The sequence below is a fragment of the Paenibacillus sp. FSL H7-689 genome (assembly GCF_000517905.1).
Lineage (GTDB): Bacteria > Bacillota > Bacilli > Paenibacillales > Paenibacillaceae > Paenibacillus > Paenibacillus amylolyticus.
Genome location: NZ_ASPU01000016.1, coordinates 57,672 through 115,342 on the forward strand (window position 1 = coordinate 57,672; position 57,671 = coordinate 115,342).

Annotated in this window: 53 protein-coding genes and 1 other annotated feature (2 of these 54 cut by a window edge); of the genes, 10 read left to right on the plus strand and 43 right to left on the minus strand. The window is 46.2% G+C overall.

Annotated elements, in window-relative coordinates:
- Nucleotides 1–1,039, minus strand: the 5' portion of a protein-coding gene (locus C170_RS15290; protein ID WP_036611244.1) for a metal-dependent hydrolase family protein. The gene continues 182 nt to the left of window position 1, outside the view; only the first 1,039 of its 1,221 coding nucleotides appear in the window; its start codon is at nucleotides 1,037–1,039; its stop codon lies off the left edge, out of view.
- A 496-nt stretch (nucleotides 1,040–1,535) separates the two neighbouring features.
- Here C170_RS15290 and C170_RS15295 point away from each other — a divergent pair, with 496 nt between their 5' ends.
- Nucleotides 1,536–3,590 (plus strand): helix-turn-helix domain-containing protein, encoded by a 2,055-nt coding sequence (locus C170_RS15295; protein WP_036611246.1) that lies wholly within the window; start codon nucleotides 1,536–1,538, stop codon nucleotides 3,588–3,590.
- 5 nt (nucleotides 3,591–3,595) lie between these two features.
- Here C170_RS15295 and C170_RS15300 read toward each other — a convergent pair whose 3' ends face one another.
- Entirely contained in the window at nucleotides 3,596–4,450 is an 855-nt protein-coding gene (locus tag C170_RS15300; RefSeq protein ID WP_235200774.1) for an AraC family transcriptional regulator, read from the minus strand.
- 105 nt (nucleotides 4,451–4,555) lie between these two features.
- Here C170_RS15300 and C170_RS15305 point away from each other — a divergent pair, with 105 nt between their 5' ends.
- Together C170_RS15305 and C170_RS31035 are read left to right on the plus strand one after the other, a co-directional pair.
- Nucleotides 4,556–7,675 carry a glycoside hydrolase family 2 TIM barrel-domain containing protein gene (locus C170_RS15305; RefSeq protein ID WP_036611250.1) on the plus strand — a complete coding sequence of 1,040 codons (3,120 nt, stop codon included), beginning with the start codon at nucleotides 4,556–4,558 and terminating at the stop codon, nucleotides 7,673–7,675.
- 151 nt (nucleotides 7,676–7,826) lie between these two features.
- Nucleotides 7,827–8,513, plus strand: a complete 687-nt coding sequence (locus C170_RS31035) for a hypothetical protein (protein ID WP_144029802.1) — start codon at nucleotides 7,827–7,829, stop codon at nucleotides 8,511–8,513.
- A gap of 282 nt (nucleotides 8,514–8,795) precedes the next feature.
- Here the strand turns inward: C170_RS31035 and C170_RS15315 are convergent, their stop codons facing one another.
- From C170_RS15315 to C170_RS15365, 11 genes are all read right to left on the minus strand, one after another.
- Nucleotides 8,796–9,143: a hypothetical protein gene (locus C170_RS15315; RefSeq protein WP_036611255.1), complete on the minus strand. Its 348-nt coding sequence runs from the start codon at nucleotides 9,141–9,143 to the stop codon at nucleotides 8,796–8,798.
- Nucleotides 9,144–9,419: 276 nt separating this feature from the next.
- Nucleotides 9,420–10,472, minus strand: coding sequence for a flavin-containing monooxygenase (locus C170_RS15320; RefSeq protein ID WP_036611257.1), 1,053 nt, complete (start codon nucleotides 10,470–10,472; stop codon nucleotides 9,420–9,422).
- A gap of 219 nt (nucleotides 10,473–10,691) precedes the next feature.
- Nucleotides 10,692–10,928: a hypothetical protein gene (locus C170_RS15325; protein ID WP_017690072.1), complete on the minus strand. Its 237-nt coding sequence runs from the start codon at nucleotides 10,926–10,928 to the stop codon at nucleotides 10,692–10,694.
- Nucleotides 10,929–11,050: 122 nt separating this feature from the next.
- Nucleotides 11,051–11,491 carry a hypothetical protein gene (locus C170_RS30085; RefSeq protein ID WP_051447210.1) on the minus strand — a complete coding sequence of 147 codons (441 nt, stop codon included), beginning with the start codon at nucleotides 11,489–11,491 and terminating at the stop codon, nucleotides 11,051–11,053.
- 198 nt (nucleotides 11,492–11,689) lie between these two features.
- Nucleotides 11,690–13,324, minus strand: coding sequence for a chaperonin GroEL (groL, locus tag C170_RS15335; protein WP_036611259.1), 1,635 nt, complete (start codon nucleotides 13,322–13,324; stop codon nucleotides 11,690–11,692).
- 73 nt (nucleotides 13,325–13,397) lie between these two features.
- Complete coding sequence (gene groES / locus C170_RS15340) at nucleotides 13,398–13,679, minus strand: co-chaperone GroES (RefSeq protein ID WP_017690077.1); 282 nt, start codon at nucleotides 13,677–13,679, stop codon at nucleotides 13,398–13,400.
- A 400-nt stretch (nucleotides 13,680–14,079) separates the two neighbouring features.
- Nucleotides 14,080–14,862 (minus strand): twin-arginine translocase subunit TatC, encoded by a 783-nt coding sequence (gene tatC / locus C170_RS15345; RefSeq protein WP_036611261.1) that lies wholly within the window; start codon nucleotides 14,860–14,862, stop codon nucleotides 14,080–14,082.
- A gap of 78 nt (nucleotides 14,863–14,940) precedes the next feature.
- Entirely contained in the window at nucleotides 14,941–15,189 is a 249-nt protein-coding gene (gene tatA / locus C170_RS15350; protein ID WP_036611264.1) for a twin-arginine translocase TatA/TatE family subunit, read from the minus strand.
- Nucleotides 15,190–15,403: 214 nt separating this feature from the next.
- The gene (locus C170_RS15355) at nucleotides 15,404–15,889 is read right to left on the minus strand and encodes a MogA/MoaB family molybdenum cofactor biosynthesis protein (RefSeq protein ID WP_017690080.1); all 486 of its coding nucleotides are present in this window, start codon (nucleotides 15,887–15,889) and stop codon (nucleotides 15,404–15,406) included.
- A 37-nt stretch (nucleotides 15,890–15,926) separates the two neighbouring features.
- Nucleotides 15,927–16,430: a cyclic pyranopterin monophosphate synthase MoaC gene (gene moaC, locus C170_RS15360; protein ID WP_223869015.1), complete on the minus strand. Its 504-nt coding sequence runs from the start codon at nucleotides 16,428–16,430 to the stop codon at nucleotides 15,927–15,929.
- A gap of 15 nt (nucleotides 16,431–16,445) precedes the next feature.
- Nucleotides 16,446–17,084, minus strand: coding sequence for a 5-formyltetrahydrofolate cyclo-ligase (locus C170_RS15365; RefSeq protein ID WP_036611266.1), 639 nt, complete (start codon nucleotides 17,082–17,084; stop codon nucleotides 16,446–16,448).
- A gap of 279 nt (nucleotides 17,085–17,363) precedes the next feature.
- On the opposite strand from C170_RS15365, the gene C170_RS15370 reads away from it, so the two are divergent.
- A complete protein-coding gene (locus tag C170_RS15370; protein WP_036611268.1) occupies nucleotides 17,364–19,322 on the plus strand; it encodes an ABC-F family ATP-binding cassette domain-containing protein in 1,959 nt (652 codons plus the stop codon).
- A 651-nt stretch (nucleotides 19,323–19,973) separates the two neighbouring features.
- Here the strand turns inward: C170_RS15370 and C170_RS15375 are convergent.
- The 7 genes from C170_RS15375 to C170_RS15405 all read right to left on the minus strand — a co-directional run bounded on the left by C170_RS15375 (nucleotide 19,974) and on the right by C170_RS15405 (nucleotide 26,583).
- Nucleotides 19,974–21,533: a 2-isopropylmalate synthase gene (locus C170_RS15375; protein ID WP_036611270.1), complete on the minus strand. Its 1,560-nt coding sequence runs from the start codon at nucleotides 21,531–21,533 to the stop codon at nucleotides 19,974–19,976.
- Nucleotides 21,534–21,868: 335 nt separating this feature from the next.
- Nucleotides 21,869–22,205: a binding site (T-box leader), on the minus strand.
- 709 nt (nucleotides 22,206–22,914) lie between these two features.
- Entirely contained in the window at nucleotides 22,915–23,970 is a 1,056-nt protein-coding gene (tsaD, locus tag C170_RS15380) for a tRNA (adenosine(37)-N6)-threonylcarbamoyltransferase complex transferase subunit TsaD (RefSeq protein ID WP_036611272.1), read from the minus strand.
- Entirely contained in the window at nucleotides 23,967–24,488 is a 522-nt protein-coding gene (gene rimI, locus C170_RS15385; protein WP_036611273.1) for a ribosomal protein S18-alanine N-acetyltransferase, read from the minus strand. The genes tsaD and rimI overlap by 4 nt, the downstream gene beginning before the upstream one ends.
- 17 nt (nucleotides 24,489–24,505) lie before the next feature.
- Nucleotides 24,506–25,354: a tRNA (adenosine(37)-N6)-threonylcarbamoyltransferase complex dimerization subunit type 1 TsaB gene (gene tsaB, locus C170_RS15390; protein ID WP_036611559.1), complete on the minus strand. Its 849-nt coding sequence runs from the start codon at nucleotides 25,352–25,354 to the stop codon at nucleotides 24,506–24,508.
- A gap of 2 nt (nucleotides 25,355–25,356) precedes the next feature.
- Nucleotides 25,357–25,839 carry a tRNA (adenosine(37)-N6)-threonylcarbamoyltransferase complex ATPase subunit type 1 TsaE gene (gene tsaE / locus C170_RS15395; protein ID WP_036611276.1) on the minus strand — a complete coding sequence of 161 codons (483 nt, stop codon included), beginning with the start codon at nucleotides 25,837–25,839 and terminating at the stop codon, nucleotides 25,357–25,359.
- A gap of 266 nt (nucleotides 25,840–26,105) precedes the next feature.
- The gene (locus C170_RS15400) at nucleotides 26,106–26,282 is read right to left on the minus strand and encodes an H-type small acid-soluble spore protein (protein WP_026081228.1); all 177 of its coding nucleotides are present in this window, start codon (nucleotides 26,280–26,282) and stop codon (nucleotides 26,106–26,108) included.
- A gap of 4 nt (nucleotides 26,283–26,286) precedes the next feature.
- On the minus strand, nucleotides 26,287–26,583 hold the full coding sequence (locus tag C170_RS15405; RefSeq protein WP_076209630.1) for a hypothetical protein: 297 nt from the start codon (nucleotides 26,581–26,583) through the stop codon (nucleotides 26,287–26,289).
- A 256-nt stretch (nucleotides 26,584–26,839) separates the two neighbouring features.
- Here C170_RS15405 and ku point away from each other — a divergent pair, with 256 nt between their 5' ends.
- The 5 genes from ku to ligD all read left to right on the plus strand — a co-directional run bounded on the left by ku (nucleotide 26,840) and on the right by ligD (nucleotide 32,178).
- The gene (gene ku / locus C170_RS15410) at nucleotides 26,840–27,754 is read left to right on the plus strand and encodes a non-homologous end joining protein Ku (protein ID WP_036611281.1); all 915 of its coding nucleotides are present in this window, start codon (nucleotides 26,840–26,842) and stop codon (nucleotides 27,752–27,754) included.
- A 316-nt stretch (nucleotides 27,755–28,070) separates the two neighbouring features.
- Nucleotides 28,071–28,940 (plus strand): VOC family protein, encoded by an 870-nt coding sequence (locus tag C170_RS15415; protein ID WP_036611283.1) that lies wholly within the window; start codon nucleotides 28,071–28,073, stop codon nucleotides 28,938–28,940.
- Between the two features lie 177 nt (nucleotides 28,941–29,117).
- Nucleotides 29,118–30,230: a GerAB/ArcD/ProY family transporter gene (locus tag C170_RS15420; RefSeq protein WP_036611285.1), complete on the plus strand. Its 1,113-nt coding sequence runs from the start codon at nucleotides 29,118–29,120 to the stop codon at nucleotides 30,228–30,230.
- 35 nt (nucleotides 30,231–30,265) lie between these two features.
- A complete protein-coding gene (locus tag C170_RS15425) occupies nucleotides 30,266–31,216 on the plus strand; it encodes an ATP-dependent DNA ligase (protein WP_036611286.1) in 951 nt (316 codons plus the stop codon).
- Nucleotides 31,217–31,287: 71 nt separating this feature from the next.
- Nucleotides 31,288–32,178 (plus strand): non-homologous end-joining DNA ligase, encoded by an 891-nt coding sequence (gene ligD, locus C170_RS15430; protein ID WP_036611288.1) that lies wholly within the window; start codon nucleotides 31,288–31,290, stop codon nucleotides 32,176–32,178.
- Between the two features lie 55 nt (nucleotides 32,179–32,233).
- Here ligD and C170_RS15435 read toward each other — a convergent pair whose 3' ends face one another.
- Entirely contained in the window at nucleotides 32,234–33,145 is a 912-nt protein-coding gene (locus C170_RS15435) for a YitT family protein (protein ID WP_036611290.1), read from the minus strand.
- A 347-nt stretch (nucleotides 33,146–33,492) separates the two neighbouring features.
- A complete protein-coding gene (cls, locus tag C170_RS15440) occupies nucleotides 33,493–34,932 on the minus strand; it encodes a cardiolipin synthase (protein WP_036611292.1) in 1,440 nt (479 codons plus the stop codon).
- A 376-nt stretch (nucleotides 34,933–35,308) separates the two neighbouring features.
- On the opposite strand from cls, the gene C170_RS15445 reads away from it, so the two are divergent.
- Nucleotides 35,309–36,667, plus strand: coding sequence for a hemolysin family protein (locus tag C170_RS15445; RefSeq protein WP_036611293.1), 1,359 nt, complete (start codon nucleotides 35,309–35,311; stop codon nucleotides 36,665–36,667).
- A gap of 125 nt (nucleotides 36,668–36,792) precedes the next feature.
- Here the strand turns inward: C170_RS15445 and C170_RS15450 are convergent, their stop codons facing one another.
- From C170_RS15450 to pssD, 21 genes are all read right to left on the minus strand, one after another.
- A complete protein-coding gene (locus C170_RS15450) occupies nucleotides 36,793–38,382 on the minus strand; it encodes an alpha/beta hydrolase family protein (RefSeq protein WP_036611295.1) in 1,590 nt (529 codons plus the stop codon).
- Between the two features lie 58 nt (nucleotides 38,383–38,440).
- Nucleotides 38,441–39,541 carry a DUF1648 domain-containing protein gene (locus C170_RS15455; protein WP_036611297.1) on the minus strand — a complete coding sequence of 367 codons (1,101 nt, stop codon included), beginning with the start codon at nucleotides 39,539–39,541 and terminating at the stop codon, nucleotides 38,441–38,443.
- A gap of 24 nt (nucleotides 39,542–39,565) precedes the next feature.
- Nucleotides 39,566–39,961, minus strand: a complete 396-nt coding sequence (locus C170_RS15460) for a GntR family transcriptional regulator (RefSeq protein ID WP_036611299.1) — start codon at nucleotides 39,959–39,961, stop codon at nucleotides 39,566–39,568.
- Nucleotides 39,962–40,183: 222 nt separating this feature from the next.
- A complete protein-coding gene (locus tag C170_RS15465; RefSeq protein WP_081745953.1) occupies nucleotides 40,184–41,257 on the minus strand; it encodes an AI-2E family transporter in 1,074 nt (357 codons plus the stop codon).
- A gap of 177 nt (nucleotides 41,258–41,434) precedes the next feature.
- Nucleotides 41,435–42,226: an ABC transporter permease gene (locus C170_RS15470; RefSeq protein ID WP_036611300.1), complete on the minus strand. Its 792-nt coding sequence runs from the start codon at nucleotides 42,224–42,226 to the stop codon at nucleotides 41,435–41,437.
- Nucleotides 42,219–43,127, minus strand: coding sequence for an ABC transporter ATP-binding protein (locus C170_RS15475; RefSeq protein ID WP_036611301.1), 909 nt, complete (start codon nucleotides 43,125–43,127; stop codon nucleotides 42,219–42,221). The genes C170_RS15470 and C170_RS15475 overlap by 8 nt, the downstream gene beginning before the upstream one ends.
- 32 nt (nucleotides 43,128–43,159) lie before the next feature.
- Nucleotides 43,160–43,411: a hypothetical protein gene (locus C170_RS15480; RefSeq protein WP_143760279.1), complete on the minus strand. Its 252-nt coding sequence runs from the start codon at nucleotides 43,409–43,411 to the stop codon at nucleotides 43,160–43,162.
- Between the two features lie 251 nt (nucleotides 43,412–43,662).
- Nucleotides 43,663–44,184 carry a hypothetical protein gene (locus C170_RS15485; protein WP_036611303.1) on the minus strand — a complete coding sequence of 174 codons (522 nt, stop codon included), beginning with the start codon at nucleotides 44,182–44,184 and terminating at the stop codon, nucleotides 43,663–43,665.
- An 82-nt stretch (nucleotides 44,185–44,266) separates the two neighbouring features.
- A complete protein-coding gene (locus C170_RS15490) occupies nucleotides 44,267–44,851 on the minus strand; it encodes a VanZ family protein (RefSeq protein WP_051447211.1) in 585 nt (194 codons plus the stop codon).
- Between the two features lie 10 nt (nucleotides 44,852–44,861).
- The gene (locus C170_RS15495) at nucleotides 44,862–47,021 is read right to left on the minus strand and encodes a WD40/YVTN/BNR-like repeat-containing protein (protein ID WP_036611305.1); all 2,160 of its coding nucleotides are present in this window, start codon (nucleotides 47,019–47,021) and stop codon (nucleotides 44,862–44,864) included.
- A 21-nt stretch (nucleotides 47,022–47,042) separates the two neighbouring features.
- Entirely contained in the window at nucleotides 47,043–47,963 is a 921-nt protein-coding gene (locus C170_RS15500; protein ID WP_036611307.1) for an LCP family glycopolymer transferase, read from the minus strand.
- Between the two features lie 13 nt (nucleotides 47,964–47,976).
- Complete coding sequence (locus tag C170_RS15505; protein ID WP_036611311.1) at nucleotides 47,977–49,308, minus strand: UDP-glucose dehydrogenase family protein; 1,332 nt, start codon at nucleotides 49,306–49,308, stop codon at nucleotides 47,977–47,979.
- A 32-nt stretch (nucleotides 49,309–49,340) separates the two neighbouring features.
- Complete coding sequence (locus tag C170_RS15510; RefSeq protein WP_036611314.1) at nucleotides 49,341–50,723, minus strand: sugar phosphate nucleotidyltransferase; 1,383 nt, start codon at nucleotides 50,721–50,723, stop codon at nucleotides 49,341–49,343.
- Nucleotides 50,720–51,748 (minus strand): polysaccharide pyruvyl transferase family protein, encoded by a 1,029-nt coding sequence (locus C170_RS15515; RefSeq protein ID WP_036611316.1) that lies wholly within the window; start codon nucleotides 51,746–51,748, stop codon nucleotides 50,720–50,722. Before C170_RS15515 ends, C170_RS15510 begins: the two co-directional genes overlap by 4 nt.
- Nucleotides 51,735–53,111 carry a lipopolysaccharide biosynthesis protein gene (locus tag C170_RS15520; RefSeq protein WP_036611318.1) on the minus strand — a complete coding sequence of 459 codons (1,377 nt, stop codon included), beginning with the start codon at nucleotides 53,109–53,111 and terminating at the stop codon, nucleotides 51,735–51,737. Before C170_RS15520 ends, C170_RS15515 begins: the two co-directional genes overlap by 14 nt.
- Before the next feature lie 8 nt (nucleotides 53,112–53,119).
- Nucleotides 53,120–54,025, minus strand: coding sequence for a glycosyltransferase (locus tag C170_RS15525; protein ID WP_235200775.1), 906 nt, complete (start codon nucleotides 54,023–54,025; stop codon nucleotides 53,120–53,122).
- Nucleotides 54,026–54,068: 43 nt separating this feature from the next.
- On the minus strand, nucleotides 54,069–55,091 hold the full coding sequence (locus tag C170_RS15530; RefSeq protein ID WP_036611322.1) for a glycosyltransferase: 1,023 nt from the start codon (nucleotides 55,089–55,091) through the stop codon (nucleotides 54,069–54,071).
- An 11-nt stretch (nucleotides 55,092–55,102) separates the two neighbouring features.
- Complete coding sequence (locus tag C170_RS30090; protein ID WP_051447212.1) at nucleotides 55,103–56,047, minus strand: glycosyltransferase family 2 protein; 945 nt, start codon at nucleotides 56,045–56,047, stop codon at nucleotides 55,103–55,105.
- A 21-nt stretch (nucleotides 56,048–56,068) separates the two neighbouring features.
- Complete coding sequence (locus C170_RS15540) at nucleotides 56,069–57,136, minus strand: glycosyltransferase family 4 protein (RefSeq protein ID WP_036611324.1); 1,068 nt, start codon at nucleotides 57,134–57,136, stop codon at nucleotides 56,069–56,071.
- Between the two features lie 38 nt (nucleotides 57,137–57,174).
- Entirely contained in the window at nucleotides 57,175–57,654 is a 480-nt protein-coding gene (pssE, locus tag C170_RS15545) for a PssE/Cps14G family polysaccharide biosynthesis glycosyltransferase (RefSeq protein ID WP_036611327.1), read from the minus strand.
- Nucleotides 57,651–57,671: the end of a PssD/Cps14F family polysaccharide biosynthesis glycosyltransferase gene (pssD, locus tag C170_RS15550; protein WP_036611329.1), read on the minus strand. Its footprint extends 438 nt past the window's final position; only the last 21 of its 459 coding nucleotides appear in the window; its start codon lies off the right edge, out of view; the stop codon is at nucleotides 57,651–57,653. The genes pssE and pssD overlap by 4 nt, the downstream gene beginning before the upstream one ends.

Sequence of the window (57,671 nt, forward strand, 5' to 3'; positions counted from 1 at the left end):
TCGCTTCCATCGGCGTAAATCCAACATCTTCAACAAGCAATCGAAGTTCTAGTGCATTCCCGCCATGCTCAACAGGTGCACATGTGCAGAAGTCTGTCCCTACTGCAATGGTTACGCCTGCCTTACGCGCGATAATCATGTTCTCAATATGCTCCTGATATACACTTTTGGCTTTGCGGATGCCAAATTCGGGAACACCGTATTTATGCCCTTCTTTGATGATCCGATGTACAATGGCCAGCGTTGGAACCAGAACCGCCTTTTGATCCAGCATCATGCCAATGCCTTCTTCATCAATGTAGATCCCGTGTTCAATGGTGCGTACGCCCGCTTCCAACGCATTTTTGATCCCCTGTGCCCCTTGCGCATGTGCAGCCACATAAGACTGTACCGCTTCCGCTTCATACACGATCGCCTTCAGCTCATCCATGCGGAATTGCGACCAGCGAGGGTCATCTTTCTCCGAAAGTACCCCGCCTGTGGAACACACTTTAATGAAATCCGCCCCTTCACGGAACTGCGTGCGTGTTGCCTTAATGACTTCCGGAACGCCGTCACACACGGTGAAGATATTCAGTTCCGTTGGAATCATATGGATATCTGCATGCCCACCCGTCTGAGAGAGCATATGACGGGAAGTTTTAATCCGCGGCCCCTTCACCACACCTTCCTTGATCAGATCGCGAATGTATACAGCAACATGGCTACCGACATCCCTGACGGTTGTAAACCCTGCGTTGATCAGCTTCGGCAGATCCTGAAGTGCTCTCCCCATCTGAAGTTCATTGGCTTCCAGCGCCACCGCAGCCATATTCAGATTTTTGGCCCCGTGTACATGGACATGGGCATCGATTAATCCGGGCATCACCGTTTTGCCTGTTACATCAACAAGCTCGGCATTTTCCGGAATTGGAACGGTTGCTTTTGCACCCGCTGCTATGAATTTCCCGTTCTCAACCAAGACCACACTATCGGAAACAGGCTCTCCACCTTGTCCATCAATCAACAATGCACCTACAAAAGCAGTAATTTGACTCATCTGTACTCCACCTCATTTTCAGACTTGATTGTAAGTTCAACTAAAGAATATTTACACTGACCACTCCGATGACAGAACAACCTTCCGATCGCTGTTATCCCCAGATTTTTTTTGATTCCCTTCTCCAAAGGGAAAATCCGGGGATAGCGTATGCTTCCGAAGTAGCTTTCTTGCGAAAGCTTTTAGGCGAACGCTTTGCTTCTTCACGTTATTTCTGTCCTCTCCGTTCTCGTGTAAAAAGTTAAGTTGAACTTAAATATTACGTGTACATGTTCGATTTACAGCTCTACTGTTGTACTACGATGAAATTGTATCGTGTTAAAGTTAATGACATTATATAAGTTGCATATGTATAATGTCATTGTTGATAGCAACAGCATTCTAATATTAATTATGGTGATATACACAATACAAAATATAAATCACACAGCATAGTGAAGATCATGTTATATATGTAAGCATTTTTCCATGTGAACACAAAAGGAGTACGTTTGCTATGATTCATGAAGCGGTTCGCTCATTTATGGTTCAAGTCTTTGGGTCTGTTCCGTACGGAATTTGGATCAAGGATGAATATGATTTCCAGTGGAATAACTGGCTGCGTGAAGGAGAGCTACCTGAATATACAGATCAAGAACAGATTGAGTCATCCTGGAAGATTCTCAGGTACACGTTTGTTTTTTTGTCTAACATCAACATTCGTGTGGTTATCGATACCCAGAAGCAACTTACCCTGCTACAGAGTGAACGTCTGGAGTCTTTGATTCGGGAAGGACTGCTGAAGCAGCAGATTGAGATGGAACGTGCACACAATGATCGATGGTTGACCGGACTGCGGGAGCTGACCTGTTCCGTGGAGCTGAACGACTTGTTACTCAAAATTATGGAGAATGCGCTCCATGTCATCCCCTCCCTTTCCTGCGGACTGTTCATGATGGTTGATCCGGACTCTGGCAAGATGATTCCTAGAGCCAAAGTCGGTTTTCAGGATAGCGTGTATCAATATCAGGGCGAGCTGGATGAGGGCATTACGGGAAAAGTATACGAGGAAGGCATTGGCCGAATGTATAGCACACCGGATGATGCCTTTAAAGATATGGGCAATGTTAGTCAGGAGAATGCGGATATCATTGTAAGTTCACTGCCTGACGGTATTATGGCAAAAGGACTTATCGCCGTTCCCGTGACAATGAATACTCACAAAATCGGTGTAATGCTGGTATACCAATTTGAACAAAACAGACGATTTGCCCCACATGATCTGAATGTGATGCAGGGATTTGCGGATCAGGCAGCCATTGCCATCTCCAACGCCACCATGTATTCAGAACTGCTGGAAACGAACCGATATCTCGTTAGCCGCAATGAAATTCATAATCAATTCACGGCACTTTCCATTGAACATGTGAGCCTCGGACATATCATTGAGACGGTTGGGTCAATGCTGAAACTTCCCACCTATTATGTGGACATGGCGAGAAATGACTGGTACCCGCTCATCCCGGAAAGTGTCTTGCTAAGTGAGCTCGATATCTATACCGCTCTGGACAGTCAGTTTAACCCCATCACCTTATCCGGTGGAACGGATCATAGCGATTATTACCTCTATCCCATTGTGAACGGATCTCTGGTGCTTGGCTGTTTTGCCATCCAATTAGATCATCCGTTAGGTCAGTTGGATCATGTGATTTTGGAACAAGGCGGAGCTATTGTGATGCTGGAGATGGTGAATACCTACTCACTCACCGAGATGTCCTATCGGAAAAACCATGATTTCTTCAGCGATCTCGTGCAATATAGAGAACCACAGCAGTTGGAGGCACGACTTTCCAGCTTTCAGTTGCCAGCCCATCAGTCCTTGTTCGTCGCTCAATTGCAGCTCTATGGGGAACATCCCGACATGAAAACAACTGAAAATTGGGTGCGCAAGTTGATCGGATTTATCGAAAAGGAGCTGGGCACCCGCGAACATCTATTGTTCAGTGCACATCACAAAATTACGATTTTGGCTGCGGCACCCGAGCCCAAAGTCAGACACTGGATCATCAGCAGGCTGGAAACGGCTGTGGAGAAATGGACCACCTCTAAGACTCCTGCCCTATCTATCGGCATCGGTGGACTGTATCAAGGGCTTGAGTATGTGTCCAAAAGCAATGACGAGGCTACACGCTCATTGTCCTTTTTGCTGAAACAAAACAAAGCGGGCCTGATGCTCTACGAAGAAATCGGGATCAATCGGTTGTTTCTGAACCAGGAACCTTCCGATATCGAGAACTACATTCACGAAATTCTGTCCCCTCTTCAACAGCAAAAATCAGGAGAGCTTGAACTCACACTCAAAACCTACATTGCCGCGAATCGATCTGTGCAAGCCACAGCCGAACGTCTGCATATTCATACCAATACGTTGTACCTGCGCCTGCGCAAAATAGAGGAGATTCTAGGTGTTGATCTGAACGATTCCGAGGGTTGGATGAAGGTGTATCTGGCATGTCATTTAAGTGAAGTGTACTCTGGTGCTCCTACCGCAAGTGGAGCACTAAAATTGTAACTCCATCAATTCAGTCCGTGCAGTTTGCGAAAACGCTCTGGACTCATGCCTGTATGCCTTTTGAACATCGCACAGAAATAACTGGCGTTCTCGTAACCCACCCGATCAGCCACTTCATATATTCGAAGCTCTCTCTCACTGAACATGAGTTGTTTGCTTCGATTGATCCGTTCCTGGTTCACGTAAAATACAGGTCTGGTATGGAGTGCCCTCTGAAATAGCCTGCACAAATATTGGGGAGATACCACAGCCACATCGGCCAGTTCCTTCAGGGAAAGTGAACGATCCAGATGCTCTGCGATATAACGCAGCACAGGCTTCAAGCGCTCCAGTTCATCATTATAATTGGCGGATGCGATGAGTAGTGGCTTCAGATCCAGCAGCAGGGCATATAATTGTTTGGAGCATTCAACATCGTAGTCTGCGTAATCCGTATCACCGCCATTCTCTCCTCTAACCAGAAGTTGCTCCAGGCCACGCAGCAGCGTTGCTGTCCTGAGTCTGTATACGCGTGAGCCGGTTATCCCCGCATAAGATAATAACTGGCTAGCCTCTCTCCCTTGAAACGAGACCCAAGCCAGTTCCCAACGGTCACTAATGGGCAAATATCGATGCGGTACATCAGGGTACAGAAAGAAAACGTCACCCGGTCCGACGATATACTCGTCTTCTTGTATAATCAGTCTCCCCTGACCATGAATAATCTGGTGGATCTGATAATCCGGGAATCCCTCTGGACGCTCGGTTTCATATTGGTGTTCCCAGTAACCAACCGTGGTCATATAGATCGGCAGACGAGCAGCTTCTTCTGTTTTACCAAAAAAAATCCGGGTATCCATCCAGTACACCACTTTCTTCATCGTTAGTTTCATATTGTGATATATATGGGCAATATTCTTTATTCTCTAAGTATCAATTCAATTCTATAATGACAATATTATAACATTTCAGAAGGAGTTGCTGTTATGCGAAAGAAACTGGTACACACCCCTCCAGCAAATGGATACCCGGAATGGAACAATAATCCCGAGACTTTTCAAGTAAACCGTCTACCCGCACATGCTTCTATGGTAGCGTTTCCATCTATAACAGAAGCATTGTCCAATGATTCCAGCACATCGCCATGGTACGAATCACTGAATGGTCAATGGAAGTTTGCCTTTGCGGAGACACCGGAGCAACGGATTACATCCTTTTATGAGAACAACTATGATGCCAGTGACTGGGACGAGATCGCCGTTCCTTCCAACTGGCAGCTACAAGGGTACGATTATCCCCACTATACAAATATGACGTATCCGTGGGTCGAGCGTGAGCCTGAATTGAAGCCACCATTTGCACCAACAACTTATAATCCGGTGGGTTCGTACATCCGCACGTTTACTGTTCCTGCTGACTGGAAAGACCGTCCTGTCCTGCTGCACTTCGAGGGTGTTGAATCCGCCTTTTATGTATGGGTCAACGGGGAACTCGTCGGTTATAGTGAAGACACGTTCACACCCGCAGAATTTGATATCACTTCGTATCTAACGAAAGGTGAGAACAAGCTCGCTGTGGAGGTATATCGCTGGTGTGATGCGAGCTGGCTGGAGAATCAGGATTTCTGGCGGTTAAGCGGCATCTTCCGTGGTGTATACCTGCATTCACCTTCACCGGTTCAGATCGCCGATTTCTTTGTTCGTACTGAACTGGATGACGCGTATCAGGATGCGGAGCTACTGCTGGATTTGAAATTATTTAATCATAATGACGCGCAGACCCCTGCCGGATTGTCCGTTCAGGCGCAGCTCTATGATGCACAACAGCAGACAGTGCTGAAGCAACCACTTACTGCGGCCGTTACTTTCCAGGGCGAGGATGAACTTTCATTACAGTTGTCAGCAGAGGTTATGAAGCCGCTACTATGGAGCGCTGAGTCCCCTAACCTGTATACACTTGTGCTGTCCATTCAGGACGAATCAGGCGAAACACTGGAAGCAGTCCGTAGCCGGATCGGATTCCGCAAGTTTGAACTGAAGGACGGCCTGATGCAAATCAATGGCAAACGCATTGTGTTCAAAGGCGTGAATCGTCATGAATTTTCCCCGGATAAGGGTCGAGCCATTGGACGGGAAGACATGATCCGTGACATCGAGTTGATGAAGTCCTATAACGTTAACGCGGTGCGTACATCCCATTATCCGAATCAGTCACTCTGGTACGAACTGTGTGATGAATATGGCCTTTATGTCATTGACGAAACGAATCTGGAAACTCACGGCACCTGGGAATATGGGCAAAAGGAAATGAATGAGAACAATATTCCCGCGAGCAAACCGGAATGGCGTAATAACGTAATAGATCGCTGTAACTCCATGTTCCAGCGGGATAAAAACCATCCGTCCGTCATCATCTGGTCCCTTGGCAATGAATCCTTCGGCGGCGATAACTTCATCGCCATGTACGATTATCTGAAACAAGTCGATTCAACCCGTCTCGTTCATTACGAAGGTACCTTCCATTATCGCCCTTCTGATTCGGCAAGTGATATTGAATCGACAATGTATATCAGTCCACAAGATGTGGAGCAATACGCGCGCATGAAGGGTCCGAAGAAACCTTATATTATCTGCGAATACAGCCATGCCATGGGTAATTCTTGTGGAGGTCTGCATCTGTACTGGGAGTTGTTCGATAAATATGATGTGTTGCAGGGTGCATTCATCTGGGACTGGGTCGATCAGTCCATTCGTACCACTACGGCAGACGGTGTAGAATATTTTGCTTATGGTGGCGATTTCGGTGAATCCCCTCATGATGGCAATTTCTGCGGAAACGGACTGATTCTGGCGGATAAGACGGTTACACCGAAGCTGGAAGAAGTGAAGAAATGTTATCAGAACGTTCGTATGGAAACCGTTGATGTCAAAGACGGCCTGCTGCGCATCAAAAACCAGTTCCTGTTCACGGATCTGAGCGAATATTCGCTCGTATGGACAGTAACTCACGATGGCAAATCTGTAGAGAACGGTACGTTGGATATCGCGGTACCTCCTGGCGAATCGGTTGAAGTCCGAATCCCTTATACGCCATCTTCCGATCTGTTCCAGGAAGCGGTGCTGACTGTATCTCTGGTTACCAAAGTGGCAACCAAATGGGCAGGAGTAGGTCATGAGATTGCCTGGGATCAGTTCGTGGTATCTCCGAGATTGCGTCCAATCCAACCGATACGTCAAGGACAAGACAATGCGCCGCAGGTACAGGATCTGCAAGATGAATTGAAAGTGACTACAGGCCAAGTCACGTTGAGCTTCAATCCAGCCACTGGCGCGTTAACATCCTATCAGATTAACAATCAGGAGCAATTGCTCGCACCTGTCCGGCCGAATTACTGGAGAGCCATGACAGACAATGATATGGGGAACCGCCTGAATGAGCGTTCTGCCTTCTGGAGAGATGCTCACGCTACCAGCAGATTAATTCGCTTTGAGCACCATGCAGACGAACAAGGTTTTCTTGTAACGACCGATTATACGTGGGATCAACATCCGGGATGTACGCTGTCCATCACATACCGAATTGATGCGGATGGTGTATTGGAAATCAGTCAAACCCTTATTCCAGGCGTAGGCTTACCTGATCTACCGGAATTCGGTATGCTGCTGCAACTGAATAACCGCTTGGATACAATCTCTTGGTACGGCAGAGGCCCGCATGACAATTATGCAGACCGCCTGACCAGTGCACGTCTCGGTTATTACACAGGTGCGGTTCGAGATCAATTTGTTCCATATCTGAAACCACAAGAGTGTGGTAACAAAACGGATGTACGTTTTGCAGAAATTACGTCAGCAAATGGTCAGCTTGGGCTTCATGTTGAAGCCACTATACCCTTTGAAATTAATGCGTTGCCGTGGACACCGGAAGAACTGGAAGCAAACGACCATGTGTACAAATTACCTCAGAGCACACAGACTGTCGCCCGCATCAATTACAAACAAATGGGTGTTGGCGGAGATGACAGCTGGAGCGCACGTACCCATGTCGAATACACCTTGCCAGCCAACCGCGCGTATCACTTCACCTTTACGGTAAGACCTGTATAACATCAAGCAAGCACTGCTGGCAGCATGCCGGCAGTGCTTTTTTTGTTGGGGCAGTGAATAGTGGGAGTTTGAACTTTGTCATGGGAACATTATAATGAATGAGGTGCAAGAAAGATTTGTACCAGCTATTACTCTATTACGAGGTGAGACTTTGCAATATCTGTTTACCATTCTCTTCATTTTTGGCTTGATCGCTTTCTTGGGATTTGTTGTTGGGATGATCTTATCTATTCGCAAAGGCAATAGGTTGCCAATCAGATTTATTTTTCTAACAACGGCCTGTTTTGCGATTGCTTCAATAGGTTTGTATGGGATGCTGAATTTATCTTCGAACTCTACTCAGTCTGAAATAGATCAGACCCCTTCATCCCAGATTAAACTTTCTGGCCTCCACATGACTACCGATGAATTTAAAAACAAGTTTAATGGCGCCGTAGGCAAATACCGACTGAATGGGTTGAGTATTACCCGCTTGAATATAAAAGACTCTCCCGAGCAGGGCACTGGCACTTTCGAGTATGTATTCAATGACGAATTACGCTTGGTTGGTGCAGTGAATGCAGATGAGAGCATACAGGAAGTCAGGTTGTACGGAACCGGTGATACGCGTAAACCAACGGCTGGAATTCTTCTGACTGCTATCGCTACACTCATTCTGACTACTAATAGCGATTACACCTATAACGATGCACAAGATGTCATCCAGGATATCGGTCTATTGGATCGTGATGTGAATCAGTCCGATTTTGATGGGGCGACAGTTCGAAATAGATTGGAATATCGCTTCAACATTCAAGATTATGATCACTCCACTTTTGAAATAACTGTTGCGAGATAAGATGCGATTGTGCAAAAAGGCCGCTCCATGAAGGAACGGCCTATCGTGTGATATGTACTTTTTTTGGATAATTCAGTAGTCACAGTCTCTGATCTAACATTTTCCTATTTTAAGGATTAGTAAGCCAAAAAATTAAAGTAATCACTATACAAAAAAGCGAGACAGGGTAAAGTATCCATTTACTGATCTTATCTTTGTAAGTAACAATCCCACAAACAATGCCTATCCAGGCGATTAATAGTTGCCATAAGTCCAATGATGAACAGCTCCCGCATGCGAGAGTTACTCAAAAGTTACTATCTCGCTCTGATTGTTCCAACTCATTTTAAAGGTAATTGGATCTTTCGTTTTCTCCGCCTCAGTAGCCGTTCCCGACATACTGAACGGTACCCCTTGTTCCTCAAGCGCCTTCCCCTGTTGTTTTATATTATTGCCGGTAAGGTCAAACACAAAATCCTTTATGCGCTTTTCATCACCTATATAAGTAATACTATAGCTCCCTGTTGATCTCTGTAGAGAAACATCCCAGTTATCGCTCTTTCCGTGTAACCTATCATCCGCACCACAAGCTGACAAAATAGCTAAAAGTAATATAACACAAAGAATCAATGGCAGTCTAAATAATTTCATAATATCCCTCCTTTTAGTAATATACCCAAAAATGTGAGTTATGATATTTTCTAATCATTCCTGATATCTAATCTATATAAGTTGAACTAAAGTTATTTACACAGACACTACGATGACAGAATAACCTTCCAATCGCTGTTATCCCCAGATTTTTTTGATTCCTTTTCCGAAGGGGAAAATCCGGGGATAAAGGCGAACGCTTTGCTTTTTCAGGTTTTTTCTGTCCTCTCCGTTATCGTGTAAATGATTAGCTCAATTTATATAGTTTAATGTGTCTTACCTTTGTATCACATGATTAACGATTTTCTGAGCATCATATTTAACCCATCCCAACAGTCCTGAACCCCGAGATGTTTGCCAAGGTAGCCCTACAAAGTACAGTCCAGCAACCGGTGATACGCCTCTCTCGTGTATAATTACACCTTGGGCATCAAAAGCAGTATTGATATCGATCCAACTATCATTTCGCTTAAACCCAGTCGCCCAGATAATATTGTCTATTCGTGTCTCACTACCATCCTCATATAGGATGCGGTCATCTATTGCATTAATGGCACGTGGGCGCAGGTTAACTTTCCCCTGGGTCATCAATTCTTTTAACTCATAGCCATATACGTACTCAGGCTGATTTCTCAACCATTTTCCAACCATACGATCTGCACTTGCACGTAATATTCCGAGCTTTTCAAAATACCAGAATATACTTCGTCTCATAATATGCAAAGGCCTAAAGGTAATATTTCGAGCTATGGATATGTATACGGTTTGTTGTTCATCTGATGTCAACTCTACGGCGATTTGGGCACCTGAATTCCCTCCGCCTACAACTACTGTTGTTCCAGGAAGCAATTGAGAGATATTTTTATATTCTGATGAGTGAAGCTGAATCACATGCTCGGATAATGCTTTCGCAAAATGAGAAACATTTTTGGTCTGGAAAGGCCCCGTGGCAACGATAATATTGCGCGCTTCAATCGTTCCATCATTGGTTTCAGCATAGTACACCTCATCTTGCTTCGAGAGACGGGAGATTTCACAGTTTAACTTTATTGGAAGCTCCATTTGTTTAGCATAGTTTTCAAAATAATCTGCAATTTCATCTTTGCTTGGCAGGCTATTTTCATTTCCACTAAGAGGCATTCCCGGTAACCCATCATACATTCGTGGGGTAAAAAGATGTAAGGAATCGTACCGTTTACGCCAAGATTCCCCGATAGATGAGGCAGCATCAACGATTAAAAAGGTTAACCCCGACTGTTGAAGATAGTAACCTGCTGCCAAGCCTGCTTGCCCAGCTCCGATAACCAATACATCGTACATATGTATCATCCCCAATATCGTTTTATGTATTAATATATGAGCACTTGTTCATATGTTTATTTTACTTAACAACTGTCTGTTTAGCAATAGAAGAAAACATCACTACTTCCTTTTACAAGATCAGCCATTAAAAAGACTCCCTCACGGGAGCCTTTTAATCATTTCAGTGCAAGCTTCTTATAACTTCTCATGTATGCTACGTGCTAAGTATGATAGGTTGGTTGAATTCTACCTGGTGTATCTATCGATGTCATCGTTCGCAGACTGATGCTCTCTTCTATGGTAATCTTCATGCTGACGAACGTCGTTCTTTAATTTCGCTAAGAAACCCCACCCCATAAAGGCAAGTATAAGCACAGTAATCAGTGCATAAGCAAAGCTATATAGATTCATAAAAAAGTTGATAAATATTGCAGCGAGCATCAAGCCCAGTATCCATAATGTCCACTTTGTACCCTTTCTCAAATCATTTCCTCCTCAAGTCGTTACTGATAAGCTCTCTATGTATCACAGTACATACGAAACCATAGGAACGAGGTTTCAATCACAGGGCTTCAAATCTACATTTAGAGCGAATTACCGAATCTTTAATTAACATCAGTTCCAAGAGAAACATCCAATATGCCCGACATCCCTTGCGCAGAAGAGGTACTTACATAATACGAACCCGTCGACAATGCTTTGTCACTATAATATGTATGCTCTTTTCCGTCTGCCGGGACCCTGCCATACAATATTTCAGTTCCACTAGGTGATCCTTCATTGATCGTAAATGTAAAGTGTTTCGAACCCGTGTTTTTAAAACTCACTTTCACATAACTAAATCCTGCCCGAATATCAAACCGATGCGTATTTGTAGTACCTGCGAAATTCTCATTATTAATTACTGTGAATGTAGTTAATGGAGTATCACTAGCTTCATTTACTTTTACAAATTTTCGTTCGGAATCAGAAGTGAAATTATAGATTAAGATGATAACAGCAGCAGACACTAAACCTGCCACTATAATTTTTCTAATATGTTTCATGATATATGCCCTCCATATCTCTTGATACTAACTATGATTATACAAATACTCAACAACACAAAAACCACTCCTTAATTAAGAAGTGGTTTTTGTATTATTTATAATTTGTAACAGTGACTGCTTCACAAATTCTTGTCACCTCGTAACGAGAATTCACTCTGCCAGGCACATGATGTAATAAAGGTTTTTACACCTTTATTACATCATGCCGCCCATTCCACCCATACCGCCCATGTCAGGCATTCCGCCACCAGCACCTGCTGGTTCTGGTTTGTCAGCGATAACTGCTTCAGTAGTCAAGAACATAGCTGCTACGGAAGCCGCGTTTTGCAATGCATAACGAGTTACTTTCGCAGGGTCAACGATACCCGCTTCGATCATGTTAACCCACTCGCCAGTTGCAGCGTTGAAGCCGATTCCTGTTTGTTCTTTTTTCAGACGTTCCACGATTACGGAACCTTCTTCGCCAGCGTTAGCTGCGATTGTGCGGATTGGTGCTTCCAGAGCACGCAGGACGATGTTTACGCCTGTTTGCTCGTCACCGGACAGAGCTACAGCCGCAACCGCGCTATATACGTTCATGAGCGCTGTACCACCACCGGATACGATACCTTCTTCAACCGCAGCGCGAGTTGCGTTCAGGGCATCTTCGATGCGAAGTTTGCGTTCTTTCAATTCTGTTTCAGTAGCCGCACCAACTTTGATTACTGCTACACCGCCGGACAATTTAGCCAGACGCTCTTGCAGTTTCTCTTTGTCGAACTCGGAAGTTGTTTCTTCCAGTTGTGTACGGATTTGGCTAACACGTGCATCGATATCGGATTTGTTACCAGCACCGTCAACGATGATTGTGTTTTCTTTTGTTACGCGGATTTGACGAGCTGTACCCAGTTGTTCCACAACAGCGGATTTCAGGTCCAGACCCAGTTCTTCCGTGATCAATTGGCCACCAGTGAGGGCAGCGATGTCTTGCAGCATTGCTTTACGACGGTCACCGAATCCTGGAGCTTTAACAGCTACAGCATTGAATGTACCACGCAATTTGTTCACAACCAGCATAGCCAGTGCTTCGCCTTCGATATCTTCAGCGATCAATACCAGTGGTTTGCCTTGTTGAACGATTTTCTCAAGCAATGGCAAGATATCTTGCGTGCTGGAGATTTTTTTGTCTGTGATCAAGATGTACGGATTGTCCAAAACAGCTTCCATTTTGTCCGTATCTGTGATCATGTAAGGAGAGATGTATCCACGGTCGAATTGCATACCTTCAACCACTTCAAGCTCTGTAGCGAATCCTTTGGATTCTTCTACTGTGATAACGCCATCTTTACCCACTTTTTCCATAGCTTCAGCGATCAGTTCGCCTACTTCTTCGTCAGCTGCAGAGATTGCTGCAACTTGTGCGATGGATTGTTTGGAATCAATTGGTTTGGAGATGGATTGCAATTCAGCAACCGCAGCTTTAACCGCTTTGTCGATCCCTTTACGGATACCGATTGGGCTAGCGCCTGCAGTTACATTTTTCAGACCTTCTGTGATCAGCGCTTGCGCCAATACAGTTGCTGTTGTAGTACCGTCACCGGCAACATCGTTGGTTTTTGTTGCTACTTCTTTAACCAGTTGTGCACCCATGTTCTCGAATGCATCTTCCAGTTCGATTTCTTTAGCAATGGTTACACCATCGTTAGTGATGAGCGGGCTTCCGAATTTTTTCTCCAGAACCACGTTGCGGCCTTTAGGACCGAGTGTTACTTTTACTGCATTAGCCAATGCGTCCACACCACGAAGCATGGAGCGACGAGCGTCTTCACTGAATTTAATGTCTTTAGCCATGTTAAGAAAACCTCCCTAGTTTTTGTTGGAAAATGGTAGTGCTATATGGTTCGGTTATCCGATTAAATTTGAATTAGTCGAGAATCGCGTGAATATCGCTTTCTTTCATAATCAAATATTCTTTACCTTCGAATTTGATTTCTGTACCGGCATATTTGGAGAAAATAACGCGATCTCCTTCTTTCACTTCCAGAGCTACACGTACGCCGTCTTTCAATACTCCAGCACCAACTGCAATGATTCTACCCTCTTGCGGTTTTTCTTTGGCGGAGTCCGGGAGTACGATCCCGAAAGAAGTTGTTTGTTCTTGCTCCAGTGGTTCTACCAATACGCGTTCACCTAAAGGTCTGATCATGAAAAATAGCCTCCTTTTGAAATTATATAACGTTACATTGTAGGTTGTAGCCATATGTATTAGCACTCGACAGTGTTCAGTGCTAACAACCAACTTTATGATACTCAACTTGAAGCATGATTTCAAGTCCTTTTGACGAATTCCTGCGAGAATTTACGTTGAATTTACACAAACATAGCCAAATTACACCCGCTGTGCCTGGTTCTATGTTGCAATTCACTAATCTTATTCTACGAAATTGTTTAACCCTTCTGCAACGTTAACAGACAGTCCCTTCCCCATTGTATCCATTGTTGAACATAATATGCCTGCTTGTCCTGTCGTGTTGGTCGGCAGTCTACAGAAATAGCCCGGATAAGAACATAACGTCTTTTCCGGGCACATCACAGCTTATCCTCATTCAGCCCGCATGTTTCTTATCCTCGGCACGAACGTAGCGGGATTCGATCTCTTCATCGGCTGCAAGCTGCTTGCGATATACGATTGCGGATAATAACACACTGATCTCATATAACAAGAGCAAGGGAATCATCACCAGAAGGTCGGAAATAAAGTCTGGAGGTGTGATGACCACTGCAATGAAGATCAGAACAAAGTAAGAGACTCTGCGCATCTTGCGAAGACGAATTGGATTCAGAATCCGCAGTCCTGTCAGAAACATAATAAGTAAAGGAAGTTCGAATAACAGGGACACAGGCAGCACAATGCCAAACAGGAAGCTGAAATACTGTTTCATCCCATAGGTCTCCACAAGCCCCATCTTCTCCGTTATCGCTGTTGTGAAGGCAAGTGCCATCGGAAAAATAACATAATACGAGAAAGCCATACCTGTCAGAAATAAAAGAAACACATAGGGCACATACTTCAGCGTCGCTTTTCGTTCGCGCGGCTTTAGCCCTGGACTAACAAACTTCCAGATCTGATACACCGTAAACGGCAGTGTAATAACAAGTGAGAACAACCCTGCAATCTTCATATAGATGCCAATCCCGTCCCAGAACGAGAAGGCATGTAATACAAAACCTTTTGCCGACTCTGCCTTGGTCAGATATTGGTATACCGGGTCCGCCACAAAAAATCCTGCAATCAGTCCCAGCACAAAAATACTTAATACGTAGATCAGCCGCTTCCGCAGCTCGCTCAGATGTTCCGTAATCGACATTTCTTCCATTTGCTGCGTCATGCCTGCCCCCCATTATTGCCAGCTTAAAATACAAAACCCTTCCGGCAGGAAGGGATTTCTCTTTCATTGCCGTCAAGATTATTCCGGCAGGCGTTTATCAGCAGGCTTGTCTGCAGGTGTGCTCTCAGCCGCCAGCGGTTTCGCCTTCTCCTGCTCTTTGCGATTGGACGAGTCATCCTCAGAGATAATCTCGCGAGCGCCCTCTTTGAATTCACGGAAGGTACGCCCAACTGCACGTCCCAGTTCCGGAAGTTTGTTGGGTCCAAACAACAACAATGCAATCACGGCCAGCAAAATAAAGCCCGTTGGTCCAATGGAACTTAACATTGATAATCCTCCTCGTCTCAAGCTTCGAAGATGCGCATACTCGGCCAGATGTTCATAGATGTCTCTGCTGCGTTCTTAATTTAAGCCCATCATACCATAGATGTAACCACTTACATAACCCGCAAAATTCACAAATAAGATAAGAGATGTCACTTGAACAATCTAACACCGGTTCATGGCTAATCGGATATCTTGCCCCAGAGTCCGTGCTCGATTATTGCTTGAACTGACCCGTAACCATCAGCAGCGCTTCCGGAAGCTGATCCATAATGGCCGCCAGATGTTCATGCACACCCTTTGGTGTACCTGGCAGATTCACAATCAGCGTGCGTCCACGAATGCCACATACCCCACGGAACAGCATTGCAGAACGGTTTTTGCTCATTACACTGTACCGCATGGCCTCTGCCATCCCGGGAACTTCCCGCTCAATTACGCGCCGGGTCGCTTCCGGGGTAATATCACGAATGGCCAGCTCCGTGCCACCGGTAGTCAGCACCAGATCGGCGTGAAAATAATCCGTCATCTCAATCAAAGCCGCAATAATCTCATCGGGTTCATCCGGAACGATACGGTACTCCACGATTTGACCACCCAGCTCTTCTTCCACCAGCTCCCGAATGACTTGTGCACTCGTATCCTCACGTTCCCCGCGGGCTCCTTTGTCACTGGCTGTCAGGATTGCTGTTCTCCACACCATAAAGATCACCCTTCTCCTCTATGAAAATAAATATTGCCTATCGGCTGTAATCACCGTTTTTGCCACCACTCTTGGAATTCAACATGGTTGGACCGATAATCATATCTTTTTGCATGGCCTTGCACATGTCATAGACCGTCAGTGCTGCAGCTGAGGCAGCCGTGAGCGCCTCCATCTCAACACCCGTTTTGCCTTCAGTTTTGACAGTAACTTCAATGTGTAATTCATCCACTCCATTATCATGAAAACGAATATCCACACCCGTCAGTGCCAGCGGATGGCACATCGGAATCCAGTCCGACGTTTTCTTCGCGCCTTGAATCCCGGCAATCTGAGCCACAGCCAGAACATCACCTTTGCCGATTCGGCCCTCCCGAATCGCTTCCAGTGTATCTGGATTCATCGTCACTTTGGTTACGGCCACAGCCGTACGTACGGTAATTTCCTTACCTGAAATATCAACCATCCGGGCCCGCCCCTGTTCATTAAAATGGGTCAGTTTACCACCGGAAGCCTGGCCGTTGTTCACTTCTGAACTCAATCACATCACAACCCTTTATTCGATATGTAATATACCTTCGGTTGTTATCAACAGATCAATCCGCAGATCGAGCAGGTCCATCGGGATCTCCTCCTGTAGCTGACCCGGCAACACCATCGCAGCCATCAATGGTTTCTTGCTCGTCATCACACATGTTGCTGCAAGCGTCTCGGCAAAACGATCATAATAACCGCCACCATAACCAATACGCCCGCCATGGAGATCATAACCAAGCCCCGGTACCAATATGAGATCGATATCCGGCCAATCATCAGGCGTCAGGACCTCACAGGAATCCTTGGGTTCCGGTATCCCCCATATGCCTGGCTCCAGATCTTGTTCTCCGGTCACCCGCCGTAGTTCCATTCGAGGTGGATTCGCCAACACTTTTGGTGCAAACATCACATCTCCATGATTCCAGCCCTCTTGAAACAGAAAAGCTGTGGACGCTTCGCTTCCATAGGACAAATAACTGAATATGACGAGTGGTTTGTTCACAACCTTGCTCTTGGCCTGTCTAAGGCGCTCCAGCTCCCTCTTCACTCCAGCGTTAATCTTAGTCATTGCCTGCTGATGCATGCTTGCATCCATCAGATCACGGCTCTGTCTCAGTCTGGATCGAAGCTGACTTTTCAGTTCCGCATGATCCTGCATATCCTTGAATAACCTCCTGTTGATAGGGAAGGTAGAAAAAAGCTCTCATTAAAAACAATTTATATGTTATGACCAGTTGTCATCTTGTTGAAATGGTTAAAATGATTCATTTTCTGCAAAATCCTCATGTAATAACATGCCTTCTTTCAGTTTATCATTGATTGATCAAAAAGACTACATGCCCCATGCGTTCCCAATCGGTGCAATTGCTCTGTATTTCATGTAAACTGGGATATAGTTGTCATATCAAGAACTGGACCTATGGAGGAACTTAATTTTATGCTGCTGCAAGTATCCGGAATTATCAAACGTTTTGGTGTCGATCCAATCCTGGACGGCGTGAACTTACAAATATTAGAACGCGAGCGCATCGGCCTCGTTGGTGTAAACGGTGCAGGGAAATCCACTTTGCTCAAAATTGTAGCCGGTGAAATGTCCTATGACGGAGGACAGATTTTCAAGTCCAAAGAAACGACGCTCGGTTACCTCGCTCAGAACAGCGGGCTGCAATCCGACCGTAACATCTGGGAAGAAATGATGAACGTATTCGCTCACCTGACACAAGCTGAAGCAGATTTGCGTCAGATGGAACGTGATATTGCCGACCCTGCCCAGATGGAAGATGAGAAAAAGTACGCGGACCTGCTGGAACGTTATGCGAAACGCTCCGACTGGTTCAAGGACCATGGCGGTTATGAGATGGAAACCCGCATTCGCAGCGTACTGCACGGGATGGGATTCGGCGAATTTTCGCCAGACACTCCCATTGCTACTCTGAGCGGCGGGCAAAAGACACGCCTTGCGCTTGCTCGTATTTTGCTTCAGGCACCCGATCTGCTCATGCTGGACGAGCCTACCAACTATCTCGATATCGCCACCCTCACTTGGTTGGAAGATTATCTGAGAGGTTATTCAGGCGCACTGCTCGTGGTATCCCATGACCGGTACTTCCTTGATCGACTTGTAACAACCATCGTTGAGATCGAACGTCACCGCTCCAAAAAATATACGGGCAATTACAGCCGTTATATGGAGCTCAAAGCTGCCGAATATGAAACTCAGATGAAGCAATATGAGAAACAGCAAGGCGAAATCTCCAAGATGGAAGATTTTGTTCAGAAAAACATTGTACGTGCTTCGACGACCAAACGGGCGCAAAGCCGGCGCAAAGCCCTCGACAAAATGGAGCGGCTTGATAAACCGATGGGAGATTTGAAAAAAGCCCATTTTTCCTTCGAAACCGCCGTTATGTCAGGCAAGGAAGTGCTTCGAGTGGATCAGCTGTCTGTCGCTTATGACGAGGCTTCTCCATTATTCCGCAATGTATCCTTCGATCTGCGGCGTGGGGAAACGGTTGCTTTGATTGGACCGAACGGTATTGGTAAATCCACCATGCTGAAGTGTCTTACAGGAAGTTTACGTCCGGTAACCGGAGAGATCCAATGGGGAACAAAAGTGCAGATCGGCTATTACGATCAGGAACAGACTGGGCTCAATCCATCCAACACGGTTCTGGAAGAACTGTGGAGTGCCTATCCCGGGATGGAAGAAGCACGCATTCGGACCGTACTGGGGAACTTTTTGTTCAGCGGTGACGATGTGCTCAAGAAAATCTCCTCCCTCAGCGGCGGTGAGAAGGCACGTGTGTCTCTCTCCAAGCTGATGCTGAAGGAAGCCAACATGCTCATTCTGGATGAGCCTACGAACCATCTCGACCTGTTTGCCAAAGAAGTGCTGGAAGCGGCATTAATGGATTATGAAGGCACCCTGCTGTTCATCTCCCATGACCGGTACTTCCTCAACAAAATGGCTGAACGCATTGTTGAACTTCATCCAGGCGGCACAGAGCAATATCTCGGTAATTACGATGATTATGTGGAGAAAAAACAGGAGCTTGAGGACATCGCACGTGAAGCTGCTGAGGCACGTCAGGCTTCGTCCAAGAACTCGTCCAAATCCGATCTGAACACAGCCACAACCGAAAAATCCGGAGCGGCTTCATTCGAAGCGGAAAAACAGGCGAAGCGTGAAGAGCGCAACCGACAACGCAAGCAGGAAGCTCTGGAACAACAGATTGCGGAGTTGGAAACAAAGATTACCGAACTTGAGGCACAGATGGCTCTGCCTGAAATCTATCAGGATTATATGAAGCTGCAAGAACTCCAGCAACAATCGGAGGAACACAAAGCAGAACTCACCAAAGCATACGAGGACTGGGAAGAACTAGCTATGGAATAGTACGAATAGTACAGACTCAGCCCATGGCTTAATCGCGTCATACAATTATAGTAGTACCACCGGCTGATTCCTTATTGGGATCAGCTTTTTGTTTGTTGAGGATGCGTATTGAAGCTAAGCACCCTATCTTCTTTATGTTCCTTGAGATTGAACTCTAACATACGGAGGTTAGGGGAGCTGTTTTGACTTTTGTCAAATTTACTCGAATGAAGAGAAATATTTTTATCCCCCTGTCCCTTACACTTATCCACAAGAAAGCAAGATAGCAAGCACATTAATAAGCTTAATTATACAGCGGTAGAATAGCCTTTTGCACACAAAAACCATATTTATCCACCAAGTTATCCACTTTATCCACAACTTTGTGGATAGTAAGGAGTCATTCTATCCCCTAAACCCTTTTCGTTTCGAAAACTATGCTGGTTTGGCTTTGGGATAGTTACCCACAAATTACACTGGATATGTGGATAACTATAATAACACCTTGACAAATGCATCATTCCACTCCTCAATGTACCTCCATAATAAGACAAAAGCAGACCTTTGTCGTTCAAGGCCTGCCCGTCATTTATTTACTATATGCCATGCATATTTACAACGAATTGCAATTGCTACTATTGCCGCTGTAGATGCGATCTGGAAAAAGATGTTTTACGCATGTGCTTCTTGTTCATGATGTTCGGAAGACTCGGCCTTCAGCCCAGCAGCATTACAAGCCGCTACATAAGCCAAACCGGCAGCCATGACGATATCATTATGTGTTGCTGTTCCCCGGAACTCACGTCCTGCACGCTCCACGGTAACTACAGCTTCTGCACTTGCACCCTCTCCACCACTCAAGGCATGCATCTCCATATCTACAAATGCAATATCATCGGAAATGCTCTGACCAATCGCACGGATGGTTGCATCCACGGGTCCACCGCCAACAGCGGAGTAAGATTGTTCTCCAGCGCTTGTGCGAATGCGAACGGCGGCCATTCGATCCGTCATGCTGCCCGCCGTCACCTGCAATTCAACCAGTTCATAGTCCTGTGCAGGAATATTCATGGTCTGGCTAACCATCTGTAATAACTGATCGTCACTGACCACTTTTTGCTGGTCTGCGGTTTCTTTGAACACCTCATACAATTGCTCCATCTGTTGCTCATCCGGCTCAAAACCGTATTTGCGAACCCGATCCTTCAGGGCGTGACGACCGGAGTGTTTGCCCAAAATAATCATGCTGCGCGGAATACCCAGCGCTTCCGGGTCCATAATTTCATAGGTGCTCCGATTCTTCAGCAGACCATCCTGATGGATGCCGGATTCATGCTGGAATGCATTACGTCCCACCACTGGTTTGTTGTACGCAATCGGGAAGTGCATCGCACGGCTAATCTGACGTGAAGTCTCATACAGCTGATTCAGCTTAATGTTCGTCGTTGCACCAATTGCGTCTCCCCGAGTCTCCAGCGCCATAATCAGCTCTTCCAGTGCACAGTTCCCTGTCCGTTCTCCGATACCATTAATGGTCACTTCAATCTGAGAAGCACCATTGGCAATCGCAGCCAAGCTATTGGCTACGGCCAGGCCCAGATCATTGTGACAGTGAGCACTATAACGAACCTGATCGCCACCTCTTGCACCCTCACGCACCCGTCGGAACATCTCGCCATACTCATGTGGCAGGGCATATCCGACCGTATCCGGCAGATTAATAATGGTCGCTCCAGCTTCAATGGCGACTTCAACCATTTCAATCAGATCGTCCATCTTGGTACGGGCAGCGTCCATCGCTGTGAACTCTACGATGTCCGTGAACTGGCGTGCATAAGATACCATCTCACGAGCGGTAGCCACCACTTCACTGCGCGGACGGCGTAGTTGATGCTCAATATGAATATCCGAAGAAGAGATAAACAGGTGAATTCGGCGACGTGCTGCATCCGCTGTTGCTTGAACTGCTGCATCGATATCACCTTTGACCGCACGCGCGAATCCACAGATCTCCACGTTCTGCAACTGTCTCGAAATCGCCTGAACCGCCGCGAACTCACCTGGACTGGAGATCGGGAATCCAGGCTCAATGACATCGATACCCAGAGAAGCCAGTTGGTGTGCCAGTTCAATCTTTTGCTCGGGCTGCAGACTTGCTCCCGGTGCCTGTTCTCCATCACGCAGCGTTGTATCAAAAATCTCAATCATGCGTTTGTTATTAGTTGTTGTCATATCCATCAACCTCCATCAAATTTTTATAAATATTTTCGTTACGATCCACGTGCCACAGAACACCCGCTGATCGCATTCACTGTTGTTATATATTTTGTTTGTAAACGTGTATGTTGTTTGTAGCTTAGTCCTTGGTGATCACTAATACCTGTTGAATGTTTAGTGCCTATACTTGTTGTTCAATGTTCATTACTCGTTCGTTGTATATCCTGCTTACCTTCATGACAGAGTGTACGTCGACTTACACCCTGATCCTCTGACTTTTCAATCTCCATATGGTTCTTCCCATGCCCACCCTGCTGCCGGCAGCAAACACAAATAACCCGCCATCTCATATAAGAGACGGCGGGTTATTATCCCCTCCGCGGTACCACTCTCGCTTGATGGGCCAGGCTTGCGCCGGACTCCATCCACCTCGTCGTCTCCGATCCGCTGGATGTACGTACACGCACGACACCACTGGAATTCGGAGAAACACCCTATAACGGGGGTTAACCGTTGCTGTGTAACACATGTTGTTGTCCATCAGGACAACTGGGCGATTGATATCATCCCCAAGCTTCCACAGCTCCGTTCCCGGGCGAGATTCGAATGATTCCAGCCACTGCGTCGCACCACCCCGCAGCTCTCTGAGCGCTTTATCGTTCTACTGCTCCCGTTCATCACATTTATAATATGACCTAACTTCATTCAGCCTTATTTTGAAAATCAAAAAAACCTGCCACCTCATGCAATAATGCAAGAGACGACAGGCTGTTCACCTTCGCGGTACCACTCTTGTTGACTTCCTTCCTGTTCATTCAAGACAACCCCTGAATGCTTTCGCATATCCGGATCACTTAAAGCAGCCTGAAAGCCCCCTCAGTTATCGTCAGTTGATCCTTGTAATAACGGTCCTACCGACAACGGCCCATTCACGGAGGCAACCCGTAACCATGTACTTTGGGCCATGATCGGCCTTCGGATTCTCCCGGGGAGTCACCGTGTTCCATCGTTCCGCTTCCAGGTGAGTTTCAGGTTTCCTTCGACTGCGTTGCACCATACCGCAGCTCTCTAAGACCGGGAATGACCTTACTATTCCTGTTCATCGCGTTTATCAGTTCAGGAATCTGAATTCCTGTTTAAATTTGTAACTAAATATACATTCTTTACATCCCTGCTGTCAACTCTTAATCTCAAACTGCCTGTTTATATAAACTATAAGTGCGTGTTCAAAAAGATCGGTTTTCAGTACCGAGAAGATGGGATGAAGCTAGAAATGGAGTAGCGGAGCGTAGTCAAAACTACGTGAGCAACGGACATTTCGGCTGAATCCCATATTCGATGCTGATGATGCCGCTAGGCATCATTCGTAATCAAAAGCGGGCTTTTTGAACAACCTCTATAAGGACTGAACGGACCATTCCTCCAGAGAAAGTCCCGGATCTGCCTTCGCATCAAATTCAGCAATTTCTCCCCGCTGCCATTTCAGATACGCAGCCGCTCCAATCATGGCCGCATTATCTGTACAATACTCCATTGGCGGGATCAACAGTTCAAGCCCTTCCTTCGTGCATCGCTCCTGTAATGCCGAGCGTAACCCCCGGTTAGCTGCAACACCACCGCATAATAACAGTTGACGTGAACCATATTCACGAACTGCTCTTACCGCTTTCTCCACCAACACTTCAACAACAGCTTCCTGGAAACCACGCGCAACCGCAGACGGCTCCAAGGTTTCTCCGCGCATTTTGGCCTGGTTGAGCACATTCAGTACAGCAGACTTCAGACCACTGAGACTGAAATCGTACGAACCTGCTTCCAGCCATACCCGTGGTAATGGCACTACATCCTCCGCTTCAGACGCCATCCGGTCCACATGCGGGCCTCCCGGATAAGGACAACCCAGTGCACGTGCTACTTTGTCATACGCTTCGCCTACGGCATCATCACGTGTACGACCAATCAGTTTGAACTTACCCTCGGATTCCATATGCACGAGTTCTGTATGTCCACCAGATACGACCAGTGCCATCGCTGGATATTGCAGTTCATGAGTAAGTCGGTTGGCATAGATATGCCCGGCAATATGATGTGTGCCAATGAGCGGTTTGCCCAGTGCCATCGCCATCGTTTTAGCCGCAACGATACCCACCAGCAGTGCTCCGACCAGCCCCGGACCTTGCGTCACGGCGATTGCACTTAGATCACGCGGACGAATGCCGGACTGTTCGATCGCCTGTTCCAGCATCAACGTAATAACTTCAACGTGTTTGCGTGAAGCCACTTCAGGTACAACACCACCAAATGCCTTATGGGTCTCGATCTGACTTGAGATCAGATTGGACAGCACTTCCCGTCCATCTTTGACTACTGCTACCGATGTTTCATCACAGCTTGTCTCCACCGCCAAAATGTAGGATGGTGCAGAATTTATTTTTTCATTAAGTTCGTTCATGAATCCAGTACGCTTCCTTCCTCTTCGCCGCTCCGGCCTGCAGACGGCAAGTTCGCCCACATAATCATCGCATCTTCCCCATTATCGGAGTAATATCCTTTACGAAGACCCGCCGATTCAAACCCTTTTTTCTGATATAAACGCTGAGCAATGCTGTTCGAGACTCTGACCTCCAGCGTCATTCGTTCCATCCCGAGATAAGCCGCTGTGCTCATTAATTCATCCAGTAACTTTTCACCAAGCTTGCGTCCACGATACGCGCCTCTGACTGCAATATTGGTAATATGGGCTTCATCCATGATTGTCCACATACCTGCATAGCCAATGGCCTTTCCATCTAATTCCATCACCATATATTTAGCAAAATGATTGTGTGTCAATTCATTTTGAAATGCTTCTTCCGTCCAGGGCAGGGTAAAGGCCTCATGTTCAATCTCCATCACATCGGGAATATCCGCGAGTGTCATGAACCTGAACTGAAGCGTTGTTTCCTGCTTATTATTCGCCACATTGTCCATCTGCTTCCCCTCCCCCTTCAGCCTTTGCGCAGCAGATTGGCTTCCGCTTCAGACAGCTGGGTGTAGTTCGGCACCAGCGCATGCACGTCATCACGCTGACCTGCAAGCAGCGCGGCGGCGCCAAGGCGCCCAACCCAGCGGCCTTCCAGCTCATAAGGTACGAGCTGGAGCGCCGTTCCTGCGGGGCAGCGAAGCTCCGCCGCTGCCGCAGCATGAGGGCCCGTCTCGCCGACGATCCAGACGGCTACGGGCCGCTCTTCCGGCGCCGCCTCCGCCATGCGGGCGGCGAGGGCTTCCAGCCATCCGTCCATCTTGCGGATGGCATCAGGCGCCAGACGCCGGGGCGCATCGCTCCCGGCGGAGGCAAACAGCGCGGTGCACGCTTGACCGCGCCGTGCATCCACAAGCGGAACGATCCAGTGGACAGGGGCAGCACCTGTGCTGCCCTGGTCCGCGGATGGCGTTCCGCCAGCCCCTGCTGCGGCATCCTCTGCCGCAGCTTCCGCCTTGGCGGCAAGGCCGCTGTGCCAGCCGCCCCAGGCGATGGCCTGAAGGCTGGACACCCCGGCTACGGGGATGTCCCACGCCCAGGCCAGTGTCTTCGCCGCGGTCACCGCAATGCGGATGCCCGTGTACGAGCCTGGGCCAACGCCAACGGCAATGCCGTCAAGTTGCCCAGGCTGTGTGTTGCTGGCGGCCAGCAGCTGCTCCATCACCGGTACGACGTGTACCGAATGGTTACGCTCAGCCCGTTCATTGCGTTCTTCCAGAAGCGCATGATCTTCCATCATCGCAGCTGCCATCACTGCGGTGGATGTATCCAACGCCAAAAACCGCTGACGCGGCTCTTTTTGTAAATCTTCCATCATCATTTGACCCCATTCTGTCTGAACTGTCGGCACATGGCTGCATAAGTCTCGCCGTACCCATCCAGTGTAATCGTTCGATCCTCCAGGCCCGTTGTTTCAATCTGCACATGCAAATGCTCTTGCGGCAGCAATTCGGGAATGATACTCGACCACTCCACCAGACTGACTCCGGCTCCATAGAAATATTCATCAAGTCCAAGCTCATCCGCTTCTTCCAGCGATATGCGATATACATCCATGTGATATAAAGGCAGACGCCCTTCGTACTCCTTGATTAGTGTGAATGTGGGACTGCTTACCACATCACGTACACCCAAATGCCAGGCAAATTTCTGTGAAAATGCCGTTTTTCCCGCGCCCAGATCACCATCCAAAGCAATCACCATGCCGGTGTTTGCCTGTCTGGCGAGTGCGGAAGCAAGTGCTTCTGTATCTGCAATGCCATGGGATTGATACACCCACTGCTCGTGCGTCTGATTCAATATTCGCCCCACCTTTGGCGGTCCAGCCGCCTGAGTTCACTTTGAACCTTATTATATCGGTCCCTTTCTTCCCCCGCAACATCCAAGGAGGCAAGCGGAAATATAACATGCATTATTAGGCGTGTCTCAAAACTTGCTTCCTTCGCAGTTTCAGACACCTACTAGGAAAAACCAAAAAACCGGCACCTCTCGGTACCGGACGTGTTATGCATATATTTCAGCTTTTATTCATTCTCGAATGCCTCAATAACGATATGCTCTTGTATCTACTCCTCCAAGCGATCCACACGAACCGTCTGGGTATTTCCCGGTCTGCTGCCCACCTGAACGGTTGCCATGCCATTGGCTTCATCCACGTTCTCGATCCAGACTGGATCTCCCTCCAGCGTAACGGCAATGGTATCCTTCGAATCATAGATCGCTTTGGCGCGCTTTGCATCCATCATCTTATTCATACTCCCCTTCCGGATCATCATGTGATTCTCGAACCATGCTATCTGTTGTACTTTCACCAATATAACCGTTATCTTCCGTAACTTGTCCCCCGCCTAACCCTTCATTCACCATCCGGTCAATGTCGAGCATGAACGACTCCCGATCAAGGGGCAATTCTTCCGAAGTGACCGCTTCCCAGTTTACAGCTGTAGCAGGTGTATAGAATTCTTCAGCACTTTCGGCTTTGGCAAGAGGATACGGAGAAAATGCATGCTTGTGTGCTTCTTCCTCATCACGTCTGTTCTTCAATATTGCACCTCCCGGCATATGTGCTGCGAGAATAACTACTTTACTTATCCCATGCTCTTCTTCCTGTTGGAATCCCAAGCATGTTTCTGTTATCATCCCCGAGTCTCGCCGAACCATACGAATTCGTTCGTCTACAAGACGATTATCCCTCGCGCCAGATGCCCATACTATTAAATATAAATCCGTGTTCAAAAAGACCGGTTTTCAGTACAGAGAAGATGGAATTTTTGAACAACCTTTTGAAAGGAGCCGATCTATGCATACCGTCTGGAAAGGTGCAATCAGTTTTGGCCTTGTGCATGTCCCTGTCAAAATGTTCTCGGCTACCGAAGACAAAGACATCTCCATGCGCTATATCCATAAAGTCTGCGGTAGCCCGCTCGCTTATGTTCGTCAATGTCCATCCTGTGAAGTGGATGTGAAGTGGGAAGAGATCACCAAGGGCTATGAATATGAAAAAGGAAAGTTTGTACTTTTCGAGAAAGATGAATTAGAAGCGTTAAATGATTCCACCGGCAAAACCATTACCATACTGGATTTTGTCGACTTGACTGAGATTGATCCGATCTATTTTCAGAAAACATATTACCTTTCGCCCGATCAGGCTGGGGGAAATGCCTACCAGCTGTTGATGAACGCGATGCGGGATACCGGCAAAATTGGCATCGCCAAAATCTCTATTCGCTCGAAGAGCAGTCTGGCTGCCATACGCGTGCTGGAAGATTGCCTCTCCATGGAGACGATTTTCTATCCGGACGAGATTCGTCCTGTCTCCCAGGTGCCCAACTTGCCGGAAGTGCAGAACGTGAATGAAAAGGAACTCACGATGGCAAAGTTACTGATTGATCAATTGTCCACACCTTTTGAACCTGGTAAATACACCGATGACTATCGCAGCAAACTGCTGGATCTAATCCAGCACAAAGTGGCAGGCGAAGAAATCAAGATTGCTCCAGCCAAACCTGAAGCTAATGTGATGGATTTGATGGCTGCCTTGCAGGCAAGTATCGAGGCCGTGAAGCCCATTCCGGCTGACCCTGGGACAACAACGGCAAAGCCTAAGAAACGTGCACCGCGAAAAACGTCTGCTCAAGCGGTTGCCGGAGGAGAATCCGATACACCTGCTGCACCAGCCAAAAGAAAAAAGGCGACACCCAAACCAAAAGTTTGAATGTCGCCTAGGAAAGAACGATTCCGTTATATGCGTATGTAATGCGTTCAACTCAAGTCCGGCTTTACAGTCGGATTTTTTTGTTTTACAGAACTATTGAAGCAGTTCTTGTCAATAAAACTACAGTTATAATTGCAAAATACAATTGACGAAAGCTGATTTATATTTTATATTAACTTATGAAAAGTAACTTATTTATGAATATACAGTCATCCTGTAATTCTACTTCAACAGAATGCAATTAAATAATCCGTTTTCAACGCATATACACAATCAAACGAGAACCCATATTATCTATTATCAGGAGGAAACCATTATGAATACTACGTATCAAATCCCTGCCACAACCCATCTGGGTGAAGTGAGTCTCCGAATTATGAACCTAGACCGTTCAATTAAGTTCTATACCGAAGTAGTTGGATTAAAATTACTGGAGCGTAGTGGCAAAGTGGCCACGTTGACAGCCGACGGAAAACAGTCCCTGCTGCGATTGGAAGAGCTCACGGATGGAATTACCCTGCCGGAACGCTCACACGCTGGCTTGTATCATTTCGCCATCCTGCTGCCTGACCGCAAGTCCCTGGGTCTTGCTCTTCGTAATCTGGCTGCATCCGGTATCGATATCGGCCAAGGCGATCACTTGGTCAGCGAAGCCTTCTATATCTCCGATCCCGATCAGAACGGGATTGAGATCTATGCCGACCGTGCACGTGATACCTGGAAACGGGATAGTGACAATAACTACGTGATGGCAAGTGATCCTGTTGATGTGGAAAGCCTGTTTGCCATCTCGGAGAATGAACCTTGGCAGGGTCTGCCTGCTGGCACCGTTATTGGTCATGTACATTTCCACGTCCGCAGCCTGGAAGAAGCACGCAACTATTACACCGGCATACTCGGTTTTGATATCGTGGGTAACTTCGCCAACATGTCAGCACTATTTGTATCCGCAGGCGGCTATCATCATCATCTGGGACTTAATATCTGGGCGGGAGTGAACGCACCTGTTAATCCAGATAACGCTACAGGAATTGACTACTTCACCATTGTGTACGCCACACAGGAACAATTGGATCAGGCACTTGAGCAATTGCGTCAATCCGGTGCAGTCGTTACCCAAGTGGAGGGTACCTGGTTTACGGTAGACCCACAAAATATTCGTATACGTCTGACAACTGCGAACTGATTTTGTTTAGGCGTTACAATATGTTTGCTTAACCTCATTTTAATAAGCCCGGGTAACTGATTTCTCTACATCACAGAGAGATCAGTTACCCGGGCTTTTTGAGTTGGCTTTTATAAAACTGGCACAATTGGTGCATTCTAACCAATACATAGACAAGATATGTTAAGGAGATACCTCATGATCGAAAAGGGACGTTTGACTGTTAGACAGCTCGCTTCACTCATGTTCCTGTGCACAATTGGGGAGCAGATTCTGGTCTTCCCTTCCATGATCACATCCTACGCTCATCAGGATGCCTGGTTATCAGCCTTATTGGGAGTCGCAGGGGGCTTGGGAATACTCTTCATTATGCTAGTTGCCTACAAACTGCATCCCCGGTTGAATCTGATTCAAAATGCTCTTCGAACACTGGGACCCTGGATCGGAACCTTGTTTGGCTCTTTTTATCTCTTTTATTTCCTGATCAGTACCTCAACGTTCATTAGGGAGATTGGCGATTTTATGTCTACTCAGATCTTGCCGGAATCTCCATTACTGATTCTGCATTTGGTTTTTATGTGTGCGCTTGTCTGGGGGCTTCTGTCGGGTCTGGAGAGCATTGGTAAAACTGCTGAGGTCTTTCTTCCTCTGATCGTGTTGTTTCTGCTTATTCTGACGGTGTGTCTAATCCCCCATGTACGTTTGGCCAACATCCAACCTGTGCTGGCACAAGGATTTCTCGATCCATTCAAAGGTTTTGTTGCTGTACTCACCTATCCCTACTGTGAGCTATGCATCTTCATGATGTTTTTTCCCTACACAAAAAAAGAGCCACATCTGGAGAAGGACATTCTGCTAGCAGGGATGATTGGCGGATTGTTACTCACACTGACGCTAAGTATGTGTCTGCTCGTTATGGGACCATGGATGACCCAGCATCACTGGTTCGCTTCATTCAACCTTTCACAGAAGATCAATATCGGAAACTTTATGCAACGCATCGAAGCTTTCATAGCATCGGTCTGGATTATCGCTGTTTTCTTCAAAGCCGCTCTGTTCTTCTACGGTTTTGTCCTGGGCGTCGCTCATCTGTTTCGCTTGTCCAGTCACCGTTCTCTGATCCTGCCGGGTGCCACACTTATTCTCGCCATGTCTATTCTAATCTCTCCAAACGAGAACTTTTATCTCAAGGTCGTTATTCCCTATTGGATTGATTGGGATCTGACCTGTGGTATAGCACTTCCATTACTGCTCATTCTGGTGCATCATATGAAGTCCCGCTTCAAAAAATATAGTAAAATTCCGAATTAACCTGAGCTAATTGGTGTACGAGAGAGGAGTTCCCCATGTTCAAACCGTTGATTCCGTTCGAACCCATCTCCAGAGATACTTTGCCCACAGGTCCGCAATGGATTGCCCAGGTCAAGTGGGATGGAGTCCGCATGCTTGCCTATGAGGACGGGCATGAGCTGCGCCTTGTGAATCGCAGATTACATGATCGAACCGCACAGTATCCCGAGCTGGTAACACCACGCAATTTATGTTCAGGCTCCTCTTACATCTTGGATGGAGAAGTTATTGCGCTGGACCCGGACACAGGAAAACCTTCGTTTTATCACGTTCTGCGACGGGATCGGATGAGCAGACCCGAAGGTATCGCCCAAGCCATACATCAGATCCCGGTCACATATATGGTATTTGATATCCTGCTCTATGAGGGGAAATGGGTGACGGATCAGCCTTTGGCAGATCGACAGCGCCTGTTGCACGAGGTTCTTAACACCGCTCCCCATGTTCAGGAGGTTACCAATACACTTGATGCCCCTTCCCTGCTTACGGTCATGAGACAACATCAGATGGAAGGCATTGTCTGCAAAGATCTCACCAGCAGTTATGGCATACAGGGCAAGGACCAGCGCTGGCAGAAGGTCAAAATCATGCATGACGTATATGCCATGATCGGGGGAGTCACGTACCGGAGCGGTATTGTGAATGCCGTCGCCGTCGGTGTATATGATGGGCCTGATTTTGTCTATATTGGTCATGTCGGGACTGGCAAATTGAACTCCAATACGTGGCGGGAACTCACACATCAAGTCGAGCCTCTGATCAGGCAAGACAGACCGTTCCATAATGTACCCGAGCGCAGTGCAGAGACCACCTGGGTGGAACCGCGAATAGGAGTCAAAGTGCAATATATGGAGCTGACTCATCATCACACTCTACGCCATCCCAGTATCCAGACCTTCGCGGATGTAACCCGTGAGGATTGCCTGGCGAACCAGCTTCTTCCATGATGAAGAGTTCGCTGCACTCGTGTTTCGGCCCATGTTTCAATAATTCATTAAGCATATAGGAGGTGTTCCATATGGCCCCCAAGATCCAGGGAACCATCATAATAGAAGGCACAGAGCTGACGGTCACCAACCCGGGCAAGCTCTTATGGCCGGAAGCGGGTGTTACCAAAGCCATCTATCTGCAAAAGCTGGCCGCTCTGGCTCCTTATCTGCTCACGTATACGAGCAATCGACTTCTCACCACGATAAGGTATCCCCACGGCGCTGGAGGAACATTTTTCTATCAAAAGAATGCCCCTGAGCCTGTCCCGGATTATGTGCACACTGAAGTTCACGACGGCATCCGCTATGTGGTCATGAATGGACTTCCCGAATTGTTATGGCTTGGCAATCTGGCTGCACTTGAATTTCATCCTTCTCTGCATACTGTGGGAAGCCATCTGCCCAGTGAATGGATGATTGATCTGGACCCCTCTCAGGAACATGAACCCCGGATCATGCAAGCTGCACTCATCGTTGGCGAAACCCTGACTTCCCTTGGTCTGAGGTCCATTCCCAAAACTTCGGGCGCAACAGGAGTTCAGATCATCATTCCCATTGTGCAAGGGGTAACTTTTGATGAATTGAGAGAGGTTGGTTATTTTGTAGGCAAATATGTCACTCAAAAGCACCCGGATCTGTTCACACTGGAACGACTTAAAAAGGACCGTGGAGACCGCATTTATTTTGACTATCTCCAGCATTATGGAGGCAAGACCCTTGCCGCTCCCTATACACCACGTGCCAAATCCGGCGCCACTGTCTCTACACCCCTTACTTGGGATGAGGTTAGAAGCAACGTCTCCATCCAGGATTACCATCTGATGAACATTATTGAACGCTTGAACCAAACCGGTGATTTAATCGCAGCTGTTGAACCCCAACCGGTAGAGCTCATTCTCAAACATTTGAAGAAAAAATAGCCGACTCCCTCATCACAAGGGTGTCGGCTATTATCATTCATGCGTATATCAATCGCTAATGGATACCTTTTTTCTTGAAACGTCCGCCCTTCACGTCATGAATGTTACCGATAGCCACAAAGGCTTGCGGGTCCCAATCTTCAACGATGGTCTTCAGCTTCGCTTCTTCCAAACGGGTGATCACGACAAAAATGATCTTTTTCTCGTCCCCGCTGAATCCGCCCTCTCCATCCAGGAAAGTTACACCACGACCAAGACGGTCTGTCAGGGCTGAACCGATATCACGATATTTCTCACTAATGATCCATACCGATTTGGACTGGTCAAGTCCTTCATTCACAATATCAATCATCTTCATCGCAATATAATATGCAATCATGGAATACAGGGCATTCGGCCAGCCGAATACAAATCCTGCACCTGCGAAAATAAACACGTTAATGAACAATACGATCTGTCCTACAGACAAAGGTGACTTCTCACTAAGCAAAATGGCCACAATCTCCGTACCATCCAGTGAACCACCAGACCGAATGACAAGTCCAACACCCACACCCAGGATCAATCCGCCAAATACAGCTCCGAGCAAAGGCTCCCCTGGTGTTAATGCAGGAACATGGTGCAATAATGATGTCCCGATGGACATGACCACGATCCCCAGCAGCGTGGATAACGCAAATGTTTTACCAATCTGCTTGTAACCCAGAATCAGGAAAGGCAAGTTGAGCAAGGTCAGGAATACTCCGAGTGGCAAATTTGTAAGTTCTGACACCATAATTGAAATCCCCGTAATCCCACCATCAATAACACCATTCGGTACGAGAAACACTTCAAGCGATACAGCCATTAGTGCAGCACCGATCAGAATCATCACAATACGTTGCAGCAACTTTAATGTAAACACCGAGCTTTTGACCCCGCGGTCAGCTTGCTTGGCTGTTAGTTCTTTCACCGTTACATTGGACATGGTATCCCCCCCGTTAAATCAGTGTGTGAATCCATTTTATAAATCATTTAAATACTCAGGGTGAATCTACATATGGAGAACAGCAAATGCGTTCTATATGTACCCTGGCTATACAGCGCAAGCACCTAAAGGCGATATAAAATGGATTCAAAATGTTATTCATCCCGGTTTGCACTTTCAAAAGAGAGCAAAAGGGAGCCTGTTTTCCCGCAGACTCCCCTCCTTCGCCAAGACATGATTTATATATCTATTATATCATAAAAGATCAAATTTGCGCAAAATACTTAGCAAAAAGAAGATAAATTCACAAAAAGTGAACTTATCTTCAGAAATCTGCCCTAAATCGGCTAAAGAAGCGGTGAAAGCATCCGAGAAAGCATTTCTGCGCCTTTTTGTCGTCGTGAACGCTTCTGAAATACCTCCCCATCGATCTGACTGCATTCCCCGAGATCACGTTCAAAGTCAGTGATCAAACGACGAATCGGAGAGGACTCGAACAAGACAGCCGTTAACTCAAAATTGCAAAAAAAACTGCGCATATCCATATTGGCCGTGCCTACTGTTGCAAGCAACTCATCCACAATCATCACTTTCGCATGTACAAAACCTTTGCGATATTGGAAGAACTCAACACCTGCTCGCAGAAGTTCCTCTACATATGAAAGGGATGCCAAATGAACAAGCTTTGAATCGGATTGATACGGAATGATAATTTTCACATCAACGCCACTGACAGCAGCTGTTTTGAGTGCCTCATACAGGGCAGGATCAGGAATAAAATAAGGCGTTGTAATGTAAATCCGGTCACAGGCTACCGAAATGGCCCCAAAACACATTTCCTGAATGGCATCCCATTCCTGATCCGGCCCACTGGCCAGAATCTGAATTCGTTCTTCCCCGCTACAGATATGGGGTGGAAATAATTCCGCAAGCTGGGGTTCGGTAATTCGCTCACCGGAAGCCAATTTCCAGTCGTTCAGGAACGTACTTTGCAGGAAGTACACGGCATCTCCCTCGATCTGCACATGTGTATCCCGCCAGAAACCCACCTCTGGATATTGTCCAAGGTAATCATCGCCTACATTAATGCCACCCACGAAGCCAACCTGTCCATCCACAACAACAATTTTACGGTGATTCCGGTAGTTGACTCTTCGGTCAATCGTTGCAATCAGTGGCGGTAGAAAATAATGAAACTCCACACCTGCATCCTGCAGTTTTCGGATAAAACTCCAGCTCATCTTGTGACTGCCGAGACCGTCACAAATAAACCGAACCTTCACGCCCTCCTGTGCCTTGCGAATCATGACATCCTGAAACTTCGTACTTATCACATCATCACGGAAAATGTAAAATTCCACATGCAGATGGTGCTTTGCTTTTTCCATTTCCCTCAGCATTGCCGCAAATGCCTCTTCACCATTTGTGAGCACCGTACTGTTGTTACAACCTGTAATCGGGCTCTCTGACAGATGGGATAACAGGTTAAACAATCGATGCTGGTGGCTGAAACGATCGCCAGGCATCTGTTCGACATCTCCAATGATGTGGGCTTGTTTCCAGATCGTTTCCTTCATTTCACGGAAGATGCGCGATCCACCCTTGCGGAGTTTTTTTCGTTTGTTATAATCCTGCGCCACGAAATAGTACACTACAAAACCGATCAAAGGCACGCAGAACAAAATAAACAGCCAAGCCACAGCTTTAGCCGGATTACGAAATTCCAGCAAAAGAATTGTGGCTGCTTGGAAAATAAATACGAGTAAGATAATGACCAGCCAGAACATTCGGCTTCCTCCTCAAGTGGCAAGCTTCATGGCCTTGCCTTTCTCTCACCTACACATCTTTGACGATTATGTATACAGCTAATCATAGATACCCAATGTACCCCCTATTCGTAACGTTTGCTTAGATAAAACTTTACATAAGCAGACGGAATACTTGATTCTGGAAATTCAAATTTGTACTTCGTTCATTGTATATTCTGACTGTGTTACCTTCTACATATCAGTTTAATGATGGAGCAGATTCGCATTGTGACGCCAATCTGCTCATTTCACCTTCCAGACTCTTCCTCATTTCTTTGTCTGGAGGTGGTCTTCTTACGTAAAATTAGATATAATAATCGTTAAAAACTTATTACCTAAAGGAGAAGAGCAGTGAATGGAAAGTGAGAGGTATGCGTTAAATTTAGTATTGGTTGCTTTTTTGATAGGACTTTCGGCGTTTTTTGTCGCAGTGGAATTCGCTCTGGTACGGGTTCGTCCGAGCCGGATCGATCAAATGATTGCAGAAGGAAACAAGCGTGCGCTGGCTGTTAAACAAGCCGTTTCCAATCTGGACGGATATTTGTCTGCCTGCCAGCTTGGAATCACGATCACATCTCTGGGACTGGGCTGGCTGGGTGAACCAACGGTAGAGAAGATTCTCCACCCTGTGTTTGAAAGCTTGCAAATTCCTGAGGCGGTTTCTTCATTCTTATCGTTTGTAATCGCGTTTGCTTCCATCACGTATCTGCATGTTGTGGTTGGTGAACTCGCTCCAAAAACGATTGCAATCCGGAAAGCCGAGACTGTTGCACTGCTGACGTCTACACCTATCATCTGGTTTAACCGAATTATGTATCCTTTTATCTGGCTGTTAAACGGCTCAGCGAACCAACTGGTGAAACTGTTCGGAATCAAACCTGCTTCTGAACATGAAGATGCACACTCCGAAGAAGAGTTGCAGATCATCATTAATGAAAGCTTTGAAAGTGGTAAAATCAACCAAGCTGAATTCGGTTACGTAAGCCGGATCTTTGCTTTTGATGAGATGTTAGCCAAAGAAATCATGGTACCCCGGACCGATATGGTCTGCCTTTATGTGAATAGAACAAACGAGGAAAACCTGGAGATCATTCGTGAAGAACAATATACACGTTTTCCAGTAGTGAATGAGAGTAAAGACGATATCATCGGTATCATTAATACGAAACAATTCTTCCTGGAACTATACGGAAACGATGAACCTGTTGATCTATCCTCCCTGATTCAGCCTGTATCGGCTGTTCACGAAACAACTCCTGTGAAGGACTTGCTCAAGAAAATGCAGAAGGATGGCGTACATATCGCCGTGCTTGTCGACGAATATGGAGGAACTTCCGGAATTGTAACCATCGAGGATGTGCTTGAGCAGATTGTTGGTGAGATTCGCGACGAGTTCGACGCAGACGAAGTGGAAGATATTCAAGTCATCAATGAGAACTATGTCATTATGGATGGCAAGGTTTCCTTATCGAAGGTGAACGACATGTTTATGTCCAGCCTGGATGCAGATGAGTGGGACACCATTGGTGGATGGCTCTACAGCCATCGTCCCGAGATGAACGAACAGGAAGAATATGAGTTCGAGAATCTAATCTTTGTTTTGCTGGAAAAAGACAAAAATCGGTTCTACAAAGTGGCCGTTGTTCCCAAGGAACCACTGACCATGTCTGATTATACAGATGAAGACGAAAAAGAGTCCAATTGGTCTAAATAAAGCCAATTTATAAATAAGAAGAGGAGCACTTGCCTATTTGGGTAAGTGCTCCTCTTCTTATTATATCTCGCCCTATCCGTCACTTCTCCAAGTTGTCATTCAACCCAAGAATGGAACTCCCATTTTTAGTTTGATTTTAATACCCACTTCGCAATATCATCGATAATGGCTTTGGAGACATTAGATGGCTCAGCGTACTCTTGACCGATTGAAAGTCCATCATAGTTGGATAAAAGATGATTTACCTTTGGATAGCTATTGTACGTTACATTGGAATGACCTTGAAGAGACGATTTCCAGGTTTGGAATTGATTCATAGACACTTGCACATCGTTTTCGCCTTGTATAACAAGCATAGGTGTATTTTGTGTTTTAGCCAGTTCCGCAGGCACATAATCTCTTTGCTCAAACCACCAATAAGCAGGTTGAAGTGGAAACGCCTCAGGAAGATGATCTACAGAATATTTTGGATCTTTAACCATCGCAGCCACATTTTTATAAAAATCAGCTTGCCCTTGTATGACATCCGTGTCTAAACCAAGCTGCTTCATCCGCTCTACTAATTCGTCCTGCTGCTCGGTAAGCACATCCGCAAAGCTACTACTTGGTGCAGCAAGTAGAATACTTCCTGCAATATCATGTTGCTTATCCTCAGCAATGATTAACGGCATTGCAAACCCGCCTTGACTATGTCCAGCTACAAAAATCGCTGTAGAATCAATATGTGTATTCTTTTTAAGCAATTCCACTGCATCGTTTACCTGAACTACGCTCTCTTGTTTTAATGTGAATTTAGGCTGTGAAGCCACCTTATAGGTATGCTCATATGTGACCTTATCGTATCTTAATACAGCAACTCCTTGTGAAGCCAAACCTACCGCAAGATCGCGAAACGGCTTTGCACCACCAATGGCAGCATCTTGATTGCTAGGCCCAGATCCGTGTACCAGAATGACAACCGGGAAAGGTCCCTCTCCCTTGGGCAAAGTTAATGTCCCTGGCAAAGCTAAATCACCCTGACCAACCGTAATGTCTTGTTCTGTATAGGCAGATGGGTCGTCGTAGCTTGGTTTTTGATACACATCTGGCGTAGCGGCGGCAATATGCAAATCATCTACAAGTCCGTTATGATTCATTCTGACCGTAATATTTAAACGAGTCAGCTCTGTTTTGAACGTATAGGTAACATTGCGATGCACTGTATTATTTTCTACATGCTTAGCTATGGCTTCACTTGTAATTTTGCCATTTTGTCCTTCTAAAGCTCCCCACAGCTGACTCAACAACGTGGGTGACAACACTCCACTCACAGAGGTATGAACATACTTGGCAGCCTCCTTGCCATCGCCCTCACTAATAAGGGAAATGAATATATCCTCAGGTGCTGCCTTCAGCGTCTCGGAAAGAAATGCCCCATCCATATAGGTAGTTCCTTTCGTTAACTGAACAGGATTGTCTAAGGATATGGCTTGCCCATTCACCATCGCCTGTTTCTCTCCAACCTTAACTACAATAGTAAGCTCACTTTTTCGTATTGTGATTTCTCCTGTCTTTTGTTGCCAAGATACCTCTGCCCCATTCTTTTCTGCAATCTCACGAATAGGAACAAGATTTTCACTACCAGCGGATTTTTCAGCAGCTTCTGAGATGGATGTTACCGGAAGGATGAGACCTACGAAAGTAAGAGAAAGTAATAGCTTTTTCCAATTGTTCATTGTAATAACTCCTCCTAATAATTAATTTCATCTATTATATGCATAGAATTCTGAGCCTTTATTGGCTCAGGACTATGCTTATAACAACAATAGCAATGATGAATAACAGCAGGACCCAAGATAGTGGACGAGCGAAGTTAATTGTCCAGCCTATTCCATAACGCTTTTCTATGGTTAAAGAAGGATCATTGGCATTGAAGTAAATAAACCCAAGCTTCCAATGTTCATCGTCATTCACAGGCTGCTCCTTGGATCGTTCACGATCCTCTTGATGGTTCCGAATTTTCCCACCGCCTTGTCTGCCTGTGAGAGATAGCCCTACCGCGCCTAACAAGATCAGCACAGGGGTAATGAAGATAATACCTTTTAACAAGACGAGATTCGGGACGAACATATTCATCTGAATGAAGGCAAATAAAATGGTAAGAAGTAAGCCTGTTACAAGCGTAAATAGGGACCATTTACGACGGAATTGAATATTTTCAGCAGCAAATTGGGCAGGATTAGACGCGGTAAGCTGTTGTTTGCTTGTTTTGATACTCCAGTTCACCAACATCATAAGTGCAATGATGCCTAGCTGCACAAGATTAATAGCCAGTACCGAGAGGTAGGTTTTAGGCGCACTGGAAATGACATGGCCCTGAAGATCATATTTCATTGGAATGACGTTAGGGAGTGCCTTATAATTCAGGATTGAAATGATTCCAATGGCTACAATAATAGCAATGTGAATGAGAAACCAATAGTTGGAATAGGTGAGTTTATTTTGACGGAAGGTGGTATCGATTTTAACCCGTTGAGGTGCGTCTACAGTTGTAAGTGTTCCTTTTATCTTTTTCATCTTGAAATGAAATAAGATGTGTAGTGCTGCCCAGTATACAATAAACAACACTGTGCAAACACCGGTGATCATTGCCGTAGACTTTTCATTAGCAGATGGGAGTAAATACAGACAGACAAGTATAATCATCCCGTTTCCGATCAGACTTACGGTAGCAAACGCACTCCGTAGCTTACGCAAGATGGGTGTGTAGTAATTATACTCACTTACCGTAACCCCAAAGCTGATTGTTTCCCTTGTCACATATGGTGCAAAAGATAGAAATACGGCTAATGGAGCAAAGATTAAAATGATAGGTAATATACTAAATAGTTGCATACATAACACACTCCCTCGATTCCTTTATTCTTTGTTGTGACCCATCTTCACATCATCATACATTTGGTCTAACACCGCAGATAGTTCCTCTTTGGTCATTCCGCGACAGATCGCTTCGGCAATAATCGGTCTTAATTCTCTTTGCTGCTTTTTCAAAAAATCATCCGTTAAACCAGGCATTCCATCAGGGTTCACTACAACTCCCTTTTGCCTATGAACCAGAATGTATCCATCTTGCTTGAGTAGTGTATAAGCCTTGTTGACGGTGTGAAGGTTAACACCAATATCTGCGGCTAAATTCCGAACCGAAGGTAACGCCTCACCTAGCTGTAACTCACCACTAGCAATGCCTTCAATAATTTGATAAACAAGTTGCGAATAGATGGGAAGTTCGGATTGCATATCCAGTTGAATAATCAAGGGTTCACCTTCTTTTTGTTATCTGTTATATATCAAGTATAACAGATATAACATGAGTGAGCAATAAAAATGAAAATAAAAATAAAGCCGCATAGCCATCGCGAGGGCAAACTTACCTGACCCTTCACCATTGATATGCGGCTTATCCTGTTGAGCTTATCGATGTGATTCAATAACAAACATTAGTAGTGGCACATGACAGCGTTGTATTTCAAATTCCATTTAAGTTTCAGTCTTATCTTCGACAATCCGATAATGGATTTTGCGAACTATAATTTTCAGAATCATATATAGGGGAATCACGATAATCATACCCAAAATATTTCCCAGGTCAGCACCCACGAGCAAAAGGATAACGGTAGTCAGTGGATGAATATCGAGCTGTTTGCCATAGACATAAGGTGAGATCAGGTTATCCTGAATTTGCTGTGCGATTACAATGATGACCAGTGACCAGATCGCCATCGAAGGTGATTCGATAAACGCGACAATGACAACCGGAATAGCTGCCAGCAAAGCACCCACATAAGGGATGAAGTTCAGAATAATGGATACAACCGTCAGCAGCAATGCGTAAGGCAAACCTAAGATGAGAAAACCGATGTACATCAGAATCCCCAAGGCTACATTAACAATAACCCTGCCAACAATATAGTTGCTTAGTGCTTCATCGATCTCATGGACGGTTTCTTCCCCATCCTTTCGATAATGCCTTGGCAACAATAAGGTTAGATTCGTTCCAAACTTACTGCCTTCCTTGAGCATGTAATACAACATGATCGGGAACGTTGCCAGAATAATAACCAGATTGGATACCACGGAGAATAACCCGGAGACATAATTGGTTACCTGAGTGATCCCTTGACTCAGAACATCGGATAATCGTGAGAATAGATTGGAATCATCAGGCAGGTATCTGGATACAACATTGCTCTTTTCAAGTGCATTCAACTGATCGCTGAGTGAAGTAACCAACGCTGGAGCATTCTCCACGAAATTCATCAATTGTTCACGCAGGGAAGGCCATACAAGCACACTAAAACCTGCAAGTATTAGTGCAATTACGACATAAATAATCAGAACTGATAATGCACGTTTGATCTTATGCCTTTCCATATAATCGACAAGCGGGCGCAGCAGATAATAGAAGAAACCAGCAATCAGCAGCGGAATGATGATGATGTGAATCAGTGAGGTCAGGGGGCTGAAAATAAAGTTCACTTTTTCCCCCAGATACACGATGAGCAGCAGCAGAATAATCGCTGTACATATGCGGTAGAACTTGTTATTTATCAAGAAACGTGATCCCTCCATGCGCTGCTCTGCCAAAGTGACTGCGGCGTTCATATGTATATCTAGTCATTTACTTATGATACTAAGTACCCTTAAATGACAGTCATGCCACAGGCGATGCTGAATATACACTTATTTTCTTTCCAAAACAAACATTGGAGCAAAAAAAAGAAGCAGGTGTTAGCCTGCCACATCTCTTTTGCTGAATACAACCCAGGAAATCACCATGAAAATAACGTAATACACCGCCAGAACTGCAATGGAGAAACCCAGTGTCATTCCTGCACTCGGACCACCCATTAGCGCAAAATCTGCCCCGGAGGTCATGTATTTGCTAAGATCCATGTTGTTGAATAGAACATACTTGGCCCACTCATAACGGACCGGATTGAATATGAGTGAGAAGATACTCTGTGAGAACATAATGAACAGAGATAATCCAATCGCAAGTGCACCTGAACGAAATACGGAGGACACCATAAAGGCAATCGCAAGCGTAATGAACAGATCAACGTACAAATATCCCCATAACGTCAGAGCATTCGTAGCCGGACTACCGCTTCCTCCCGGAGCATCATGCGAGAAAAGGATATAAGACGTTAGCATGGCCATCGCGATGATCAGCAATGTACTGACAATACTGAAGCCAACGACGGTCAGATATTTGGAAGCAAGAACTTTGCTTCGTGACCATGGACGGATCAGCAACAGCTTAATGGTTCCCCAGGTAAATTCGCCCGCAACCGATTCCGCTGCAATCACGACACAGAAGATCGTGTTCAGGAAAAACGTAATCTGGATGGTCGTTACAGCCGCTTCCCAGTACAAAACTTCATTGGACCCCATGCCTTCTCGCAGTAACACTGGCATTAATAGCGAGATCAGCGCCAAAATTGATAACATGATCCAGGTACGGGGACGACGGAAAATTTTCATATTCTCGTTCAATATCAGATTACCAAAACTACCCAATGCCTCCACCCCCAGTGACTTGCAAGAATTGTTCTTCCAGGGTGTGAGTCACGTTACGAATACCGTATACCTGAAACCCTTCGCTAACCAGCTTGGCATTGATATCCGGAATCTGCTCACGAGACACCCGCATCACCAGTACATTGCCCTGTACGACAGCACCCTGAATCAGATCCGCAGCACGATCTGCATCATTCAGCTCAAAAGCAACTTCGATTAATGCATCCGAACCTGCTTCAGCCCGAAGGTTTCTTACATCGATCAACTTGCCATTCTGGATGATGGCAACCGTATCACACATCAGCTCCATCTCCGACAACAAATGACTGGATACAAAGACCGTAATGCCTTCCTCTTGGGTGAGCTGGCGCAAATAATCTCTCAGTTCCCGTATACCCTGTGGGTCCAGACCATTGGTCGGCTCATCCAGTACAAGCAGCTTCGGTTTATGTAATATCGCTTGCGCGACACCCAGACGCTGGCGCATGCCCAGTGAATAGGTTTTGACCTTATCGTGAATACGAGCTGTGAGCCCCACACGCTCAATTGTTTCCGCAATACGTTCCTTCGTAACTCCCGGCGACATGCGGGCAAAGTGAACGAGATTTTGGTACCCGGTCAGAAACTTATACATTTCCGGATTTTCCACAATAGCTCCTACCTGGGCTACCGCCTGCTCAAATTCATTCTTTACACTGTGTCCCGAAATGAAAATATCACCTTTACTGATGGACATCAGTCCAACCATCATTCGAATCGTCGTTGTTTTTCCCGCGCCATTGGGTCCTAAAAAACCAAAAACCTGCCCCGGAGAAATATCCAGAGTCAGGTCGCTGACCAATGATCGGGAGGATATGATCTTGCTGACGCCCTGAATCCGGACGACCGGCTCCTGCTGCATTCAATCCCCTCCTTCATGGACGAGCACATCATTCATGCCCGTTTCTCATATGAACATAGTGTATCATAATCTTTAGTATATTGTCCCGCAAACTGGGATTTCCCCTGACGTTTTGCTTCAACTACACACGCTTCACAGCATCCAAGCGGCATTTCACTCCGGTAGAATCCGGTGCGAAATACGTGATTGCCTCCATTGCCCTCTTCCTTCATTTCGACAGAGCTTCTAGTGACCGACACAATCATCCCACAACTGACACAGTAAAAGCGGCCCGTTTCGATCAATGATATTCCTTCCCCTCACAAGGAGCTTAGAAGTCCTTGTTATTTGTCGTTAGACGCTGAAAATTGATACATTTTGTATCTATCTCGTAATTTACTTGACACCGGGACTAATGTCAAGGCTTTACAGCCATAAAAACAAGCAAAACACAAAAAAAGCTCCATAAATGCGACAAAAGTCTCGCATTTATGGAGCCTCATGTTAGGTAAATGATACAATTCGGTTCAATGTATGGGTTAATATTAATTCCTGATCAGTCACTATTGTCGACCTGAGAGGTATCCTCATTTTTCTGATTTGGATAATACCAGAGTAAGGTCCACTCATCGCCATCCTCTACCAGATAACAGGTCTGCACAATATCGAATTGGCCAAAGGTACCTGAGTACTTCTGGGTGACCCGGATTCTGTAGGCTTCAGAAAATGGCTTAACGCCATCAATCACGGTTACATCGAACTCGCGCTCTGGCTTCTCCATCTCCAGCTCAAACGTTTCCACGCCAAAATGCTGCATAAATATATGTGCTCTGTTCTGTACGTAAGCACTCTTGGGAAACCGCTCTTTCATCAGGGGATGAAAGAGTTCCCATGAACTGCCGAAGTCACCCGTCTGCTCATATTTGTAAAACTCTTCGGCAACAGCAGCAGCTTCATCCGATGTATCTGCCTGAAACAGATACGGAATGGTTCTGGCAATCAACCACAGCAATAATACAATGATCGCGATGAACCCGATCTTTTTGAGCAAAGCATTCCGGTTCCTTCTTCGCAGCATGTCCAGTCCTCCTTGTCCTACTCCATACTTATGATGGATGGCAGACAAGTAGAAGTTGAACGATATCTAATTTCCTGGGAAATCACTCACTGTGAATGGAAGTACGCTTTCCTTTTCTGATCCTTCGGATAATGGATTGAAGTCCTGCATATATGGCAATCCCACAACAGCCGCCGAGCAAGTCTACTCCAACATCACGTATCGAGCTTGTCCGGTCCGGGCTGAACTGCTGAATATACTCATCAATGGAGGCTATAACAAACACCACAGCCAGAGCAGAAACGATACTGGTCACAAGGGATGTTCTTCTGTACCGCAGCCCGCCGTACACAAGCACGGCGAGCACAGCGTATACAAATAAGTGCGCACTCTTGCGAAAGATGAACTCTGCAAAATCATACGGCCGCTGCTTCAGCGAATACTCATACTCCCCGTAAGTGAATTGCACATCGGGAAGCGTAAAACCGATGTGCAATTTTTGAGACCATTTATGAAGCCAAGGCTGGATGTCTTGCTGTTGAGAGGATTGCGTGGACATGGACCAGATGACCAGAATCCAGATCACAATTAACAGCAGAGCAATGAGAAATCCGTACGTTCTTCGTACATGCTTTTGTCTCGTGCGCCCGGAGCCCTCCTCCATCATTTTGATCTTCACCACTTTCATATCTCTCTCGTTATTCTATTGATCCAACATACATGCCTCTGCCATTTGTACCTACATATACCTGACCATAGATTTGACGGTCTGCCGCCATAATTTGCGGTTCATTGCCCAGCCCGATTCCATTACCTAAAGGACCTATATTGTTCCAGGTTACCCCCATATCATCGGAACGGAAGAATCCATTCACATTATTTACGGTGCCATATACATAAACGGCTGGGACAAATTTGCCTGGCTGAGCTTTACCAAAGGCAAATAATTTGGAGTTCTGTACACCTTGGATCTTGGAAAATGTATTTCCCGAGTTCGTTGATGCATATAATCCATCGGTTCCCAGACTCACCCATACATTATTCGCCACGCCAGGTGCAGCCTCGACTTTAATGAAGCTTGTATTGATATCCGTATTAATAGGAAGGCGAACTGTATTCGCTTTGGACCAGTTGGCACCTGCATCCGTAGACCGATACAGATAACCAGCAGCATACATATAAAATTTATATCCATTGATGCGATCCGCAGCCAGTGGATGATTATAGGCAAAAACCATATTCCCCCCGATGGCCTGAAAAGGGGCACCATTCATATTTTGCCATGTTGCGCCACGATTCGTGCTTCTGACCGGATTACCGGTCTGGGGGTAATAAACAATTACATTTGGATTAATGGCTGAATAGGCCACCCGCCCCAGTGTAGAACCTGCCGGAACGTTTACTGGAGTTACGGTAACTCCGTTATTGGAAGAGACAAATAAACGTGTGGTCGTACCATACCAGTCACTGCTTCCCAGAAATATCATGTAATTCGGATTTGCCTCATGATAGTCAATACTCACAATTTCTCGCATACCTGCGAGCGGGGTTTTATTAAGAGGAACATCGGTTACATTTTCATGTCTAAATCCGACCTGATCCGTTAAACCACTAAAGAATGAAACACCCTGAGGTGGTGTGGATGCCGTGAGTGCGACGACTTCTTCATGACCATCGGTAATGGCTTCCCAAGTACTCGCAGTACTGCCAGTCAATCCAGTGGTACCATTGATATTTTCCGTCTTGTACACGCCAAACCAGTCTGTAGCGTATACGGTGCCCGGATTATGTGGGTCAAACTTGATACTGGATGTCGCTGAGAAAAACATGTTGGGTGTCCACCAGGACGGTTTGGATACCAGCGTTTTGCTCACTGTTGTCCAACTCTGTCCGCCATTAACGGAACGATACAGTGGCAGATTATCTCCGCCTGTTCGAACGGCTGCCAAGATATGATTATCGTTTTGGGGATCAATCGTGATTCCATAATAAGATGAGTAACTGGAGCTGGGTGTTATATTTGTCCACTGCACACCATTGAACTTGTAGACGCCCTGATTATCCGTGGTCACATACAACGTCCCGTTCTTCGCCACAGTCATACGTGCAGGATATTCGGGACTTCTCCCGGTAAGTTGCCAAGTGGTCTGCCCATTGCTTCTTGGTGCTTTGCTATACACACCAATGCCGCGAACCCCCGCATACACAACTTGACCTTGCTTCGTCACGGGATTCAATCCATAAGCTACACTCCGAATTCCCTCACCAGATAGCCCGCTAGGTACATCCCATACCTTGCTCCACGTGGCTGCACCATCACTGGAAGTGTACAATCCATCATATCGTGTACCCACGTGCAGGTAATTGGAGTTCGTGGGATTAACCGCGATGCTCTCTCCCATGGCTCGATGGATGTTTCCATTTGATTCATTCCGAAGATTAAGTCCGGTTCGAATCCAGGTCTCTCCCCGATCTGTAGATTTCAGAATATCACTCGGCCCCACGTTCCCGTACTTCCCAGCAGCGATATACACGACATTGGGGTTTTGCTGATCCAGCGCAATTCCATCCACGCCGTACAGATTGCTGTCCTCATCTCCGAAATGATCCAGTAGTGGGACCCAATCTCCTGAAGCTGTATCCAACCGATATACTCCTCCAACGTCAGTTCGAGCGTAAACCAGATCAGGCTCAGTCGGATGAATAACCACGCCTGTAACGTACCCCCCACCACCAATAGGTATATTCTTCCATTGATAGTTTTGAGCTGATTGAACATAATTTGTACTTGCCGGTATCATGAGCATATACATTAGTAGCACAATCAGGGACAATTTCATTAGCCTGGAGATACGCATCTGGTTCACCGCCCTATCCGATCATTTTGAATGTTCTTCAATCATCTGATGTATCCTGTCTCGTTCCGATTGTTCCACGATATAGTAATACACTCCGTCTATTTTCTTGCCCGTGCCTTTAATCTCAACGGATTCAATATGATCCAGTACCGAACGATAATTGGAGAACATCTGCTTCATCTCATCAAAGGTAACGTCGGTTCTGACGTGAGCACTGACTTCGTCCAGCAACGTCTCCAGTTGCAATACGTTGGATACCTGGACCGTATTCTTCAGCACTTGTTTGATGATCTCCCGCTGGCGGTCATTCCGCCCGAGATCTCCCTTCGGATCATCATAACGCATCCGCGAAAATCCCAAAGCAGCTTCACCATCCAGATGAATATTCCCTTGCTCGAACCGGTAACCCTCATAGTCAAATGCAAACGGGTTATTCACATCCACTCCACCCACCATGTCGATGACTTGTGCAAAGCCCTCCATATTCACTTTCATGTAGTAATGTATGGGAACGTTGAGCAATTGTTCCACGGTCTGCACAGACATGTTAACGCCCCCAAAAGCATAGGCATGGTTGATCTTATCCTCCGTGCCGTGACCAACAATATTCGTTCTGGTATCTCGGGGAATGTTAAACATAAGTGCGGATTGTTTCGCAGGATTAACACTTAATACAATCATGGTGTCGGAGCGCCCCCGATCATTGGAACGTTCATCCACACCCATAATCAAAGCATTAAAAGGTTCTTCATTCTCCATGTCCACAGGGAAATCTCCCCCACCCCGCTGGTCTACAATAGATACCTGCTTGATGGGTTCCCGGGGTTCATACATTTGATCCGCCGCTGATTTAACATGCGAATACAGATACACAGAATATCCAATCATGACAACTGCAACAAGGGAAATGGCACCTAATGTTATTTTGATCCCGCGTCTCATGTTATGGCCTCCGTCAGATGACTGCCGTTTTTCTTCCATCGATATTGGTTAGACCTGGACGACCAACGGAGTAGTATTGAAAGGACGTATCTTTAATCTGATCTTCTCCGTAGATGTTTCTTCCATCAATCAGGATGGGTTGATTCATATGCGCTGCCAAATCAGTCAGATTAACCTCCATGAACTCTTTCCATTCCGTCAGAACACAGAGTGCATCAGCACCTTCCGCCGCTTTCATGGCACGCTCTTCCCACGTAATGGATGGGGAATCCACCTCTTTGCGGAAGTTCTCGGTAGCGATGGGGTCATATGCCCGAATCACCGCTCCCTGCTCAAGCAAACGTTGAATGATCTCAATCGCCGGAGCATCACGAACGTCATCGGTATCTGGTTTGAAAGCAAGCCCCCAGATGGCAATCTCCTTCCCTTCGAGTGAGCCTAGTGCATCTTCCAGTTTACGAATGATGTTGAAGCGTTGATCTTTGTTCACTTCCACCACGGACTTCAGCAGTTTGAAGTCATAATCCACATTACCTGCAATTTGAATCAGAGCTTGTGTATCCTTAGGGAAACAGGAACCTCCGTAACCAATGCCTGCCTTGAGAAAGGAGGCACCGATTCGTCTGTCATAGCCCATGCCTTCGGCAACACGGCTGACATCTGCTCCTACTTTTTCACAGATGTTAGAGATTTCGTTGATAAATGAGATCTTGGTTGCCAGGAAAGCGTTGGATGCATATTTAATCATTTCGGCCGAGCGAATATCCGTAACAATAATCTGATCGGTTAATGGCTGATGCAGCTCTTTCAACGTGGCGACTGCCCGCTCACTATGTGTCCCAATGACTATCCGGTCAGGATAGAGCGTATCCTGGACAGCGGTACCTTCTCGCAGGAACTCCGGTACCGATGCCATGTCGAATGGATGATTCGTCAAACTGCTGATCCATTCCTGAATACGATCGTTAGTTCCGACAGGAACAGTGCTTTTAGTCATTATTATTTTATAATTATCCATATAAGAACCTATTTCTCGCGCGACAAGCTCAATAAAGCTCAGATTTGCTTCGCCATTAGGCAGGGATGGCGTACCCACCGCGATAATGATGATATCCGAACGACTGATAGCATCCTGAATGTTGGTGGTGAAGGACAGCCTTCCTGCTTTCATATTGGCATTCATGATATCCTTCAGACCCGGTTCATAGATCGGAACATGACCGTCCATTAACATATTCACTTTTTCCACATTGTTGTCGACACAGATCACGTTATTTCCCAGTTCCGAAAAACATACGCCCGATACCAAACCCACATACCCTGTGCCAATCACCGTAATATTCATTCCATAATCTCCCCCATGTCCTAATGTGTTGGTTACGCGTGCTTCACATATGTCTGAACAATGTCCTGCCATTCGGTAGACACTCTAACGATATCTTCTTCAATCAGCTGGCTGCCGATCTGTACTTCAATGATCTCCAGTTCCGTAACGGCTCTGACGGAATGAAGCATACTCCGGTCAATGATCACCGTATCTCCTTGCCCGATCATTCGGCTCTTCCCATCCAGAATCAATTCCCCAGTTCCCGATACAACCGTCCATACCTCATTGCGAAGCAAATGGTATTGATAACTCAGGTTTTTCCCGGCACTGATGCAGATTCGTTTGGTGAGAACCTCGCCGCCAGCTTCGTTTCTTGTGTAATCCAGAACCCGGTAGCAACCCCACCTGCGCTCCTCATACATGGGGCGTTGATCCTCATTCTTCAAGATTTCCTTGATCCGTGGGCTGGCTTCTTTGTCACTGACCAGAATGCCATCCGGACTCACGGCGACCACCACATCCGACAATCCCAATATAGCAACCGGAATGTTCAATTCATTGACCAAGTGGGTATTCAAGGAATCTCCCGTAATCCACCCTTTTCCTACAACCGAGCTTCCCATCTCTTCCGTGAGTGTGTTCCACGTGCCTAGATCTTTCCAGAAGCCGTTATACGGAATAGCGATAATCTGATTTGCCTTCTCGACAACCTGGTAATCAAAACTGATCTTGTTCAATCTTCCGTATTGCTTCAGCATCTCGTCATACTGGATCGGCAGTTCCATCTCAATGAGCAGATTAATCAAATAACCCAGCTTAAAAGCAAAAACCCCGCAATTCCATAATGCGGCCTGCTCAATCATGAGGACCGCATCGGATTCGCAGGGTTTCTCCTGGAACTTCGCTACATTCACGTATTCATTGTTATTTTCACTGGAAGATTGGGATTGCGGAATGATGTATCCGTACTTCTCTGACGGGTGCGTCGGCACAACTCCCATCAAGGCCAGATCAGCACCAGACTTATCAAGCATCTCCGGTAAGGTTGCCAGCACTTCGAAGAATTCTTTTTCAACAAAGGGATCTACAGGCAACACTGCAATCGTCTCATTCAGACTCACACTCTCTACGGAATACAGATAGGAGGCAGCGAGTGCAATCGCAGGAAACGTATCTCTGCGCTCAGGCTCCACAACCAGTCTCACATCGTCTCCCAGCTGAGAAGTCAGAATCTCCACCTGTGGCAAACTGGTCGCGATAAGCGCCTCAGATGAAAGTCCGGCATGATTCAGCTGTCTCCATACCCGCTGTACCATGGATTCCGGATTTCCCTCTGGCCCATGAAGAACTTTAAGAAATTGCTTGGATCTGGAATCGTTGGATAACGGCCAGAGACGCTTGCCAGAACCACCGGATAACAGAATACTTCTCATAGGGCTGCACCATCCGACAGCACAACCGTACTTGCTCCCTTTCCGGTCTCGGTTGGCTTGTTATATGTGCTGGTCTGATTGGATTCTAGTCTGCCTGCCGGATTGCTCTTGGTCCAAGCTGCATAATAATTCGAGTTCTTGCCGTATGAATTATCCAGCAGGATGTTCGGTTGATCCAGGAGACAGGCCAGAATATGTCCATGCAGACGGGATGTCGTGATGGTTCGGTATTGATTGAATTCCTTAATGGCCGTATGTACCATCCGATCAGAGTATTTGTACCACAACCAGCGGGCGAAAGAGCTGCCTTTCCCTGACTTTAACCGGGATGTAATCATGCGAATGATCTTCCGGTCTACCCGGTTGTACAATGTCTCCCAGTCTTTAAACGTGGCCTTAGGTCCACTGACGGATTCGTAATGCACCTGATTCTGAGTTTTCTCAATGTCTTTCCGGAAGAAATACAACATCTCTGCGGTAGGCTTGCTCTTGGACTTAAGAGGCCACAACTGATGCGCCATATCCGGAGATAGATACACATTGGTTTGTTGAAATTCTTTACTGGCTATCTCATAAGATAAGGTATCCCGGACAAAAAAGTGCACATCCTTATGACGATTGAATACTTGGGCTGTCTTTTTCAATTCAATATCACTCTTATAAAACATCGTCTGAGGCAGAATGACAATCCGGTGATTCGGATGCTGGGCAATCATTCGTTCTCTCAATTTCTGATGGGCAGGGTAGAGATCACCAAAGTTACCTCCCCCGTGCAACACAATCGTGATACCTTCCGGTACCTTGAGAGACAAAGGGCAATCCAGAATGCTGTATCTGGCACGTACATGAATATCATTGTCCCGGAAGAAAGCCTCAGTACCTTTCATAATCAACAAGTCGCCACCATTGCTATGCACCGGGTAATCCAAATAATAGATTTCGGTACGCGGTGGAATGACCTTCAAAATCTGACGTAAATGTCCCTTCAACTCTTCCATTGGATGAATATTGTTAGTGCCCAGCATCTCCATCTCCTCCTTGGGTGACTCTTCTTCTTTTTTTATTTAACCGTTCATAGAGAAACGTCAGATCTTCCTTGTCATAGAACATGGCGGCAAACTTCACCTTAAATACAATCTTCATCGCAGCCACAGTAACCACCATTCGTACAATGGACCCGATCAATAAAGCAATCGCAATTCCGTTGAGCCCCCACAGCGGGGTGAATACAAAGAACAAAGCCACCGTCACCGAGAGTGCAATGAGCTGTCTGATCATCACAAGTCCAGGCCGACCAAGTGCATTAAATGCGGATGCCAGAATCCAGGAGCCACCACCAATAATGCATTCCACAGCCAAAATATAAAATGCTACGCTCGCTTCCAAAAATTCGGAGCCAAACAGAAGACCCATCAGGTAGTTCCCCACAAACATAGTGGGTATTACAATGATCATCATGACCATGAGCGAGATGCGGAAGGCTCTGCCAACTGTTCGAATAATCTGCTCTTGGGGCAATCCGGTCACTTTTGGAAAAACAACATTACTAATCGCCGTCTGAACCGCATTGTAGATTCGGGATAACGCAAATACGACGGAATACAGTCCAAAATCACGCGGGGTGAGCAAAGCCAAAATAATGATTTTATCAAACTGGGTATACAGCGTTCCTAACAATTCAACACCATACACCCTGCTGCCATAACCAAAAAGCTTCTTGGCCGAACTCTGGTCTACCCGATCCTTGAACCATCTCAGTCTCAATTCATTACGGTTCGCATAGATAGCCCACGCCACCACTGAGAAGCTGGTTACAAAATAGATCGCAGCCGCGAGCTGAATGCTCAGCATCCCCAGGCCCCATAACACAAAAAGCCCGCCTACATTAAACAGGGGGATCATTAACCGGATACCATTATATACAGCGAATTTCTCCCGACTCTGCGAGAGCGCTGATATGAGATTGATGACAATAAGTACAGGAACGGTTGCAATCGTATACCATCTGGATATCTGCACGACCTCCGGCGGAAAGCTGGAGAGCCAGAAAGGTAATCCCAACCAGGCCACAATACCAATGATGATGCACACCGGAACTTGAAAAAGAAAGCTTAACCGAACATACTGTGCACTCTTCTCGGTTGCGCTCTGTTTGATGTTATAAATAATAGAAGTCGGTAGTCCGAATCCGACCAATCCGGTTAAGAGCGCAGGCCAGAACAGGATGGCCGAGAATGCGCCCTTTCCCTCTACCCCGAACATGCGTGACGTCAAAATGGAAGACAACATCGTCAGTGTCATGACCAGCAGATTGGTTCCACTTGTCTGAAATATGGCACTCATTAAGCCGTTTCCTCTGAATACTTTGCGAAGTGCAACTTGCGCCATAGCGATCCTCATCCCTTACTGTTTTGACGAAGCGACCCAACAATCATGCCGTTTCGGTAACATACCTTGGCAAGCTGACGTGTGAACCGATCTGCATTATAAATGTAGATCAGTGAGGTTGTGATCCCCTGTGCAAGCTTGATGCCATGTTTGGCCGTACGCACAACACCACGATCCTGATCACGAATGGCATCACTCACACCTTGCCAATAGATTCGGCGCAGAAACCAGTTCTTTGTCGTTCGCTCTTTGGCTACTTTATGTTGTACCGCGCCGTATGGCGTGTAATATACCTTGAACTTTGTCCGTATTCTTGCAATTAACTCACTCTCTTCACTGGAGAGGAGGTTGTTCCCCACTCTTCCAAGATCTTCACGGAAGGGAGCCAGTTGATCAAAGACAGATAAACGAAAAGCCACATTTGCACCAAATGGAATATAAGGACTTTTCATTTCAGTGACTTCATCTGCAAAATCCAGAATGGTGAACAGCGACCTGTTCTCCGGTGGAATCCACATTGGCTCAGGCACTTCCCAGATCGGGTCAATCTTGCCTCCAACACAACCGATATTTTCATTCATCTCAAACACGCTAACGATCTGGTGAATCCAGTCCCTGCAAGCAAAGGCATCATCGTCAAGGAACAGGATATACTCGCCGCGTGCCTCGTGAATGGCCCGGTTACGGGCTACAGACAAGCCTTGCTTTTCTTCCAACACATACCGGATCGAATGGTTCTCATGCTGCAAGATGGTTTGAAGCACGACTTCCCGTGTGTTGTCTTTTGAATTGTTATCAATGAGTATGATCTCATAGTTGCTGCTTGCGTAATTCTGTTGTATTGCACTTCGTATGGCCTCTACCGCATCCTGTGCACGGTTATACGTACAGATCGCGACGGTTACCTTCATCATTTCATCCCCATATTTTTCAATTAGGTCCACCCGTTCATCTGCACTAACTGGAGTACAGGGTAAGTGTCCTTTGGGCAATCACTGGCCAATCCAGCCGCTCCAACGCTTTGACAAAACCACTGCCTTCCTGAAACTCCGATTGTTTTAACCGGATCATATTCATTGCCTTGAGCAATCCATCCGGATCGGAAGGTTCGTAGAGCACGGCACAATCTTCAGGCAGATATTCCTCCAACAAGCCAATCCGTGGTGCCACCACCGGTTTACAGAAGGTCAATGCCAGAATTGCACTGCCAGAAGTCGCAATTTGCTTGTATGGAAGAATGATCGAATCAACTGCATCAAAATAATCCGAATATTCATCATCTTCGATGAAATGAAAATGGGTATGAATATGTCCACTCTTGAGAAATTCATCTCCAAGGTCATAATCCTTTACCTTTTTGCCGGCAATCAACAGATGGGCCTGTTCGGAATCCAGATCCTTGAATGCCTCCAGCAAATCATCCACGCCCTTGTACGGCGACACCTGACCGAAGAACGCATACACATAACTATCCTCCGGGATGCCAAACCGGGAGCGGATATTCACCCCTTTTCCCTGATACACTCCCTTGTAATGTCCATGTGGTATAACCTCGATCCGGCTGGAATCAATCCCAAACGTCGAACAGATCTCCGAGATCAAGGGTTTGCCCATGACAATCAGCTTGGAGCAATTTTGGACCAGTATTTTTCTCATCCAATAATCAAACCGCGTCTTGCCGCTGTTGTGAGGCCAGATGTTATGCACCGTCCAGAACAATTTGGCCCCGCGCAAGCGCGCAAAACAGATCATCAATACATACAAAATGGACTTGATCACCGTTGTCAGCATGGAAGAACCTCTGTAATAGAAGCTGGGCCAATGAAAATGCAGCACATCATTTTTTTTCAGTTTGATTAGATCTCTTTTGGTAAACTGTTTCACTTCCCATCCTTTGTTCTCAATGGAATCGGATAACAGCTCATTGAATTTATTGTTCTCAATCATCTTGGGCAGCATATACACCGTCGGATTTTCCATCCAGACACCTCTTACTTTAGTTTCATTCGCACAGGTTCCTCTGTATACGTTCCAACTGCGCGCCTTGCATGAAATCTCATTAGAAATCCTTGCATCATAATTTTGGTATTACGCTTGAGCAGCACCCAATCTTTCCACCAAGGGTACAGCGACAGTGCTTTTTTCAAATAAACGTTATTGCGAAGTGTATTTCTCGACCATTCGAGCATTCGATAATGGTGTAACTGACGGCGCTTCTGTTCCTTGGACATGTCATTGTAGTATTTCAAAATAATCTTGCGTTGGCCCTTGTACTTGGCCGTTGTAGAGGTTGAAATTCGTGGACCACTGTGGATGTTGATATCCACCAGCGGTTCTTTCACATTCACGGCGATGTAGCCTCGTTTCAATATACGCAGATAAAAATCATAATCCTGAGCGGATGTCAGATTTTCATCAAATCGAACTTCACGAGCCAGTGAGGTAAGTACCATGATTTTGGACGTTTCCCCAATCCAGTTGAATGTAAGCAGATCCTCATACCGGATAACATCGCGAGGTTCCACCGACAATTTCCGTTTGACCACCTGATGCTGCTCATTCGTGTATGCGAGATACTTGCTGCAAAAGGTGAATGATTCCTGTGTACGCTCCAGCACTTCCGCCTGGGTTTTTATTTTGTCAGGCATCCATTCATCATCATCATCCAGGAAGGCAATGTACTTGCCATTGGCTTGGGATATCCCTACATTCCGTGCATGGTTGGCTCCTTTGGGATATGGAACTCGGATGTACCGAATCCGTGAATCTTCCCGGGTCCAAGCCTGACAGATCTCTGGCGTCTGATCTTCTGAACCATCATCCACAATGAAAATCTCCAGATACGGATGTGTTTGCTCACGTACACTTCTCAACGCATTTTTCAATAAATCGGCCCGGTTATGGGTCGTAATGATGCAAGATACCAAGGGGTTCATTTCATCACCTTTTCCTGTTCACTAGGATACCTTCACTTGAAGTGCATCATATATTCCTGATAATCTGCCCACGAGAAGATTCATATCAAACTTATCCGATATAATCTCTCTGTTATGTGAACCCATTCTTGCTCTAACCTCTTCATCCGTGATGAGATATTCCAGCGCTGATGTCAGCCCGTGCACATCTCCCGGCTCGATTAACAGCCCATTATGACCGGATGTAATCACTTCGGGGATGCCTCCGACGGCGGTCGATATAATGGGCAAGCCACAATTCATTGCTTCAAGTATGGCCATAGGTAATCCCTCATGATAAGAAGGTAGGACCAGTAGATCCGCTTCCCGCATCAGTTTTTCCTTTTGCTCTCCGTTAATCCAGCCGAGTACATTGACACGATCCTCTATTCCATACTGCTGCACGATTGCTTTGACTTCTTCGACTTCGCCATCCCCTGCCAGATTAAAGGTGGCTGTAACGCCCAGCGCCTTTAATTGCTGAATGGACTGAAGCAGATCGTAGACTCCTTTTCGCTCACCCAGTCTGCCCATGAAGAGAGCATTAACGGCTGTTTGTTGTTCTCTTACAAACGGTTCTTTGACAAAGACCCCGTTATAAAGAACCTCAATCGCTGTCTCCGGCACAATCGTAGCAAAGTATTCTTTCCACGTCTGGGACAAGACAATCAACTTGTCTGCCTGATTCAGAATGTAGTGACAATACTTGCGCTGCAGAGCAAATTGATTGTAGAAATCATCAAAGCTGGCCGCATGTATATGCAGAATGACTGACCTTCGAAACAACTTTCGTGCAGTTAGCAGAAATAGAGACTTCCGATAAAAGCTCCCGTTGTTTGCCATATGAATATGCACGATATCCGGCTTGAACGTGTACAGTTTCATCCAGAATTGCATGAATCCCCGTATAAAAATAAGCAGCCGTGATAACACGCTGCCCGTGATATACGTTTCGACCCGCTGCATGGCATACATTTCCGAGATGGAGGAATCCTCAATGTTTTTGATGACACTTACAATTCCGCCCATATCCTTCAAGGATGATCCAACAACCAATACTTTTGGTTTCATGATAGACTCCTTTTTTTCATGGTTAATCTTCATACCTCTTACAGACTATTCACGTAATTTTTGATGGATGAGATCAGATCAGACTGTTTTCTCACATAAGGCTGGAACGTCAGCTCTTCTATGCAAGGAACCAGTTTTTGTAATTCAGCCTGACTCTCCGCGACGGCCACATAGCCGTTATCCTGAAAAACTTTGGAGATTTCAAGCTGATGGTCATCCACATGTTCGCCCCATTCTTTCCGGCGTGGAATGACAATAACGGGCTTGCCGCGTTCAAGACAATTTGTAATGGAGCCAACACCCGCATGAGAAATAATGCATCTGCTGCGCTCCACATATTCATTCATCTCTTCCTGCGTGAGGAAAGGAATCACAGTGAAATTCCGCGGCTGATACTCGGTATATCCGGATTGGGCAACAACCTCTTCTTCAATAATTCCTGCCTCAATCGCCTCATCAATAAGCTCAAACATCCGATTGAAGGGAAAACGCTGGGTTCCAACGATAGCAAATATCAAAATAAAGCCCCCCTGTA

Bases quoted from the DNA above. Each gene is read 5' to 3' on its own strand.
- C170_RS15525 (WP_235200775.1), bottom strand. From the start codon at position 54,025: ATGATGAAGGTAACCGTCGCGATCTGTACGTATAACCGTGCACAGGAT.
- groL (WP_036611259.1), bottom strand. From the start codon at position 13,324: ATGGCTAAAGACATTAAATTCAGTGAAGACGCTCGTCGCTCCATGCTT.
- C170_RS15520 (WP_036611318.1), bottom strand. From the start codon at position 53,111: ATGGCGCAAGTTGCACTTCGCAAAGTATTCAGAGGAAACGGCTTAATG.
- C170_RS15540 (WP_036611324.1), bottom strand. From the start codon at position 57,136: ATGAAACCAAAAGTATTGGTTGTTGGATCATCCTTGAAGGATATGGGC.
- groES (WP_017690077.1), bottom strand. From the start codon at position 13,679: ATGATCAGACCTTTAGGTGAACGCGTATTGGTAGAACCACTGGAGCAA.
- tatA (WP_036611264.1), bottom strand. From the start codon at position 15,189: ATGTTAAGTTCCATTGGACCAACGGGCTTTATTTTGCTGGCCGTGATT.
- C170_RS15435 (WP_036611290.1), bottom strand. From the start codon at position 33,145: ATGTCCAATGTAACGGTGAAAGAACTAACAGCCAAGCAAGCTGACCGC.
- C170_RS15365 (WP_036611266.1), bottom strand. From the start codon at position 17,084: ATGCAGGATCATGCGGAACTGAAAAGTCAGCTTCGATCCAGACTGAGA.
- C170_RS15530 (WP_036611322.1), bottom strand. From the start codon at position 55,091: ATGGAAAATCCGACGGTGTATATGCTGCCCAAGATGATTGAGAACAAT.
- C170_RS15455 (WP_036611297.1), bottom strand. From the start codon at position 39,541: ATGCAACTATTTAGTATATTACCTATCATTTTAATCTTTGCTCCATTA.
- C170_RS15490 (WP_051447211.1), bottom strand. From the start codon at position 44,851: ATGAAAGTGGTGAAGATCAAAATGATGGAGGAGGGCTCCGGGCGCACG.
- C170_RS15295 (WP_036611246.1), top strand. From the start codon at position 1,536: ATGATTCATGAAGCGGTTCGCTCATTTATGGTTCAAGTCTTTGGGTCT.
- C170_RS15425 (WP_036611286.1), top strand. From the start codon at position 30,266: ATGTTCAAACCGTTGATTCCGTTCGAACCCATCTCCAGAGATACTTTG.
- C170_RS30090 (WP_051447212.1), bottom strand. From the start codon at position 56,047: ATGAACCCCTTGGTATCTTGCATCATTACGACCCATAACCGGGCCGAT.
- C170_RS15320 (WP_036611257.1), bottom strand. From the start codon at position 10,472: ATGATACATATGTACGATGTATTGGTTATCGGAGCTGGGCAAGCAGGC.
- C170_RS15475 (WP_036611301.1), bottom strand. From the start codon at position 43,127: ATGCAGCAGGAGCCGGTCGTCCGGATTCAGGGCGTCAGCAAGATCATA.
- C170_RS15305 (WP_036611250.1), top strand. From the start codon at position 4,556: ATGCGAAAGAAACTGGTACACACCCCTCCAGCAAATGGATACCCGGAA.
- C170_RS15415 (WP_036611283.1), top strand. From the start codon at position 28,071: ATGAATACTACGTATCAAATCCCTGCCACAACCCATCTGGGTGAAGTG.
- rimI (WP_036611273.1), bottom strand. From the start codon at position 24,488: ATGGACAATGTGGCGAATAATAAGCAGGAAACAACGCTTCAGTTCAGG.
- C170_RS15355 (WP_017690080.1), bottom strand. From the start codon at position 15,889: ATGGTGTGGAGAACAGCAATCCTGACAGCCAGTGACAAAGGAGCCCGC.
- tsaB (WP_036611559.1), bottom strand. From the start codon at position 25,354: ATGGAAGATTTACAAAAAGAGCCGCGTCAGCGGTTTTTGGCGTTGGAT.
- C170_RS15400 (WP_026081228.1), bottom strand. From the start codon at position 26,282: ATGGATGCAAAGCGCGCCAAAGCGATCTATGATTCGAAGGATACCATT.
- ligD (WP_036611288.1), top strand. From the start codon at position 31,288: ATGGCCCCCAAGATCCAGGGAACCATCATAATAGAAGGCACAGAGCTG.
- C170_RS15300 (WP_235200774.1), bottom strand. From the start codon at position 4,450: ATGAAGAAAGTGGTGTACTGGATGGATACCCGGATTTTTTTTGGTAAA.
- ku (WP_036611281.1), top strand. From the start codon at position 26,840: ATGCATACCGTCTGGAAAGGTGCAATCAGTTTTGGCCTTGTGCATGTC.
- C170_RS15375 (WP_036611270.1), bottom strand. From the start codon at position 21,533: ATGACAACAACTAATAACAAACGCATGATTGAGATTTTTGATACAACG.
- C170_RS15485 (WP_036611303.1), bottom strand. From the start codon at position 44,184: ATGCTGCGAAGAAGGAACCGGAATGCTTTGCTCAAAAAGATCGGGTTC.
- tatC (WP_036611261.1), bottom strand. From the start codon at position 14,862: ATGACGCAGCAAATGGAAGAAATGTCGATTACGGAACATCTGAGCGAG.
- C170_RS30085 (WP_051447210.1), bottom strand. From the start codon at position 11,491: ATGAAACATATTAGAAAAATTATAGTGGCAGGTTTAGTGTCTGCTGCT.
- C170_RS15505 (WP_036611311.1), bottom strand. From the start codon at position 49,308: ATGAATATTACGGTGATTGGCACAGGGTATGTGGGTTTGGTATCGGGC.
- C170_RS15515 (WP_036611316.1), bottom strand. From the start codon at position 51,748: ATGCTGGGCACTAACAATATTCATCCAATGGAAGAGTTGAAGGGACAT.
- C170_RS15450 (WP_036611295.1), bottom strand. From the start codon at position 38,382: ATGAACAATTGGAAAAAGCTATTACTTTCTCTTACTTTCGTAGGTCTC.
- C170_RS15445 (WP_036611293.1), top strand. From the start codon at position 35,309: ATGGAAAGTGAGAGGTATGCGTTAAATTTAGTATTGGTTGCTTTTTTG.
- C170_RS15495 (WP_036611305.1), bottom strand. From the start codon at position 47,021: ATGCGTATCTCCAGGCTAATGAAATTGTCCCTGATTGTGCTACTAATG.
- C170_RS15315 (WP_036611255.1), bottom strand. From the start codon at position 9,143: ATGAAATTATTTAGACTGCCATTGATTCTTTGTGTTATATTACTTTTA.
- C170_RS15420 (WP_036611285.1), top strand. From the start codon at position 29,118: ATGATCGAAAAGGGACGTTTGACTGTTAGACAGCTCGCTTCACTCATG.
- C170_RS15510 (WP_036611314.1), bottom strand. From the start codon at position 50,723: ATGAGAAGTATTCTGTTATCCGGTGGTTCTGGCAAGCGTCTCTGGCCG.
- cls (WP_036611292.1), bottom strand. From the start codon at position 34,932: ATGTTCTGGCTGGTCATTATCTTACTCGTATTTATTTTCCAAGCAGCC.
- C170_RS15500 (WP_036611307.1), bottom strand. From the start codon at position 47,963: ATGAGACGCGGGATCAAAATAACATTAGGTGCCATTTCCCTTGTTGCA.
- C170_RS15370 (WP_036611268.1), top strand. From the start codon at position 17,364: ATGCTGCTGCAAGTATCCGGAATTATCAAACGTTTTGGTGTCGATCCA.
- tsaD (WP_036611272.1), bottom strand. From the start codon at position 23,970: ATGAACGAACTTAATGAAAAAATAAATTCTGCACCATCCTACATTTTG.